The organism is Microbacterium sp., from assembly GCF_031180975.1.
Taxonomy (GTDB): domain Bacteria; phylum Actinomycetota; class Actinomycetes; order Actinomycetales; family Microbacteriaceae; genus Microbacterium.
Genome location: NZ_JAPSLI010000002.1, coordinates 1 through 55,383, shown reverse-complemented (window position 1 = coordinate 55,383; position 55,383 = coordinate 1). Strand labels below are relative to the sequence as shown.

Sequence of the window (55,383 nt, the reverse complement as noted above, 5' to 3'; positions counted from 1 at the left end):
GGCGACGGCCCGACGCACTACGCGCTGGAGGGTTCGATCGCCGTCACGGGGTCGCTGATTCAGTGGCTGCGGGACCAGCTGGGCATCATCTCCTCCGCCCCCGAGGTCGAGGAGCTGGCGCGCCAGGTGGACGACAACGGCGGCGTGTACATCGTGCCGGCCTTCTCGGGCCTGTTCGCACCGTACTGGCGACCTGACGCCCGGGGTGCGATCGTCGGCCTCACCCGCTACGCGAACAAGAACCACATCGCCCGTGCCGCTCTCGAGGCGGTCGCGTTCCAGACGCGCGACGTCCTCGACGCGGTGAACGCGGATGCCGGAGTCGACCTCACCGAGTTGAAGGTCGACGGCGGCATGGTGGCCAACGACGCGCTCATGCAGTTCCAGGCCGATGTGCTGGGAGTGCCGGTGGTGCGCCCGGTCGTCGCCGAGACCACCGCGCTGGGCGCGGCCTACGCCGCCGGTCTGGCGGTCGGCTTCTGGAACGGCCTGGACGACCTGCGCGAGAACTGGCAGGAGGACAAGCGTTGGGAGCCGAGCATGGACGAGGCCGAGCGCGACCGTCAGCTGCGTCTGTGGCGCAAGGCTGTCACGAAGTCGATGGACTGGGTCGACGACGACGTGAAGTGATCTCGCTTCACTGAGGGGCGGGTCCGGGGTCGTGCCCCGGGCCCGCCTCTCTCACGTTCCGGTGCGGGTGTCTCTCACGTTCCGGTGCGGGTGAGGCCGGGTCAGCCCTTGCCGAACAGCTTCTGGATCTCGGCTAGGTCGGCCTCGCTGGGAGCCTGCTGGCCGCCGAGGCCGAAGCCGGACCCTGTGGGGGCGGTGGTGGCGAGACCGGCGTTCTCGGCCGCCCGCTTCGCGGGGTTGCCCGAGCGCGATCCGCCCTTCGCCTTGCCCTTCTTGCCGCGCTTGCCCGACGCGCCGGGCCGTCCCATGCCGGGCACGGGGCCCATGCCGGGGATGTTCGGCATGCCACCGCGGGCCACTGTCTTCATCATCTTCGCGGCCTGCTCGAACCGCTGCACGAGCTGGTTCACGTCGGTGACGGTCATTCCCGAGCCTCGGGCGATGCGCAGTCGGCGCGAGCCGTTCAGGATCTTCGGGTTGCGCCGCTCGGCGGGTGTCATCGAGCGGATGATCGCCTCTGTGCGGTCGATCTCGCGCTCGTCGAAGTCCTCGAGCTGCTGCTTCATCTGGCCCATGCCGGGCAGCATCCCGAGCATCTTCTTCATCGAGCCCATCTTCTTCATCTGCTGAAGCTGGTCGAGGAAGTCCTCGAGGGTGAAGGCCTCGGTCGCGAGCTTCTCGGCGACCTTGCGCGCCTCCTCCTCGTCGAACGCCTGCTGGGCCTGCTCGATGAGGGTGAGGATGTCGCCGAGGTCGAGGATGCGGCTCGCCATGCGGTCGGGGTGGAACGGCTCGAGGTCCTCGAGGTTCTCGCCCGTCGACGCGAAGATGATGGGGCGACCGGTGACCGACGCCACCGACAGCGCAGCACCGCCGCGGGCGTCGCCGTCGAGCTTCGACAGCACGACACCGGTGAAGTCGACGCCCTCCTGGAACGCTTTGGCGGTGTTGACCGCGTCCTGTCCGATCATCGCGTCGATGACGAAGAGCACCTCGTCCGGGTCGGTGGCCTTGCGGATGTCAGAGGCCTGCTTCATCAGTTCGGCGTCTACGCCGAGACGTCCCGCGGTGTCGATGATGACCACGTCGTGCTGCTGGCGCCGGGCGTATGCGACGCCGTCCTGCGCGACGCGCACCGGGTCGCCGACGCCGTTGCCCGGCTCCGGCGCGAACACCGCGGCACCCGCGCGCTCACCGACCACCTGCAACTGGGTGACCGCGTTCGGGCGCTGCAGGTCTGCCGCCACGAGCAGCGGGGTGTGCCCCTCCGACTCCAGCTGCTTCGCCAGCTTCCCGGCGAAGGTGGTCTTACCCGATCCCTGGAGACCGGCGAGCATGATCACCGTCGGCGGGGTCTTCGCGAAGACGAGGCGGCGCTGCTCGCCGCCGAGGATCCCCACCAGCTCCTCGTTGACGATCTGCACGACCTGCTGCGCCGGGTTGAGCGCCTTGCTGACCTCGTCACCGAGTGCACGCTCGCGCACCTTGGCGGTGAAGTCCTTCACCACGGCGAGAGCCACGTCGGCGTCCAGCAGGGCCCGGCGGATCTCGCGGACGGTGCCGTCGACGTCGGCCGGCGTGAGCTTCCCCTTCGTGCGGAGGTTGCGGAAGGTCTCGGTGAGCCGGTCGGAGAGCGTGCCAAAGGTAGCCATGGTGCCTCCGATTCTACGCGAGCGGCGCCTCCGCTCTCAGCGCGGCGCGGAGCTGCTCCTTCGCGCGCTGGTAGCGTCCTCTGGCGGTGGATGCCGGGATGCCGTGCAGCGCGGCGGCATCCGCGAGCGAGAACCCGTCCCAGTGCACGAGGCGCACCAATTCTGCGAGCTCCGCGTCGAGCCGTTCGATCGCGTCACGCACGTCGGCACCCTCGTCGGCGCCGGGGGATGCCGCCGACTCCCGGGACTGGACACGGATCCGGTCGGCGAGGGCCCATCGCCGTCGCTGCCCGCGCGCGTGGTTCAGCAGTGTGCCGCGTGCGATGCCGAACAGCCACATCCGAGCGGGTTCGGGATCACCGGGCAGGTGCTTCACCCGCCGCCAGGCGACGACCATGGTCTCGCCGAGCAGGTCGGCGGCGTCATCCGGTCCAACGCGCCGTTCCAGGTACGCGAGCAGATCGGCGGCGTTGGTCTCGAAGGCGGCGATGAGCCGCCGATCGGCGTCGGAGCGGGTCACTGCTCGCCGCCTTCGCCGCCCCAGTCCTCGTGCTCGCAGTGCACCTGACTCGTGCCGCCGGCGATGCCTGCGCCGCTGTCCGGGAGATACCCGTGCGCAGCCAGCGCGTCGTGCATGAGCTCGAAAACGGCCTGCTCGCTCGCGTGCCAGACGTTCAGGTCGGGAGTGCGCGGGTCCGCCTTCTCATCCGGCCGGGTGGCCTGCTCGGCCTCGATGCGAGCGAGATGCTTGTCGACCAGCGGCTCCGCTTTCACCTGCAGGTCAGGGTCGGCGAAGACGCCGTCGACGATCCGATCGACGTCGGAGCGCTCCCAGGGCGTCACTGTGTCATAGGCGAACCGGAGCTCGCACTGCCCCCAGGTCGGCGACGTGTACGTGTAGCTGTGATGCGGGTTCTCGAGACCGGCGATCCACGACCAGTCCGAGTTCGCCGCCGCCACCCCCGCACCGCCCACCAGTACCGCGGCGAGCACGCCGCCCAGCACGGCGCTTCGACGTCGGACGGGCAGGCGGGGCCGCACGGTGTCCCGGGCGTCCACCCCCATCAGGCGCAGCGCCGCATCTCGCCCGGCGCCGCGGTCGGCCAGCGGCGGAGCGGAACGGTCGAGCAGGTCATCCAGCGGGTCGGACATGAGCGCCTCCTTCAGAGCGGGTTCACTCCGTACCTGTCCGCCACGGGGTGAAATGTCCGCGCAGGTGCGCGATCAGCCCCAGGGAAGATCGTGGATGCTGCGCAGCGCGCCGCGGAACTGCTCCTCGAGCGACGCCTGTCCGGCCCCCTGCTCCGCCCAGACCCGCAGCGACGACATGACCGCGGCGGCGTAGGCCGCGCCCAGGATGTCCGCACGGATCACACCGATGCCGGCGGATCGGGCGGCGGCCGCGACACCCGCGGCGATCCGAGCGTGCCGCAGCCCGGCGTCGCGCAGCAGTTCCTCCTCCAGTCCCATTGCCTGGGCGTTGCGGAACGCCAGGGCGAGCGGGTCCGGCGCGAAATCCTGCACGAGGAGGTCGAGCGCCGCGCAGACACCGTCGCCGGTGGCATCCGTCCCCAGCGCGGCCAGCGCGAGCAGCACCGCGTCGAGCCGCTCGTCGAAGCCCGACCACAGCACGTCGCTCTTCGACGAGAAGTAGTTGAAGAAGCTGGACCGGCTCACGCCGGCGCGGCGGGTGATCTCGAGGATGGAGGTGGCGTCGTACCCCTGCTCGAGGAACAGCTCGCACGCAGCCTCGGCGAGCGTCTCGCGCGACGAGACGCGCGGCCGTCCTGCTCTCGGAGCGGTTCCCATGGGATCAGCGTATCGGGGCCGGGATGCGCGCGCTCTCCCATCCGGAGGCGTAATGTTGTCCCGAGTCGTTTTCTTGGACACGATCCAACAACCGCGAAGGACTTTCATGCTGGACATCCAGATCGCGGGCCTGGCGCCCGACTTCGTGCCGTACCTCGAGGGGTGGGAGCTGCAGCGTCGCGTCCACCGAGAGGTGGTCGCCGGCACCCGCCCCGACACGCTGCTGCTGCTCGAGCACGAGGCCGTCTACACGGCGGGCAAGCGCACCGAGCCGCACGAGCGTCCGAAGGACGGCACGCCCGTGGTCGACGTCGACCGCGGCGGCAAGATCACCTGGCACGGCCCTGGTCAGCTGGTCGGGTACCCGATCGTGCGCCTGCCGGAGCCGATGGACGTCGTGGCGCATGTGCGCCGTCTGGAGCGCCTGCTCATCGACGTGTTGCGTCCGCTCGGCGTCGACGGCTACCAGGTCGAGGGCCGCAGCGGCGTGTGGGTACGCCGTCCGCTCTCCGAGGACAAGGTGGCCGCGATCGGGGTCCGGGTGCAGCAGGGCGTGACGATGCACGGTTTCGCGATCAATTGCGACAACTCGCTGGCCGCCTTCCGCGGCATCATCCCGTGCGGGATCACCGATGCCGGCGTCACGACGATCAGCGAGGTGACCGGAAGTGCGGTCTCGCCCTCCGACATCGTGCAGGCCGTGTCCGACGCCTTCACGGCCGAGTACGCGACGGAGGTGGCCGCATGAGCGCCGCGCCCGAGGGCCGCAAGCTGCTGCGCCTGGAGATCCGCAACGCCGAGACGCCCATCGAGCGCAAGCCGGAATGGATCCGGACCAAGGCGAAGATGGGCCCGGAGTACACCGCCCTGCATTCGCTGGTGAAGGACGAGGGGCTGCACACCGTCTGCCAAGAGGCCGGCTGCCCGAACATCTTCGAGTGCTGGGAGGACAAGGAGGCCACCTTCCTCATCGGCGGCTCGCAGTGCACCCGCCGATGCGACTTCTGTCAGATCGACACCGGAAAGCCCGCCGAGTACGACACCGACGAGCCCCGCCGCGTCGCCGAGAGCGTGCAGCGGATGGGCCTGCGCTACGCCACGGTCACCAGCGTGGCCCGCGACGATCTGCCCGACACCGGCGCCTGGCTGAACGCCGAGACGGTGCGCAAGATCCACGAGCTGAACCCGAACACCGGCGTCGAGCTGCTCGCCAACGAGCACAACGCCGACCCGGCCTTCCTGGGTCAGATCTTCGACGCCCGACCCGAGGTGTTCGCGCACAACGTCGAGACGGTGCCGCGCATCTTCAAGCGCATCCGTCCCGCGTTCAAGTACGAGCGCTCCCTCAACGTCATCACCCAGGGGCACCAGGCGGGGCTCATCACCAAGTCGAACCTCATCCTCGGAATGGGCGAGGAGCCGGAGGAGGTCGTGCAGGCGCTGCAGGACCTGCACGACGCCGGCTGCGACATCATCACGATCACGCAGTACCTGCGTCCGTCGCCGCGGCACCTGCCGGTCGCGCGCTGGGTGAAGCCGGCCGAGTTCGTGGAGTTCAAGGAGGAGGCGGAGCGGATCGGGTTCCTCGGCGTGCTCGCCGGTCCCCTGGTGCGCTCCTCGTACCGCGCCGGTCGTCTCTGGGCACAGTCCATGCTCTCCAAGGGGCGCGAGATCCCGCCGCACCTGGCGCACATCGCCGAGAGCGCCGATCTGGGCTTCGCTCAGGCCGTCTGACGGCGCTTCGTCCCGCTCGCCTCCGGCGGTGCCGGCCGGACTACCGGGCAAGCCCGGAGCGCGGGATCAGTCGGCGCTCATCACCGACAGCACGGCGCCGTCGGAGCCGAGGTTGACCAGGAGCACGTCGTCGGTGGCATCAGCATCGAGGGCGTACTCCAGAACCGCGAACGGCTCCGACCCGCCGTGCTCGTCGGCGAGGATCGTCATGCTCGCGAACCGCAGCGAGCGGATGATGTCGACCGCAGCGTCGCCGCTGATGTCGACCAGCACCTGCTCCAGCTCGTCGCCGTAGGCCTCCTGCTGCTGCAGGATGTACTCCGTCACCTCGCTGGTGCGGTCGTCGACCTCCGCCAGCATGGCGCGCCGCACGTTGGCATCCAGATTCTCGATACCCGAGATCAGCGCGGCGGCGACGTCGAGGGCGTCGATCGACACGTCGTCCTGATCGGGCGCGGTGAGGTCGACGGTGACGGACTGGTCACCGAAATCGACCCTCTCGCTCCAGAAGATCGCTCCGTCGGGACCTGCGGAGAGGACCCCGAAGTAGTCGTGTTCGATCGCCATATCGCTATGAAACCAGCCGAGGGGGCAGGACGGTAGTCCTACGCGCCGACGAGCGACTGGACGAACACGTGGGGCGTGAAACCGGTCAGGTCGTCGATGCCCTCGCCCTGCCCGAGCAGCTTCACCGGGATGCCGGTGCGCTCCTGCACGGCGAGCACGAAACCGCCCTTCGCGGAGCCGTCGAGCTTGGTGATCACGAGCCCCGTCACACCCGCGTGCTGCAGGAACGCCTCCGCCTGGAGCACGCCGTTCTGACCGGTCGTGGCGTCGAGCACGAGCAGCACCTCACTGATCGGGGCCTGTTTCTCGATGACGCGGCGCACCTTCGACAGCTCGTCCATGAGCCCGCCTTTGGTGTGCAGGCGGCCGGCGGTGTCGATGATGGCGATCTCGATGCCCTGCTGCTTGGCGTATTCCACCGTCTGGTACGCGACGGATGCCGGATCCTGGCCCTCATGCTGCGGCCGAACCATCGCGGCGCCGGCGCGCTGCGCCCAGGTGGCGAGCTGGTCGACGGCCGCAGCCCGGAACGTGTCCGCCCCGCCGACGACCACGCTGCGCTGGTAGCCGCGCAGGAACTTGGTGAACTTGCCGATCGTGGTGGTCTTGCCCACGCCGTTCACGCCGACCACCAGCACCACGGCCGGACGCTCCGACAGCTTCAGCGTGGTGTCGAACTTCGCGAAGCGTTCCTCGAGCGATTCACGCAGCATGCGCTGCAGGTCGCGGGGGTCGGTGGTGCGGTAGCGGTCGACCTTCTCGTGCAGCTCGTCGAGCAGCTGCTCGGTGATCGACGGACCGAAGTCCGCGGTGATGAGCGCCGTCTCCAGGTCCTCCCACGTCGTCTCGTCGATCGTGGGCTTGACGAACATGCCGCGCAGTGCGCGACCGAGTGACCAGGACTTCTCCGCCATGACTCCAGCCTACGGCCAGGGCCCGCCATCCCCTGACCGCTGGAGAATCCGGATCATGGGCGCGAAGCAAGGCGTGTCGCGACACGACACGCCTTACACAGTCCGGACGGTCCGGGGTTCTCCGGAGCCGGCACGCGGTGGGGCCCGCGCAGATGGCCTCAGCTCGCGGCCGCAGCGCGCTCCCCCACCCGCTGACCGACCACCGCGGACACGCCGTCCTGGCGCATCGACACCCCGTACAGGGCGTCCGCGATCTCCATGGTGCGCTTCTGGTGCGTGATGATCAGCAGCTGCGAGCTCTCCCGCAGCTGTTCGAACACGGTGAGCAATCGGCCCAGGTTGGCGTCGTCGAGCGCCGCCTCGACCTCGTCGAGGATGTAGAACGGGCTGGGGCGGGCTTTGAAGATCGCGACCAGCAGTGCCACCGCCGCCAGCGACCGCTCGCCGCCGGAGAGCAGCGACAGCCGCTCGATCTTCTTGCCGACCGGCCGGACCGCGACCTCGATGCCCGTCGTCAGCATGTCGTCGGGGTTGGTGAGCGAGATGCTGCCGGATCCGCCGGGGAACAGCAGCGGGAACACCTCGCCGAACGCCTGCTTGGTGTCTTCGAACGCGGCGGCGAAGATCGTCTGCATCCGCTCGTCGAGCTCGGCGATGATCGTGAGCAGGTCCTGGCGGGTCTTGGTGAGGTCGGCGAGCTGCTCGGTGAGGAACTTGTGCCGCTGCTCCAGCGCGGCGAACTCCTCGAGCGCCAGCGGATTGACCCGGCCCAGCTGGGCGAGCTTGCGCTCGGCATCCTTGAGACGCCGCTCTTGAATGCGCCGATCGAAGGGGATCGCGGTGTCCTCGGATTCGTCCTCCGCGCCGGGGTCCCGCGGAACCGGCTGGTCGGGGCCGTATTCGGCGACCAGTACGTCCTCGTCGAGCGCGAGTTCGGATGCCACCCGCTCGAGCAGGCTCGTCAGGTGCAGCTTCTTCTCGTGGATCTGCAGCTCCAGCCCGTGCACGCTCTCGGTGAGCCCCGCCAGCCGTTCGCGCAGTGAGGTCTCCTGAGCGCGGAGGGCGACGAGTTCCTCGTTGTGGGCGGAGCGCTCCGCCTCGGCCTCGGCCAGCGCGACCCTCGCCTCGGTGACGGATCGGTCGATCGAGTCGAGCACACGGGGCAGCTCCTCAGCGACGGCGGATGCCGCGGCGCGCTGCGCACGGCGGATGACGGCGCGGCGCGCCGCCTCGGCGGCCGCCTCCCGCTCCTGCTCGCGCTGCCGCTCCAGGGTGACCACGCGCGCCTGCGCGGCGCGCACCCGTTCGCGCAGCGTCTCCACCTCGAGCCGGGCACGCACCTCGCCTTCGCGGGCCGCCTCCAGCGCCTCCAGCAGGCCGTCGCGGGCGGACGCGTCGAGAACCGGTCGCGGCGCGGATTCGGCATCCTCGAGCTCGGCCTTCGCCTGCGCGGCCGCCTGCTCGGCGTCGGCGACCGCCGCCTGCGCCTGCGCGAGTCCCGCCTCCAGCCGCTCGCACTCGGCGGATGCCGCCTCGAACTGCACGGTGACCCGGTTGACCTGCTCGGTGTGCGTGGCGAGCGCGGCATCATGCTCGCGCAGTGCCCGCAGCGCGTCCTTCGAGGCGCGTCGCGCGTGCTCGACGCGGTCGGTCGCGTCCACACGCGCCTCACGCAGGCTGTCCACGATGACCCGGACCTCCGCGAGACGCTCGGTCGCGGCATCCCGTTCGGCGGCGAGCTCGAGCCGTGACGCCTCACCGGAGCCGGCGCGCACGGTGTGTGCGGTGATTACCTCGCCGGTGCGGGTCACCACGGTCGTGGTGGTGTCCTTCCTGGCATCCAGCTCTGCCCGCGCCGCCCTCGCCGACGGCAGGTCGTCGGCGATGAGGACGTGGGCCAGGATGCCGCGGACGCCGGTCGGCGCGTCGACGACGCCGACCGCGGGCACGGTGCCGGCGACGGCCGCCACCGGCTCGGGCACAGATGCCGGCGGTTCGGCGATCACGAAGTCGACGGTCCCGCGCGCGCCTCCGGTCGAGACCAGCCTGAACGCCTCGTCCTGGCCGTCGACGAGCACGCCCTCCGCGAGGGGTCCCAGCACGGCGGCGACGGCGGCCTCGTAGCCGGGCTGCACCTGCACCGAGTCGCCGACCAGGCCGCGCACGCCGGCGGCGCCGGAGGCGACGATCTCGGCGGCCCCGCCGGAGAGAGCGAGAGCACTGCTCAGCGCGGCGGCCTTGGCGGTCAACGCGTCGGCTTCGCGTTCGGCGTCGTGCAGCCGTTCGCGCAGCGCGTCGCGGTCGGCCTCCGCCGCGACGACCTGCTTCTGCGCCTCTTCGTAGGCGGCGGCGTACTCGGCGGCGGAGCCGTCTGGAGCCTCGGCGTCCTCGATGGCCTCCAGCGCCTCGGCCGCCTCCCGGCGGCGCGTGTGCGCGGCCTCGAGCGCGTTCTCCTGGCGCAGCACTGCGCCGCGCACCGCCGCCAGAGCGGATGCCGCGGCGTCGGCGTTCCCGCGCAGCGCCGTGAGACGCATGTCGTACTCCGACACCAGGGCGCTCTGTTCGGCGATGTCGACATCGAGGGTGTCGAGCTCCGCGCGGGCGTTCACCACCTCCCGGCTCGCAGCGGCGGCGGCATCCTGCGCGTCGCCGAGGCCCTCGGAGATGCGCGTGATCTCGTCCTTCGCCTCGTCGATGGTGTCCTGCGTGACGGTGATCGCGGTGACCGCGTCGTCGTCCTCGTTGCCGAGCAGGGCGAGACGCTGGTTGGCGAGTGTGAACAGGCTCCTGGTGCGCTCCTGCACCTGCTCCAGTCCGAACGCGACGCGACGGGCCTCGTCGACCGCAGCCGAGTTCTGCTGCTGCTCGAGGCGCTGGATGCCCGCGCGCACCGCATCGAGCTGCTCGGACAGCACCAGCCGTTCGGTGTGCCGCTCGTGCTCGGTGCGGGTGTGGTCGGCCAGGGCGGTCCGGAGTGCGACGACGTCATCCGCGAACAGCCGCGCCTTGGCGTCGCGCACGACCGCGGCGATGGTCTGTGCCTCGCGGGCGATCTCGGCCTGCCGCCCCAGTGGCTTCAGCTGACGCCGGATCTCGCCGGCCAGGTCGCTGAGCCGGGTGAGGTTGGTCTCCATCGCGTCCAGCTTGCGGAGGGTCTTCTCCTTGCGCCGGCGGTGCTTGAGGATGCCTGCCGCCTCCTCGATGAACCCGCGCCGGTCCTCGGGCGACGCCTGAAGCACGGTGTCCAGCCGGCCCTGACCGACGATGACGTGCATCTCTCGGCCCAGGCCTGAGTCACTCAGCAGCTCCTGCACATCGAGCAGACGGCAGCTGGAACCGTTGATCGCGTACTCGCTGGATCCGTTGCGGAACAGGGTACGGCTTATCGTCACCTCGGAGTATTCGATCGGCAGCGCCCCGTCGCTGTTGTCGATGGTGAGCTGCACCTCGGCGCGGCCGAGCGGCCCGCGGGTGGAGGTGCCCGCGAAGATGACGTCCTCCATCTTGCCGCCGCGGAGAGTCTTCGCCCCCTGCTCCCCCATCACCCAGGCGAGCGCGTCGACCACGTTCGACTTGCCGGAGCCGTTCGGGCCGACGATGCAGGTCACCCCCGGCTCGAACACGAAGGTGGTCGGCTGCGCGAACGACTTGAAGCCCTTCAGCGTCAGGCTCTTCAGATGCATGACGGCGCCTTCGGGGTCGGGTGGATCACGCGCCTACGCTACCCGAAGGCGCTGTGCCGGCTCGGCTCCCGCGCCGCGAAAATCCGCTTCACAACCGCGCGACACGCCGAGCCGGAAAGAAAAAGCTTGACGCGAGCTGAGAACTCTCGCTAACGTGACTCACCGATCGCCCTGAAAGGAGGTAACCGATGATGATCACGAAGCTCGACCCCCGCCACACCGGCTGGAACGGGTCGCCCGTGTACACGGCACTCCGCCACCTCTCGGTGACCTCCGTCGGCGTCCGCAGCGCCTGCTAGCAACAGCACTCGCCGCTGCCCGACCGCACACCGGACTCCTGTTCCGGTGACGGTCCGCGTCCGCTCTCCGAGCGTCGCCCTCCGCCCTCTTCGGGCCTCCTCGCCGCGTCGCGCCTTCCGTGCCGCACGCGCCCTCCCCTCGGATGCGCATCGCCTACGCGATGTCCCGGCATCCGTCCGCGCCTTTCCGCGCCGAATCAACCGACAGAAAGAGCACGATCGTGAACACGACTCTGCCGACCACCATGGAACGCACCCCCGAGACGGGCCGCAGCACGGCGCACCCGCCGGATACCGGGGATCGACAGATCCTCACCATCCCCGCCCAGGACGAGCAGCGCCGGCTGACGCCGGCTGAGCGTCTCAGCTTCCGCATCGGCCTGTGGCTCCTGCACCGCGGGATCCGCGCGGTCGAACGCGAGGAGCGCCTCGCGCCCCCGCCCGAACGGCCCCGGATCGACGGGCGCGAAGCCATGGCCCTGCTCACGTTCGACCTGCAGCGTCGGCTGCTCTGACCGAGGAGACGCCATGTCGATCCCCCTTCCCGCAGGAGCGACCCTGCATCCGCTCGAGCTTCCGGCCCGGGCGGATGCGGGGACCTCCCCGCTGATCCGCGAGTACGCCGCCGTGCGCAACGCGACGATCCTGGAGTCCACCGGCCGCGACGACGACGCGCTCACCGCCGAGGAGCTGCTGCCGACGCTGTACACCACGCCGGACCAGGAGCGGCGCCAGTGGTACGTCGAACTCGACGGCCGGATCGTCGGATGCTGTGCTCTGGACATCCTCAAGGACGACGGTGGACGCATGGCGCTCGCCATCGTCGCACTGCTCGACGAGGTCGCCGGGCGCGGCATCGGCTCCGCCGCGTACGCGCATGTGGAACGCATCGCGCGTGACGCCGGAGTGCGCAGCCTGCTGCACTGGAGCGAGCACCACGACGACGGCCCGGGGCGGACGCCGCTGGCTTCGCCGACCGGGTTCGGCACCGTGCCCGCCGACCGTTCCGCCCGATTCCTGGCCGCCAACGGCTACCGCTTGGAGCAGGTGGAGCGCGCCAGCGCGCTGGTGTGGACCGACGGCACCGCCGCACACCTGTCCGCACTGCGGGATGAGGCCGCGCGCCATGCGACGGAGTACCGCGTCGTGCAGTGGACGCTGCCCACGCCTTCGGAGTGGGTGGAGGGCTACGCGTGGATGAAGTCGCGGATGTCGACGGACGTCCCGGACGCCGACCTCGGCCTTCCGGAGGAGGTCTGGGATGCCGACCGCGTCGCCCGCCACGAGGAACGCTACGCGCAGAAGGGGTGGACGGTGCTCGTCACCGCCGCCCAGCACGTCGGCACCGGCGAACTGTGCGCGTTCAACGAGCTGGCGATGACGGCGGCGAATCCGGCATCCGCCACCCACCAGCACGACACGCTCGTGCTCGCCGACCACCGCGGCCACCGGCTCGGGATGCTCGTCAAGACCGCCGGGCTGCTCGGCTGGCGGCAGCGGCATCCGCTTTCGCCGAAGGTGATCACCTACAACGCCGAGGAGAACCGGCCCATGCTCTCCATCAACGAGGCCATCGGCTTCACCCCCGTCGCCTACGAAGGCGCCTGGAAGAAGGATCTGACATGACGACGCTCACCGACGAGCTCACCATCACCCCGCTCACCGTACCCGCGTCGCTGGACGCGGCGGACGCGGCGGACTTCCTCGCGTACGCGGAGCTGAACCGCCGCGTGTGCGAGCACGATGCCGGCATCGCCGAGCTCGCGCCGCCGGCGCAGGAGTTGCTGCCGGACTGGCTGGATTCCACCGACCGTCTGCAGAGCGGCTTCATCGCCCACCTGCAGGGCAGGATCGTCGGGACCGTGACGCTGTCGCTTCCGCAGGAGGAGGGCGCCACGACCGCCGAGTTCGATCTGCTGGTGGAGCCGGATGCCTGGGGCCAGGGCGTCGAGGAGGCGCTGCTGGCACTTGCGGAGGACGAAGCTCGGCAGCTCGGACGCACAAGCCTGCAGACCTGGACGCTGCACCGGCCCGGTGGGACCGGGCGCGCTCTGGTCCCGGCGACGGGGTGGGGGCGGGTGCACGAAACCGAGCTCAGCACGGCGCTGGAGACGGCGGGCATGCAGCTGGAGCAGGTCGAGCGCACCAGCGAGTTCGACCTGCGCGGAGACCTGACCCCGGTCGAGGCGCGGCTCGCCGACGCGTTGGCCGTGGCGGGGCCGGACTACCGGATCGTGTCGTGGACGCTGCCGACGCCGCCCGAGCTGCAGGACGGCTATGCGCGTGTGCTGTCACGGCTGGCGACCGACGTTCCCAGCGGTGACCTCGCCGTGGACGAGGAGCAGTGGGATGCCGAACGCGTGCAGCGCCGCGACAAGCGGTTCGCCGACAGCGGGCAGACCGTGTCGGTCGCCGCGGTGGAGCACGTCCCGTCCGGGGCACTGGTGGCGTACAACCAGCTGGTGATCGGCTCCGACCTGACCGGTGTCACCCACCAGTTCGGGACGCTCGTGCTTAAGGAGCACCGCGGACACCGGATCGGGACGATCGTGAAGTGCGCGAACCTGCTGCGCTGGCGCGGGATCGCGCCGGAGTCGCCGCGGGTGCTGACGTTCAACGCCGAGGAGAACCGTCCGATGCTGGACATCAACGAGGCGATCGGCTTCGTGCCCGTCTCCTACGCCGCGGCCTGGCAGAAGCGGCTGGACTGAGCGGTCGATTCGTCGAGCGCACGGGAAGCCGCCGAGTGCACGGTCTGCCGACGCCGGCATGCCGTGCACTCGGCGCGATGCCGTGCACTCGGCGGGCGGGCCGGCGGCACGCCGGGGTCAGCGGCGGCGCTGGCAGCGCGGGCAGTAGTGCGACGACCGGTTCATGAACGCCTCGCGGCGGATCGGGCCGCCGCAGCGCGGGCACGGCCGGCCGCCGCGCCCGTACGCGTTGAGCGAGTGCGCGAAGTACCCGGCCTGCCCGTTAACGTTCACGTACTGGGCGTCGAAGCTGGTGCCACCCTCGGCGAGGGCCTTCTGCAGCACGAGTCGCACCTCACCCATCAGGCGGCGCACCGCCTGGGCGGAGAGGGCGCGGCCGTGGGTCTCGGGGTGGATCCGTGCGGCCCACAACGACTCGTCGGCGTAGATGTTGCCGATGCCGCTGACCAGCGTCTGGTCGAGCAGGATGCGCTTGATCGCGCTGGAGCGGCCGCGGACGGCATCCGTGAATCGACGCTCGTCGAAGGCGGGGTCGAGCGGGTCCCTGGCGATGTGCGCCACCTGCGACGGCGCACGCGGCACGTCGCTGCCGAAGCCGCCGGGCGCCCCGTCGGCGGTGGGCAGCAGCGGGTCGACGGCGAGGGAGCCGAACGTGCGCTGGTCGGAGAACACCACGGCGAGCCGGCCGTGCTGCGGATGCTCGATGTGCACGCGGACCCGCTCGTGGCGCTCGGCTCCGGCATCCGGCGCCCGCAGCAGCATCTGCCCGCTCATGCCGAGGTGGGCGATGATCGCCTCATCGTCGCCGTCCAGCGGCATCCAGAGGAACTTGCCCCGGCGCGCGGCGGCGGTGATCGACCGCCCCTCCAGCCGGCCGACGAAGTCGACGGCGCCGCCGGGATGTCGGGTCAGGGCCCGCTCGTCGAAGACGTCGACCGCGGCGATCCTGGCACCCACGACGGCGGGTGCGAGACCGGAGCGGACGACCTCGACCTCGGGCAGCTCAGGCACGGTCGCTGAGCTGCCGCCATGCGGTGAGAGCGGCCGACATCTCGGCGGTCTTCTTGCTGCTGCCCTGTCCGGTGCAGGCGAGCTCGCCCACGGTGACCGTGGCGGTGAACACCCGGTCGTGGTCCGGTCCGGCCGACACGACCGAATACATCGGCGGCGGGCAGCCCAGGCGGGCGGCGAGCTCCTGCAGGCTCGTCTTGGGATCCATCGCCGCACCGTACCGCTCCGGGTCGGCCAGCAGCGGTGCGGTCAGCCGCAGCACGAGTTCGGTGGCGGCGTCCGGGCCGGCCGACAGGAAGGCGGCACCGAAGACGGCCTCCATCGTGTCGGCGAGGATCGAGTCCTTGTCGCGGCCGCCGGTGAGCTCTTCACCGCGACCGAGCCGGAGATGCCGGCCCAGCCCGATGCCGCGGGCGACCTCGGCGAGGGCGACGGTCGAGACGACGCTCGCGCGCCGCTTCGCCAGTTCCCCCTCGTCGAGGTCGGGGTGCGTCGTGAACAGCATCACCGTCACCGCGAGCCCGAGCACGGAGTCGCCGAGGAACTCCAACCGTTCGTTGTGCGGGATGCCGCCGTGCTCGTACGCGTAGGAACGATGCGTCAGAGCTCGTTCGAGGAGCTGCTCGTCGATGTCGACGCCGAGCTCCTCGGTGAGAGGCCTCTCCCCCGCAGGGACCTCCGTCACGATCGCCGGATCAGACGTCGGCGACCTTGCGGCCCTTGTACTCGAGGAACAGCTCGGTGCCCTGCGAGTCGGTGACGACCTTCGCCTGGTGGGGGCGGCTGTAGACGACCTTGCCGTTCTCGACGGTCTTCACCAGAGTGGGTGCCTCGGCCTTCCACTGGGCGCGACGGCTGCGCGTGTTCGAACGGGAGACCTTGCGCTTCGGGGGGTTACCAGCCATTACTAGCTCTCTTCTTTCTCGGCGGCGCGGCCATCTGCCTCGCCGTCCTGGTCTGTGATCTGTCGGAGCGCGCTCCACCGAGGATCGATGGGAGCGGTGCTCTCTGCTCCGGCGCTTCCGGTCAGCTTCTCGCCCGTGTTCGGGTCGAGACCCGGGCAGTCCGGCTGACACACCGGCTGAAATGGAAGCGACAACACGATCGCATCCCTGACGAGAGTTTCAAGATCCACGTGGTCGTCTTGAACCTCGAAGTCAGTTTCTTCCTCACCAGGATACGCGAAAAGCTCCTGGAACTCGACTTCGACAGGCGCGGTGATGTCGGTGAGGCAGCGTCCGCACACTCCGGTGTAGTCGGAATCCGCCGTCCCGGACACCAGGATGCCCTCGTGCACGGACTCCAGACGCACGTCGAGGTCGACGGTCTCGCCCTCCTCGACCACGACGATCCCCTCCCCCCATTTCTCGGGAAGGGTGACCTGGAAGCGGTGCTCGCGCATCTCCCCCGGCTTGCGGACGATGTCGCGCACGGGCAGGACGAAGGGGCCGTTCACTCGGGATTTCACCCCGCCATGCTACCCGCCGGCACAGCGTCCGAGGGCCGGAAGAGCCGTCGGAGGGGTGTTCAGAGCCCTCGCGCGCCGGTGTCGAGGAACGCGGCCACCGCCGGCGGCACGAACGGCGACACGTCGCCGCCGAGCGACGCCACCTGCCGCACCAGCGAGCTGGACACCAGCGCGTGCGCGGGGTCGGGCAGCAGGAACACCGTCTCGATGTCGGCGAGGTGCCGGTTGACGATCGCCATCGGCGATTCGTACGCGACGTCCACCTGCGAGCGGATGCCCTTCACCAGCACGCCCGCGTTCACGTCGCGCGCGTAGTCGACGAGCAGACCCATGCTCCACGACCCGACGATGATGTGACCGCCGATGCCGGCGTCGGCGATGGACTGCTCGAGCAGGCTGAGGCGCTGCGCGATCGGCAGCATCGCCTCCTTGCCCGGATTGTGCACGACGAGCACGTGCAGTTCGTCATAGAGGCGCGCCGCTCGGCGGATCACGTCGAGGTGGCCGAGGGTGGGCGGGTCGAAGGAGCCAGGGACGACGGCGATCCGGCTGTTCACATCGACTCCTTCTGTCGCTGAGGACGTGACATGCTGCCAGCCTATGACACCCGTGCGTGTCACCCCTGAACGGGTCAGTTCTTTGCGAGGGCCGCGCGGTCGGCGTCGGTGACGCGCCGCTCGATGGCCGCACGCAGCCCGGCATGCCGCTCCAGCGTCGGATCCTCGGACAGGATGCCGGCGGCGAGCTCCCGCGCCCGGGAGATGAGTCCCGCGTCCTTGACGACCCGCAACAGCCGCAGCGACGACTTCACGCCGGACTGCGCGGCGCCCAGCACGTCACCCTCGCCGCGCAGGCTGAGGTCGACCTCCGCGAGTTCGAAGCCGTCCAGCGTCGCCGCAACCGCCTCGACGCGCTCACGCGCGAGCGTGCCCGCTTCGGCCTCGGTGACGAGCAGGCAGAGACCGGCGTGCTCGCCGCGGCCGACCCGCCCGCGCAGCTGATGCAGCTGGGAGACACCGAACCGGTCGGCGTCCAGGATCACCATGGTGGACGCGTTGGGCACGTCGACACCCACCTCGATCACGGTGGTCGCGATGAGCAGGTCGATCTCGCCCCGCGCGAACGCCTGCATCACGGCATCCTTCTGCTCGGCGGGCATCTTGCCGTGCAGCACCGCGCGGCGCACCGCGGACAGATCCGGATGTGTGGCGAGCAGCTCGTCGAGCTGCACGACCCCCCAGCGGGGGCCGGTGCCGGCCGTGTCGGGCGGGGGCTCGTCGCCGGCCTCGACGGAGTCCTTGGTGGTGTCGATGGCAGCGCACACCGCGAACACCTGCCGCCCCTCGGCGATCTCCTCGGCGGCCCGCTGCCACGCCCGCACGAACAGCTGAGGGCGGTCGGCGAGCGGCACGACGTGCGACTGGATGCCGGCCCGCCCCGCCGGCATCGACCGGATCACCGAGGTGTCGAGGTCACCGAACACCGTCATCGCGACGGTGCGCGGGATGGGCGTCGCAGTGAGCACCAGCGCGTGCGGACTGGTGCCCTTGGCCCGGAGCGCCTCGCGCTGCTCGACGCCGAACCGGTGCTGCTCGTCGACGACCACCAGGGCGAGGTCGGCGAACGTGGTCTTCTCCGCCAGCAGAGCATGGGTGCCGATCACGATCAGCGCCTGCCCCGATGCCACGCGCAGGGCCGCCTTGCGCCGGTCGGCGGCGGGCATCTGCCCTGTGAGCAGCGTCGGCATGAGCCGCGCGGACAGGTCGGGTCCGAGCATCTTCGCGATCGAGCGCAGATGCTGACCCGCGAGCACCTCGGTCGGGGCGATCAGCGCCGCCTGCCCCCCGCTCTCGGCCACCTGCAGCATCGCGCGCAGCGCGACGAGCGTCTTGCCTGAGCCGACCTCGCCCTGCACCAGCCGGTTCATCGGCCGGTCGCCGGCGAGATCCGCGGCGATGTCGTGGCCCACCTCGCGCTGATCGGGCGTGAGCGTGAACGGCAGCGTGGCGTCGAAGCGCTCCAGCAGCCCACCCGCGGATGCCGGGCGCGGTGTGGCGGTGAGGGCGCGCACCTGCTCGCGCTGCTGCAGCAGCGCCGCCTGCAGGGTGAGCGCCTCGTGCGCCCGGAGGGTGCGCACCGCGGGGTCGATGTCGTTGCGGTGGCGGGGACGATGGATGCCGTTGAGCGCGTCCCTGGCCGTGAGCAGCCCTTCGGAGACCCGCAGCGACTCGGGCAGCGGGTCGGGCACCGTGCCGAGGTCGTCGAGCACGTGCGAGGTCAGCTTGGCGATCTGCCAGCTCTGCATCGCCGACGTGGCCGGGTAGATCGGGATCGGGATGTTCGCCCTGGCGTCGGCGCTGCGGCGTGCCGCGTCCTCGTCGTCGAACAGCTCGTACTGCGGGTGCGCGAACTGCGTGACCTCGTTGAACTTCCCCACTTTGCCGGAGAACACACCGCGGCGTCCGACCGCCAGCTCGTTCTGCCGCCACTCGGCCTGGCGGGTCCCTTTGGCGAAGAAGGTCAGCGACATGCGCCCCACGCCGTCGCCGATGATGACCTCGAGCATCGCGCCCGGCCTGTTCCGCATGGTGCGCACGGTCGACGACAGCACCTCCGCGACGATCGTGACCGTCTCGCCGACCGGGAGATCGCGGATGGGCGTGAGCTCACCCGGGTCGGCGTACCGGCGCGGGTAGTGCGCGAGCAGGTCGCCGACGGTCTTCATCCCGAACGCGCGCTCGAGGGTGCGCGCGCTCCCCGTGCCGAGCGCCTCGCTCAGGCGCGTGTCGAGCTCGAAGGGCATGCTCCGAGTCTATGGATGCCGTCGGACGTCGCGCGTCGGTGTCGTATCGTGAACGGGTGACGAGGATCATCGCCGGCGCCGCCCGAGGTGCCCGCTTGGACGTCCCTGGTTCCGGCACCCGTCCGACCAGCGATCGCGTGCGCGAGTCTCTGTTCGGCGCACTGGAGTCGATGGACGCGATCGACGGCGCGCGCGTGCTCGATCTCTACGCCGGCAGCGGTGCGCTCGGCCTCGAGGCGTGGAGCCGCGGCGCGGCCGCCGTGGATCTGGTCGAGCGCGCGCGGCCCGCGGTGCAGATCGTGGAGCGCAACGCCGCTCTGGTGGCGAAGGCACTGGGAGGTGCGCAGCCGGGTCGGTCGCCGGCGAAGGTCCATCAGAGCACGGTGCAGGCGTTTCTGGCGCGTGCCGCCGGACCGTACGATCTGGTGTTCACCGATCCGCCCTACGACCTGACCGACGCGGCGATGACGGCGGACCTGACCGCGCTCGCTCCACTGCTCTCTCCCGACGCCGTGGTCGTCGTCGAGCGTGCGCGGCGCTCCACGGCCCCCGACCTGACCGCGGCCGGGCTCGAACTGCTCCGCGAGAAGGTCTACGGCGACACCGCGGTGTGGTGGGCGGAACCCGCTCGCTGACCCGATCCTCGGTGCCGACCCGCTCCCGCCGCGCCGGCGGATTCCGGGCTCAGGACGCGACGCCGTCCCAGTCCCGGTACGGGTCCCATCCGGCGTGGGCGACCGGGGCGCCGTCGACCAGCAGGCTCTCGGCACCGCGCTCCCGCACCGCGCCGATCCGCCGGAACCCCGGCGGGAGCGCGTCTGAGGGGAACGCAGCGAGCAGTCCGTGATCCTCTCCCCCGGCGAGAGCGCGCGCTCGGTCCCCGCCGAACGCGAGCGCGTCGAGCACAGCGCCGTCCAGGTCGATCGTCACGCCGGATGCCTCCGCGAGGCGCGAGGCGTCCAGTGCCAGGCCGTCCGAGACGTCCATCAGCGCGCTGGCGCCCGCCGCGGCGGCGACCGGCCCGAGTCCGATCGGCGGAGCGGGACGCAGCTGCGTGTCCAGGGCGCGGCGCTGGTCGGCATCCAGCACGGTCCTGTCGACCGGCACCGGCGTGTCACCGTCGCGGAAGCGACGGAACAGCACCTGCAAGCCGGCGGCCGCCGCGCCGAGCTCCCCCGCCAGCGCCACCACGTCACCCGGTCGTGCGCCGGCCCGCGTGACCGCCGGCCGCCCGCCGAGGTCGCCGAGCGCGGTGACCGCGATCATGAGCAGGTCGGAGACGGTCAGGTCACCGCCGACGACGGCACAGCCCGGCGCGAGAGCCGCGCACGCCTCGCGGAAGCCGTCCGCCATGGCCGCGACGAACGACAGCCGCGTGTCGCGAGGGACCGCGAGGGAGACGAGCAGAGCTGTCGGCGTCGCGCCCATGGCGGCGACGTCGGCCAGGTTGACGGCGGCGGCCTTCCAGCCCAGGTCGTATCCGCTGGACCAGGCCAGGCGGAAGTCGGGCCCGTGCACCAGCGTGTCGGCGGTGGCCACCACCGTTCCGGACGGCGCCGCGACGAGGGCGGCGTCGTCACCGGGTCCGATCAATGCATGCGAGGCGGGTGCCGTGCGGGCCAGGATCTCGCGCAGCACCGTTCCCTCCGAAATGTCGCCGATGCGCGGGTCGTCGTGTGGGTCGGATGCCATGCCGACAACGGTAGCCTGGAAGCATGCCCCGCCGTTTCGCCGCCCTCGTCGGTGCGCTGACACTGCTGGTGCTGACCGGTTGCGCGGGCACCGTGCACCTCGAGCCGGCGCAGGACGCGAACAACCCGGCCTGCGCCGAGGTGACCGTGCGGCTTCCGGATTCCATCGCGGGGCAGGATCGCCGGTGGACGGATGCCCAGGCGACCGGCGCGTACGGCGACCCCACGGCCGTGATCATCTCGTGCGGCGTCGCCGTGCCGGGCCCGACCAGCGACCTGCAGTGCGTGACGCTCGAGGGCGTGGACTGGCTGGTGGACGAGTCGGAATCACCGATGCTGCGGATGACCACGTACGGCCGCGATCCGGCGGTGCAGGTGTTCGTCGACACCGCAGAAGTGAGTTCGAACGAGGTGCTCACCAGCAGCGCGCTGGTATCCGCGATCCGGATGATCCCCGCCGACGGCGAATGCACCGCCCCGGACGAGCTGGTCCAGTAGCACACACGGGTTACGCCGGCGTCATGGGATCCTAAATCTGCTCCGAGGCGCCTCCCACCGGAGTTCGCCTCCCATGACAGCCGTCGTCCCCGGCCGTCGACCGGCTCGGGGACCTCGGCGCAGGCGCGCTAGCGGCGCAGGCCAGCCTCGACCAGCTCGGTGATCAGCTCGCTGTACGACAGGCCGGAGGCGATCCAGCACTTCGGGAACATCGAGATCGGGGTGAACCCGGGCATGGTGTTCAGCTCGTTGACGACGAGCTCGCCCGCCGGCGTGAGGAACATGTCCACGCGCGCCAGCCCGCGGCCGTCCACCGCCTCGAAGGCGCGCGCACCGACATCCTGCACCGCGGCGATCTCGTCGTCGGTGAGCTGTGCGGGGCAGACCACGTCGACGCCGTCGCCCCCGAGGTACTTGCCCTCGAAGTCGTAGAAGCCGCGAGACGTGAGCACGATCTCTCCCGGCAGCGAGGCGCGGACGCCCTCCGCCCCCTCGAGGATCGCCACCTCGATCTCCCTGCCGACTATGCCGGTCTCGACGAGCACCTTCTCGTCCTCCGCGAACGCGATCGCGAGGGCGTCGTCGAGTTCGCCCGGTTCGGTCACCTTGGACACGCCCACGCTGGATCCCGCCCTGGCGGGCTTGACGAACACGGGCAGCCCGAGCTCGGCGATGGCGGCGCGCAGCGGCGATGCGTCGGACTCCCAGGCGCGGCGGCGCACCGTCACCCATGGCGCGACCGCGATGCCCGCCGCCTGCAGGGCGACCTTCATGAAGTGCTTGTCCATGCACAGCGCGGAGTCGAGCACCCCACCCCCTGCGTAGGGCACCTCGAGGGTGTCGAAGAACCCCTGGATGGTGCCGTCCTCACCGTGCGTGCCGTGCAGGATGGGCAGCACCACGTCGACCTCGCCGAACTCCTCGACGGAGCCGTCGCCGTGCACGACGCGCAGCACGCGGTCGCCTCCCGGCTCGGGCCAGCGGACACGGGTGCCGTTGTCGGCCACCTCGGGCAGACGCTCGGCGTCGAGGGCGAACTTCCCCGGGTCGTCCTCCTCGAGCACGAACGCGCCCTCGCGGGTGAGCCCGACCGGGATCACCCGATAGCGGTCACGATCGATCGCCGCCAGCACCCCGCCCGCCGTGGCGGAACTGATCGAATGCTCGCTGGAACGCCCGCCGAAGAGCACCACCACCGTCTGCCTGTCCAAAATTGGTCCTCTCCTCCTGGGGCGTGTCGTCGTCCGTGGTCAGGTGGGGCGCGATGTCGCGGGGGTCCATCTTCCCGTCGAGCACCATCTTCACCTGCTCCACGATCGGCATGTCCACCTCGGCTTCGCGCGCCAGCTGCAGCACGGGTGCGACGGATGCCAGGCCCTCCGCGGTCTGCTCCATCTGCTTGACGACGTCCTGGAAGCTGTACCCCTGGCCGAGCAGCCGACCGGCCGTGTTATTGCGGCTGAGCGGGGACTGGCACGTGGCGATGAGGTCGCCCAGCCCCGCCAGACCCTGCAGCGTCTCGGGGCGCGCGCCGTTGGCCACCGCGAAGTCGGTCATCTCGACCAGCCCGCGCGTGATGATGGAGGCCTTGGTGTTCTCGCCGTACCCGACGCCGTCGACGATCCCGATCGCCACCGCGATGAGGTTCTTCAGCACACCGCCGAACTCGGTGCCGATGACGTCGGTGTTGACGAACGAGCGGAAGTAGCGGTTGCGCGCGGTGCGTGCGACCGCGTCGGCGGTGTCCTGGCTGCGCGACGAGATCACCGCGGCGGTGGGCTGCTCGCGCGCGATCTCCAGGGCGAGGTTCGGACCGGATGCCACCGCGATGCGCGCCGGGTCACAGCGCAGTTCCTGCTCGATGACCTGGCTCATGCGCAGGCCGGTGGAGCGTTCGACGCCCTTCATCAGGCTGACGACCGGGCCGTCCGTGCCCTCCAGCAGCGGCCGCAGCGCCTTCAGGTTCTCCCGCAGTGACTGGCTGGGAACGGACAGGTACACCTGCTCCACACCGTCCAGCGCACGCGCGAGCTCGTGGGTGGCGCGCATGGTGCGGGGAAGGTTGATGCCCGGCAGGTACTTCGAGTTGCGCTTGGCTTCGTCGATCTCGTGCGCGAGCTCGGCGCGCCGCGCCCACATCGTGACCTGTGCACCGCCGTCGGCGAGGATCTTGCCGAACGTGGTGCCCCAGCTGCCCGCGCCGATGACGGCCACACGTGGTCCGGGCGGGGTCGACATCCGCTTATGAATCAAGTCGCCCCGTCTCCTTCTGACCGTGATCGGACGGATTCCAGCGCTGCGGCGGCGCCTTCTCGTCGCGGATCTGCTCGAGAAGCGCCGTGATGGCGTCCATCAGCCGTCGGGTGGCCTCGGTGAGCGCGGCCTGATCACCGGCACGGCCGCGGAGGTCGGACAGGTCGATCGGGTCGCCGACGACGATCTGCACGGGCTTGCGCGGCGGCCAGAAGCTGATCCCCTTCTGGTAGCGGCCCATGATCCACTGCGTACCCCACTGGGCCATCGGGATGAGCGGGATGTCGGCGGTCAGCGCGAGGCGCACCGCACCGGTCTTGCCGCGCATCGGCCACAGGTCAGGGTCGCGGGTGAGGGTGCCCTCGGGGTACACGATCACCCCACGGCCGTGCTCGACGAGGTCCCGCGACTGCGTCATGGTCTGCTTCGCGGCGGACGCCGACGACGCTCTGGCGACCGGCACCATGCCGGTGCGGCGCAGGATCCAGCCCACCACGGGGATCCGGAACAGACTCTCCTTCGCCATGAAGCGCGGCAAGCGCTTCATGCGCCACACCGCCACCGCGACGATGATCGGGTCGAGCTCAGAGTAGTGGTTCGGCGCAAGCACGTAGGCGCCCTCCCGGGGAAGCTTCTCCCGCCCGACGATGGTCATCCGGCACAGGTACGAGACCACGGGCAGGACGAGGGCGGCGAGCGGCCAGAACAGGCTCGGCCGGCTCCGTTCGGACTGTGCCATCAGATCACCGGATGACGTCGAAGTCCGCGCCCAGAGCCTGCAGCTTGTCGAGGAAGTTCTCGTAGCCGCGGCTGAGGATGTCGACACCCGACACCTTCGACTCGCCCTCGGCGGTCAGCGCGGCGATGACGTGGCTGTAGCCGCCGCGGAGGTCGGGCACCACGATGTCCGCGGCGTGCAGCGGCGTGGGCCCGGTGATCACCGCGGCCTGCTCCAGCTCACGGCGCGGCACGCGACGCGGGCCGTCCTGCAGGCCGTGCGGGTGCACGACGATGTCGGCGCCCATCTGCACCAGCGCCTGCGTGAAGCCGAACCGGTTCTCGTAGACGGTCTCGTGCACGATCGAGCGGCCAGCCGCCTGGGTCAGCGCCACGATGAGCGGCTGCTGCCAGTCGGTCATGAAGCCGGGGTGCACGTCGGTCTCGACGATGACCGGCTTGAGCTCGGTGTCGCGACGGAAGAGGATGCCGTCCTCCTGCACGTCGAACCAGCCGCCGGCCTTGCGGAACACGTTCAGGAACGTCAGCATCTCCTGCTGACGGGCGCCCGCGACGAAGATCTCGCCGTCGGTCGCCAAGGCGGCGCACGCCCAGGAGGCGGCCTCGTTGCGGTCGAAGATGCAGCGGTGGTCGTACCCGCGCAGCTGCTCGACGCCCTCGATGAGGATCACCCGGTTGGGCTCGTAGGAGATGATCGCGCCCATCTTCTGCAGCACCGCGATGAGATCCATGATCTCCGGTTCGATGGCCGCGTTGCGCAGTTCGGTGGTGCCCTGTGCGCGCACCGCGGTGAGCAGCACCTGCTCGGTGGCGCCCACGCTCGGGTACGGCAGGTGGATGTTCGCGCCTTTGAGTCCGTTCGGCGCCGAGAGGCGGATGCCGCTGGGCTGCTTCTCGACGACCGCGCCGAACTTGCGCAGCGCGTCGAGGTGGAAGTCGATGGGGCGGTCGCCGATGCGGCATCCGCCGAGGTCCGGGATAAACGCCTGCCCCAGCCGGTGCAGCAGAGGTCCGCAGAACAGGATCGGAATGCGGGAGGCACCGGCGTGCGCGTCGATCTCCTCGTAGTGCGCGGATTCGACTGCGCTCGGGTCCAGGATCAGCGAGCCGGGCTCATCGCCCTCGGAGACGGTCACGCCGTGCACCTCGAGCAGGGAGCGGACGACTGCCACGTCGCTGATGGCCGGAACATCGCGGAGGATGCTGGTCGTCTCCCCGAGCAGCGAAGCCACCATCGCCTTCGTGGCGAGGTTCTTCGCACCCTTCACGTCGACGGTGCCGCGCAGCGGCCTTCCCCCGCGGATCGCGAGGACGGAGCCGGCCGGAGCCGACGTCTCGTCGGTGGTTGCGTCGCGCAGGGGTGTCGTCATGCGGGCCTCTTCTTCATCGGGACGTGCGCGGCGGTCGCCGCGAGGTCTTCGTGTTCTGGCGTCGGGTGCCGCCCGGGCTTGTGGCCCTCGGCCCACCCCGCCCTCGTCCTAGCGGACGGGGAGCGTACGTGGCCGCCACGACTCGCGGCGGGCCTCGAACTGAGCGATCTTGTCTTCGTTGCGCAGCGTGAGCCCGATGTCGTCGAGCCCTTCGAGGAGCCGCCACCTAGTGTAATCGTCGATCCCGATGGGCACCTGAAACAGGGTCCCTGAGCCTGTCGAAGGGCCGATGGACGCGGTCCGCTCGACCAGGTCGACAGTGATCTCGCGGCCCGGCTGCTCGTCGATCAGCGTCCAGATCCGCTCGATGTCGGCCTCATCGACGGTCGCCGCGAGCAGTCCCTGCTTGCCCGCGTTGCCGCGGAAGATGTCGGCGAAGCGCGGGCTGAGCACGACCTTGAAGCCGAAGTCGCGCAGCGCCCAGACGGCGTGCTCGCGGCTGGAGCCGGTGCCGAAGTCCGGGCCCGCAACGAGCACCGATGCCCCCTGGAACGGCGCCTGGTTGAGCACGAAGTCGGGGTCTTGACGCCAACCGTGGAACAGTGCGTCGTCGAAACCGGTCTTGGTGACCCGCTTCAGGAAGACCGCGGGGATGATCTGGTCGGTGTCGACGTTCGAGCGCTTGAGCGGAGCGGCGATGCCGGTGTGCGTGGTGAACTTCTCCATGATCAGGCTCCCACCTTCTCGGTCGTCGCTTCGCCTCGCTCGGATGTCGCCGGAGCGGCATCCAGGTCGACGAGGTCGCTCGGGCTGGACAGCGTGCCGCGGATCGCGGTCGCAGCCGCGACCAGCGGCGAGACCAGGTGGGTGCGGCCGCCCTTGCCCTGCCTGCCCTCGAAGTTGCGGTTCGAGGTCGACGCGCAACGCTCCCCCGGTGCGAGCTGGTCGGGGTTCATGCCCAGGCACATCGAGCAGCCGGCGAAGCGCCATTCGGCCCCGAAGTCCTCGACGATCCTGTCGATGCCCTCCGCCTCGGCCTCCAGCCGCACGCGGGCGGAGCCGGGGACGACCATGACACGGACGCCCTCGGCCTTCTTCTTGCCGTTGATGATCGACGCGAAGGCGCGCAGGTCCTCGATGCGGCTGTTGGTGCAGGAGCCCATGAACACCGCGTCGACCCGGACCTCCTTCAGCGGCGTGCCGGGGGTGAGGTCCATGTACTGCAGCGCGCGCTCGGCGGCGGCGCGCTCGCTCGGGTCGGTGAAGTCGGCCGGGTCGGGGACGGATGCCGACAGCGACACGCCCTGACCGGGGTTGGTGCCCCAGGTGACGAACGGCTCGAGCTCGTTCGCGTCGATGAACACCTCCGCGTCGAAGGTCGCGCCCTCGTCGGTGGGGAGGGTGCGCCAGTACGCGACAGCGTCGTCCCAGTCCTGCCCCTGCGGGGCGTGCGGACGCCCCTTGAGGTACGCGAAGGTGGTCTCGTCGGGGGCGACCATGCCGGCGCGCGCACCCGCCTCGATCGACATGTTGCAGATGGTCATGCGGCCCTCCATGGAGAGCGCGCGGATCGCGCTGCCGCGGTACTCGAGCACGTAGCCCTGTCCGCCGCCGGTGCCGATCTTCGCGATCACGGCGAGGATGATGTCCTTCGCGGTGACCCCGGGCTTCAGCTCGCCCTCGACGTTGATGGCCATGGTCTTGAACGGCTTCAGCGGCAGCGTCTGGGTGGCCATGACATGCTCGACCTCGCTGGTGCCGATGCCGAACGCCATCGCGCCGAACGCGCCGTGCGTCGAGGTGTGGGAGTCGCCGCACACCACGGTGATGCCGGGCATGGTGAGCCCCAGCTGGGGGCCGACGACGTGCACGATACCCTGCTCCGCATCACCCAGGGAGTGGATGCGCACACCGAACTCGGCGGCGTTGCGGCGCAGCGTCTCGATCTGAGTGCGGCTGGTCAGGTCCGCGATCGGCTTGTCGATCGCGAGCGTCGGCGTGTTGTGATCCTCGGTCGCGATCGTGAGGTCGACGCGGCGCAGGGGACGGCCCTCTGCGCGGAGGCCGTCGAAGGCCTGCGGGCTCGTCACCTCGTGCACCAGGTGCAGGTCGATGTAGATCAGGTCGGGTTCGCCGTTCTCGCCCTTGACGACGAGGTGGTCGTCCCAGACCTTCTCGGCAAGGGTGCGGGGACGGGTGGGCGTGTCGGTCTGTGCGGTGGTCATGGTCGCTGTCTCCTGGGTTTCGATCCGGCCCATGCGTGACGCCGCGACGAGGAAGGCCTTAGATCGAGGTCTCGCCGCGGCCGCTAAGGAGAAGGACCGTTCGCATTCCGTCAGATTACCACTGCCGCGGGACGGGGACGGTCGGAGCCCGGGCTGCACCTCCGCGTAACAGGAAGTCGCATTCGCGCGGAGACGGCCGTGCGCGTGGCAACCTCAGGTCGTTCCGTTCCGCCAGATCCCCGGAGAGACCGATGCCCGCGAACACCGCACGCTTCGCCACGAAAGCGGTCCATGCCGGACGCGAGCGCACTGCGGCACGCAGCCGCGCCACACCCATCTACCTCACCGCCGGGTTCGAGTTCGACGACTTCGATCAGGCCGCCGACCACTTCGGCACGGGCAGCGGATACGGGTACACCCGCTCGGGAAACCCCACGGTGCGGGCGGTGGAGCATCAGCTCGCCGCGCTGGAGTCCGGTGCGGATGCCGTGCTGCTGGGCAGCGGGCAGGCCGCCGTCGCCACCGCGCTGCTGACCGTCGCCGGTGGCGGGGATCACATCGTGTGTTCCACTCATATCTACGAGGGCACCCGCGGTCTGCTGCTGGACAGCCTCGCGCGCCTCGGCGTCGAGACGACGTTCGTCGACGACATCGCCGACCCCGACGCGTGGCGCGCCGCGATCACGCCGCGCACCACCGCGTTCTTCGCGGAGTCGATCGCGAACGCCCGAAACGACATCCTCGACGTGCGCGCCGTCAGCGACGTCGCCGCCGAGATCGGTGCGCCGCTGGTGGTGGACAGCACCCTCGCTACGCCGTTCCTGCTGCGGCCGCTCGAGCACGGCGCCGCGATCGTCGTGCACTCGGCGTCGAAGTTCCTGGCCGGCCAGGGCTCCGTGCTCGGCGGCGTGATCGTCGACGACGGTCGCTTCGACGCCGCACGATCCGGGCACCTCGCACCGCATCTCGTGCTGCCGGGCCGCAACGGCGCCCCGAGCTTCGCCGAACGCCACGGCGGCCTGGCCAGGATCGCGTACGCACGGGAGACGATCGCGCCCCGGTTCGGCGCCACGCCGTCGCCGCTGAACGCGTTCCTGATCGGTCAAGGCGCCGAGACGCTCGGGCTGCGCGTCGAGCGCCAGTCGCAGAACGCCCTGGCCGTGGCGCGCTGGCTGAACGCGCACGACGCGGTGGAGTCGGTCGACTACGCGGGCCTCGAGTCGCACCCGCACCACGCGCTCGCCGAGCAGTACCTGCAGGGCGGGTACGGGTCGATCTTCACGTTCACGCTCCGCGGGGGCCTCGCGGCGGCGCGCCGCTTCGTGGAGGCGGTGCAGGTGTTCACGCACATGACGCATATCGGCGATGTGCGCTCGCTCGTCCTTCACCCGGGGACCACCAGCCACAGCCAGCGGACCGACGACGAGCGCGCCGCGCTCGGGGTGGCGGAGGGGACGCTGCGGCTGTCGATCGGCATCGAGGACGTCGCCGACCTGCTCGAGGATCTCGAGCGCACCCTGGCTGTGGCCGACGTGCGCGCGGAGGCCTGAGACACCCCGCGCGCACGTCGTGCGTCACTCCACCCGGGTGGCGGCCGCCGCCTGCTTCTTCTCGCGGCCGGACGCGATCAGGCTGGCGGCGGTGGCGACCAGCATGGACGTCAGGATGACACCGAGCGAGACCATGTTGTTGATGTCAGGCACCCATTCGACGTGGTGACCGCCATTGATGAACGGCAGCTCGTTTACGTGCAGGGCGTGCAGGATCAGCTTCACGCCGATGAACCCGAGGATGACCGCGATGCCGTAGTGCAGGTAGCGCAGGCGGTCGAGCAGGTCGCCCAGCAGGAAGTACAGCTGGCGAAGGCCCATCAGCGCGAAGATGTTCGCGGTGAAGACCAGGAAGCCGTTCGTGGTGATCTCGAAGATCGCCGGGATGGAGTCGATCGCGAACATGAGGTCGGTGATGCCGATCGTGATGAACACGATGATCATCGGCGTCCACATCCGCTTGCCGTCGACGGTGGTGCGCAGTCGTGCCCCGTCGTAGCCGTCACTGATGTCGATGCGGCGGCGCAGCACGCGGACGATGAACGTCTCGCGCTTGACCTCGTCCTCGTGGTGCTCCTCGTCGGGCATCGCCTGACGGATGGCCGTCCAGATCAGGAACGCACCGAAGATGTAGAAGATCGGCGAGAAGTTCTCGATCACGGCGACGCCGACCAGGATGAACAGCCCGCGCAGGATCAGGGCGATGATGATGCCGACCATCAGCACCTGCTGCTGCAGGCGGCGTGGCACCGAGAACTGGGCCATGATCAGCACGAAGACGAACAGGTTGTCGATGGACAGGCTGTACTCCAGCGCCCAGCCGGTGATGAAGTCCCCGGCGTTGGTCCAGCCGCCCACACTGCCCAGCAGCACCGCGAACAGCATCGCCAGGGCGACGTAGAACACCACCCACAGGGTGGACTCCTTGGTGGACGGGATGTGCGGGCGCAGCTTGATGAGCAGCAGATCCGCGATGAGGATGACCGTGAGGACGATCATCGAGGTGATCTCGAACCAGATGGGGATGGTCAAGGGCGTACCAGCACCTTTCGAAAGGGTTGATGAGAACCGAAAGTCTCTCCCCCGCACGGTGTGTGCGTCGCGCGTCCGGAGCAGCGATGGCGGTGCTCGTGATGACGAAACGCGCGGAAGCGGGATACTCCCTCTCGCGACTGCCATCCTATCGGAGCCGTCATGCCGTGGTGAAACCGCCGGAGTCTGAGACGATGGGGCATCCTTCGACACTCTCCAGCGAGAGACAGGACAGAGGCGGATGCCGATGCGCAGCGAAGACCAGGAGCGGGCCGAACGCGCCGCGAGCGGGGACCAGGAGGCCTTCCGCACGATCTATCGCGACTACGTGCGACCGGTGTACTGGATCGCGCACGGCATCCTCGGCTCGACCGCGGACGCCGAGGACGTCACGCAGGAGACGTTCGTCGTCGCCTGGCGGAAACTCCCCGGGCTGGAACTGGTCGGCGCTTCCCTGCTGCCGTGGCTCGCGACGATCTGCCGGTTCCAGGCCGCGAACCGCCTGCGCGTGATCCGCCGTGACCGAGCCAACACCGCCGACGCCGTCCAGGACGAGGTGGCCGACACCGTGAGCGTGGAGGACCAGGTGATCTCCGCCGCCCTCGCCGAACGGATCGCCCTCGAGGTCGGTTCGCTCGGGGAGTTGGACGCCGAGGTGTTCCGGCTGTGCGTCGTGGAGGGCTACGCGTATCAGGCCGCCGCCGAACGCCTCGGGGTCAGCCACGCGGTGGTCCGCAACCGTCTCTCCAGGGTGCGCACGCGGTTGCGCGGCGCCGTGAGGGAAGTGAGAGACGCATGAACGACACCACGGGAATCGCGCTGCCCCCGCTCGGGGACGAGGCGGTGACGCGCATCGAGCGCGCGGTGTTCGACGAGATCGCCGACGACGCGCCGCGCGCCACGACATCCGTCCCCCATAGGCGGAAGTGGCCGATCGTGCTCGCCGTCGCGGCGGCGTTCGTCATCGGAGTCGTCGTCTCCCCGCCGCTGCTGTCGTCGATCGTGCAGGTCGGGACGTCCGCATCCGAGTCCGCGCCGGATTCCGTCGGCGGGAGCGACGCCGGGGCGTACACGGCCGACAAGCCGGTCACGGAGGCGGACCGCAGCGCGGGAGGGCAGGTCGACACGGCCGTCCCCCCTGTGCCGGGTGCCGACGAAACGGCACAGCGCGACATCATCACCACGGCGGTCGTCGTCCTGCAGGTCTCCGACGTGCAGGACGCGGCCGATGCCGTCGGCCGGCTGGCCGAGGAGCACGACGGGTACGTGGAATCCGCGTCGGTGGGATCTTCCGACTCTGTGGAGACGACGGTGCCGGCCCCAGAGGCCCCGGAGAGCGGGACGGGGCGGGTGGCCATCCGCATCCCGGCCGAATCGCTCGAGGAGGTGCTCGGCGCGCTCGGAGACCACGGCGAGGTGCTGCGGTCGTCGGTGTCCCGCGAGGATGTCACGTCGGTCGCCGTGGACCTGCGCGCGAGGGTCGACGCGGCGCGGGCGTCCGTGGCGCGGCTGACCGAGTTGATGTCGAAATCGGGCTCGCTGTCCGATCTGATCGCGGCGGAGACCGCACTGAACGAGCGTCAGGCCCAGTTGGAGGCGTACGAGCAGGAGCTCAAGCGGCTGGACGAGCAGGTGGCGATGTCGACGGTGACCGTCGAACTCGCCGAACGCGCCGCCACGGCGAAGGCCGACCCGGCCGGGTTCACCGACGGACTGCTCGCCGGCTGGAACGGACTCATCGCCGCCCTGAACGCCGTCGTGGTCGCGCTCGGCTTCGTGCTCCCCTGGCTCGTGCCGGTGGCGCTCGTGCTGCTGGTGTGGTGGCTGGTGCGCCGCCGAGCCGACCGACGACGCACCTCCGCGGCCGCAGATCGTTGATCTTCCGGGGTATACAAGAACTCTTGTGAAGATGCGGCGACGCATCTAGCGTGCTGCGGGTGGAAGACATCTCCGTCATCACGGCCGTGCACCACCCGGTGCGCCGCCGCATCTTCGACTACCTGCTGCTCTACGGCACCAGCCAGGTCACCGCCCTGTCCCGCGCCCTCGACATCCAGGTGGGCAGCGTCAGTCATCATCTGCGGATGCTGGAGCGTGCCGGCGTGGTGGAGCGTGCGCCCGACGAGACCGGTGACCGGCGGACCAGCTGGTGGCGCCTGGCGCGCCGGGGGTTCAGCTGGTCGGCGGACGACTTCGCCGATTCGCCGGGCGATGCGCTGCTGGCCAGGGAGGCGGAACGCCAGGGCATCCGCGCGCAGATCGACCGGTTGCAGCGCTGGCACCGCACGCGCACGCAGCCGCGCTACGCCGACTTCGACGCGTTCAACACCGAGACGCTCGGCTGGGCGACGCCCGAGGAGCTGAACGAGCTGTCGCGGATGCTGCGCGAGACGCTGGACACCTGGCGCGACGGCATCGACACCGATGACGGGCAGCAGCGGGTGCCGGTGTTCTTCTTCTCGCACGCCTTCCCGACGCAGCCGTGATGTCGACGTCCGCCGAACCGCTCGTGCTGCGCACCCCTCCCCCGTTCCGCCGCGACGCCATGGTGCAGTCGTGGCTGGTCGTGAAGGCGCTGTCCGACGCGGGGGACGCGGTGTGGACCATCGCGGTGGCCTGGACCGCGGTGCAGGTGGCCTCCCCTGCGGTCGCCGGCCTGGTGGTCGCGGCGGGGACGGTGCCGAGGGCTATGGTGCTGCTGATCGGCGGCGCGATCGCCGACCGGGTCGACGCACGGCGGATGATGCTGCTGTTCAACGGCATCCGCGTCGCCGTACTGGTCGCGACCGCGCTGTGGATCCTGAGCACGGGGCCCGGCGTGGCGGTGCTGCTGGCAGCGACGATCGCGTTCGGACTGTGCGACGCGTTCTACGAGCCGGCCGCCGGCACCATCGCCCGTCAGCTGGTGCGACCCGCCGATCTGCCGGCGTACTCGGCGCTGAGCCAGACGCTCAGCAGGCTGGGCACCATGGCGGGCGCGGCGGTCGGCGGGTTCCTCGTCGCCTGGCTGGGGATGCCGGGCAGCGCGGCGACGGACGCGGTGACCTTCGCGGTGGTGATCGCCTTCATCGCGATCTGGTTGCGACCCCGGTTCGCCCTGCCCCGCGCGGCGCGCGACGAGTCAGTGCTGCGCGGGGTGGCATCCGGTTTCCGCCATCTGCGGGACGACTCCGCCACACGCACGCTGGTCGTGTCGCTGTCGGGCCTGAACCTGGCGGTGGCCCCTGCGCTCGCGATCGGCCTCGCCCTGCAGGCCAGCGAACGCGGGTGGGGCGCCGGCGCCGTGGGGCTGTTCGAAGCGCTCGTCGGTGGCGGGGCGATGGCCGGTGCGCTCGTCGTCGTGCGCTGGCGACCGTCTCGCGAGGCGGTCGGCGCGTTCTGGGCGCTGATCGTGCAGGGCTTCGGAATCGTCGCGCTCGGGGTCGGCGTTCCCGTGGTGGTCGCCGCCGGATGCCTGGTGATCGGCCTGACCGCCGGGTTCGCCTCCGTGCTGCTCGGCGCGACCTTCGCGGCCACCGTCGCACCGGAGTATCTCGGCCGCATGTCGTCGATCACCCGTCTCGGCGACGATTGCCTGATGCCTCTGGCGATGGCCGCTTTCGGGGCGCTGGCGGCGGTGCTGCCGCTGTGGACGCCGTTCGCGCTCTACGGCGGCGCGCTGGCGCTGCTGATGATCGTCCCGCTGCGCAATCCAAGGTTGCGGGCGATCCGGCTGCGTTCCGGCCAGGGCGCGTCCGAGTGACCGCGGCGGGGACGATGAAGGCCCTCCGAATGGATCGGAGGGCCTTCGCGGTGTTGTGACCCCAGCGGGATTCGAACCCGCGTTACCGCCGTGAGAGGGCGGCGTACTAGGCCGCTATACGATGGGGCCGTCCGGCCTTTTCAGGCCGTCCTTGCAACCGTTCAAGTATGGCATGGTGATTCCGGCGACGCCAAATCGGCCGGGGCCCGACGTGGATCACGGGCGTGTCGCGTCCGCACGGGGGTTGCCACCGTGGCGATCCGGCGAGTTGACTCGGAGCATGCGCGTCACGAAATACGAACACGCCGCCCTGCGTGCGGAGCGGGCCGGCGAATCGCTGCTGATCGATCCGGGGTCGTTCACCACTCCCCCGGACGATCTCGCGGACGTCGTCGCGGTGATGATCACGCACGAGCATCCCGATCACTGGACGCCCGCACACCTCGACCGGATCCTGCGCGAGTCGCCGGACGTGGCGGTCTTCGCACCGCGGAGCGTCGTCGACCTGGCGAGCGGGTACCCGATCACGCCGGTGGCGCCTGGCGAGGCGGTCGCCGCCGGATCCTTCTCGTTGCGGTTCTTCGGCGGCGAGCACCAGATCATCCATTCCAGCCTGCCGCGCATCGCGAACGTGGGCGTGCTCGTCGACGACGAGTTGTACTACCCCGGCGACTCCTACGCGGTGCCGGAGGATGTCGAGGTGGGCACGCTGGCGGCACCGCTCGGCGCGCCGTGGCTGCGGATCGGTGACGCGATGGACTTCGTGCTCGCGGTCAAGCCGCGGCGGGCGTTCGGCACGCACGACATGACCCTGTCGACGATCGGCCGCGACATGCACCGGCAGCGGCTGCGGTGGGCGACCGAGCAGAACGGGGGCGAGTTCTTCGACCTCGACCCCGGCGACTCGCTCGACCTCTGACGGTGGCGCACTCCCCGGCATCCGAGGTGGTGCTCGACGAGGCGACCGTCCGTGCTCTGCTGCACCGCAGTGCGCCGGATCTCGCCGACCTGCCGCTGCGACGCGCCGCCGCGGGGTGGGACAACGAGCTGTGGCGTCTGGGCGCCGACCTGGCGGTGCGGATGCCGCGCCGGGAGGCCGCCGCGCGGCTCATCGCACATGAGCAGCAGGCGCTGCCCGCCATCGCCCGGGCGCTGGCCGCCGCGGGCGTCCGCGTTCCCGAGCCGGTGCTCGTCGGTGCACCGGACGGCAGCTATCCGTGGAACTGGTCGATCGTGCCGTGGCTGCCCGGGATACCGGCGATCGAGACGCCGCGCGCGGAGCGGACCGCCTGGGCGGCGCAGCTCGCGCGGGCGCTCCGGCATCTGCATCGGCCGGCGCCGGCGGACGCCCCACCGAACCCCGTGCGGGGGGTGCCGCTCGCGCAGCGCGACAGGGCCATCCGAGCGCGACTGGACGGGATCGGTCCGGTCCGCGTGGTGGAGTGCCTCCGCGCTGCGTGGGATGCCGGACTCGCGGCACCGGCGGCCACCGAACGGGTGTGGACCCACGGCGACCTGCACCCCGGCAACCTGCTCGTCGCGGACGGCCGGCTGCGGGCGATGATCGACTTCGGCGACGTCACCGCGGGCGATCCCGCCTACGACATCGCCGGCATGTGGCTGGCGTTCGACGCCGACGGCCGGCACGCCTTCCGGACGGAGACCGGCGACCGGTACGACGCCGCCACCTGGACGCGGGCGCGCGGTTGGGCGGCGGCGCTCGCGGCGATCCTGCTGCACGCGAGCGACGACCTGCCCACCTTCCGCGCGCTGGGTGCGAGCACCGCGGCGGAGCTCATGGCCGACCGCTGACCCAGGCGGCCGACGACCGCGCGGGTCGCCGGCCGGACCCCGGTCAGGCGGGCTGGGCGGCGCGCACCCGGATGTCGCGGGCGAGGTCGTCGCGCTGCTCGATCACGAGCCGGCGCAGCGCGGACGGCGCGTCCTGGTTCGCCGCCAACCACTCGTCGACGAGCGCGGTGGTCTCGGTGGCAGGGAACAGCCCCACCACGAGCCGCTTCGCGATCTCGATGCTGCGCTGCGCCCACGCGTCGCGGATGCGGACGAAGTACTCCGCATCAAAGAATTCCGTGAGGTCGCGCCGCCCGCCGGCGCGGAACCCGGCGATGGTGGCGTCGAGGTGGTCGTTGCTGAGTGTGCGGTCGTTCCAGGCGCTGGCCCACGCGTCCGCGCGCACCTGCCCATCCGGACGGGACGCCAGGGCCCGCACCGCGGCGGTGCGCCCGGCCGCGGTGTCGTCGGTCCGGTTCTCCTCGGCGATCCTGGCCGCGTCGGCGTGACCTGTGGTGGCGAGCGAGGTGAGCATCAACCAGCGCAGGTCGGCGTCCATCGGCAGCCCCTGCGGGGCGTCGCCGTCCAGGATCGCGGCCAGCCGCTCGGCGCGGGAGTCGTCGTAGGCGGATGCCGTCGCGAACGCCCGCGCCCACGCCAGCTGCGCGTCGCTGCCGGCATCAGCGGCCTGGAGGCCGTCCCAGGTCGCGTCGACCCAGGCGGTGCGCTCGCCCGGGCGTTCGGCGTGCGGCGTGTAGTGCTGCACTGCGTATGCGGCGTTGGCCAGCACGGCGGTGAGAAGGCCAACGTTCGGCTCGCGCCGCGCGTGGCTGCGCACGATGCGCAGGTAGCGGGCGACCGGGAGCTCGCCGTCGCGGGTCATGTTCCACAGCGCCGACCACACCAGCCCGCGCGGGAGGTCGTCGGCGAGCGCGGTCAGCGCGTCCTCCACTGTGTCGAGGGAGCGCTCGTCGAGACGCGCCTTCGCGTACGTCAGGTCGTCGTCATTGAGCAGCGTGAGATCGGCATCCGGGATCTCGACCTCGGTGCGCTCGTCGCGGATGCCGAACTCGAGCCGCTCCCGCAGCGCCAGGCCGCTCTCGGCGCGGTCGTACAGGCCGACCCGCAACCGCTGCGGGCGCGGGCCCGCGTCGCCGCCGTCCTGCACGAGCACGCGCCTGCCCTCGGCATCCGTCTCGAGGTGCAGTGCCGCGACCCCACTCGTCTGCAGCCACGCGCGGGACCACTCGCGCATGTCGTGACCGGAGACCTCCTCGAGCGTGTCGAGGAGGTCGGACAGGGTGGTGTTGCCGAAGGCGTGGGCGACGAAGTACCGCCGGGCACCTTCGAAGAAGGCGTCCTCGCCGACGAACGCGACGAGCTGCTTGAGCACCGCCGCACCCTTGGCGTAGGTGATGCCGTCGAAGTTCAGCTTCGCCGCCTCCAGGTCGGGGATGTCGGCGACGATCGGATGGGTGGTCGCCAGCTGGTCCTGGCGGTACGCCCAGGTCTTGCGACTGTTCGCGAACCGGGCCCACGCGTCGGTGAAGCGGGTGGCCGCGGCCGACGCGTGCGTGCCCATGTAGTCGGCGAACGACTCCTTCAGCCACAGGTCGTCCCACCACTTCATCGTGACCAGGTCGCCGAACCACATGTGCGCCATCTCGTGCAGGATCGTGTTGGCGCGGCTTCCCCGCTGCGCGTCGGTGGCGGCGCCGCGCGTGATGTACGACTCGGTGAAGGTCACCAGGCCCGGGTTCTCCATCGCGCCCAGGTTGTACTCGGGCACGAAGATCTGGTCGTATTTGCCCCACGGGTACGGATAGGCGAACGCCTCCGAGAAGAAGTCCAGCCCCTGGCGGGTGACCTCGATGACCTCGTCGGCCTCGAGGTGCTCAGCCAGCGACGCCCGGCACAGCACGGCGAGGTCCACGCGCTGGTCCCCCCTGGTCCATTCCGCGTCGATGCGGGCGTACGGCCCGGCGGCCACCGCGGTGATGTAGCTGGAGATCGGCAGGGTCGGCTCGAACTCGACGCGCACGATGCCGATCCCCTTGTGCACCGCCGAGGGTCGCTGATTCGACAGGACGTGCCAGCCCGCGGGTGCCGTCACGTCGAAGGCGTAGGCCGCTTTCATGTCGGGCTGCTCGAAGCACGCCATCACGCGCCGGGCGTCGGCGGGCTCGTACTGCGTGTACAGGTACGTCTCGCCGTCGGCCGGGTCGTGGAAGCGGTGCAGACCCTCGCCGGAACGGCTGTACGCGCCGACCGCCTCCACACGGACCGTGTTGTGCGCCGTCAGCCCCTCGAGCGCGATCCGGGCACCGTCCCAGCGCACCTCGCGCTCCTCGCCGTTCACGACGAGCCGGTCGACCGACTCTCCGATGAAGTCGAGCCACGTCTCGTCGACCTCGCTGTCGAACTCGACGGTAGAGATCGTCGGGAAGCCGGACCGGTCATGCTCCGGGGCCCCGGTCAGGTCGAGTTCCACGCGGATGCTGCGCGCGGTGACGGCCGCGGATCGCGCCGCCGTCTCCTCACGCGTCAGGTTGGCTGAGTTCATGCGTCCCATCGTGTCATGCGCGCGCCGTCGGCTCCTTCCGGGCCGAGGTGTCGGATGCCGTCTCGCTCGAGGGCTCAGGCGCCGGAGCGCATCGCCGGCGCCTGCGCCTGCGCCCTCGTCAGTGCGTGATCGAGATCGGCGTACAGGTCCTCGACGTTCTCCAGCCCGATCGACAGGCGCACGATGTCGGCCCCCGGCCGCGCGTCGGGTGCGACCGGGCGGTGCGTCAGAGCGGCGGGATGCTGGATGAGCGAGTCGACACCGCCCAGCGAGACCGCGTGGGTGAACAGGCGTACAGATCCGGTCATCAACTCCGCGGCGGCGTAGCCGCCCGCCAGGCGCAGCGCGATCATGGCCCCTCCCCCGGACATCTGCCTGCCCACCAGGCCCCGCGGGTCGGAGAACTCGGGATGGAGCACCTCCGCCACCGCCGCATGCTCGCGCAGTCGTTCGGCGAGCAACCGAGCGGCGGCCTGCTGGGCGCGCACGCGCAGCGGCAGCGTGGCCAGGCCGCGGTGCAGCAGATACGCGCCGAGGGGGTGCAGCACGGCGCCGGTGATGGCTCTGACACGCCGCAGCGCCTGAGCCGTGGCCTCCGAGCACGCGATGACCCCGGCGACGACGTCGCCGTGCCCGCCGATGTACTTCGTCGCGCTGTGCAGCGACATCGCGGCGCCGAGGTCGATCGGGTTCTGCAGCACGGGAGTGGCGAACGTGTTGTCCACCAGGACGGGCACGTCGCCCGCCTGCGCCACGACGGCCGCGATGTCGACCAGATCGAGGGTCGGGTTCGCGGGGGTCTCGAGGACGACCAGTCCGGTGTCGGGCCGGATGCTGCGGGCGACGGCATTCTCGTCGCAGAAGGTGACCTCGGCGCCGAGCAGGCCGGAATCGAGCAGGTGGTCGGTGCCGCCGTAGAGCGGACGGACGGCGACGATGTGGCGGGCGCCGCTGCCGGTGGTGTGCGCGAGGATCGCGGCGGTCATCGCCGCCATGCCCGAACCGAACGCGACTGACGCCTCGGCGTGCTCCAGCTCGGCCAGTGCGTCCTCGAAGCGGGCCACGGTCGGATTCCACAGCCGGGCGTAGACGTTGCCGCCCTCGGGCAGCGGGTGTCCGCCGGTCGCCATCGACTCGTACGAGTCGCCGCCGTGCAGGATGTCCGGCAGCGGGTTCGTCGACGACAGGTCGATGGGCGCGGCATGCACGCCGAGCGCTCCGAAGTCGGAACGGCCGGCGTGGACGGCGACGGTGTCGGGATGCAGCGGCAGATCAGGCATGTCGCCAGCTTGCGCCCCGCGACCATTGAATTCCAGATGCGTTGTCGCAGGTGCTTATCTGAAGCCAGTAGGTTGTTCAGCAAGCAGTCACAGGCCGTCCCGAGGAGTTCACATTGGTGTCAGCGCAGGGCACCGCCGGCGCGGTCGACGAACTCGACCTGCGCATCCTCGCCGCGCTCGTCGACAGCCCCGACCTGCCGGTCAAGCAGGTCGCCGCGCGACTCGGCATCCCCGCCTCCACCTGTGCCTTCCGGTTGCGCTCGCTTCGGGCGCGCGGCGTGATCGTCGGCGTCCGGCTGGTGATCGATCCGGCCGCGGTCGGCGCACCCGTGCAGGCGATGATCAGGGTGCGGCTCGCCAACCACAGCAAGGGCGGGGTCGAGGCGCTCTTCGATGCGCTCGTCGCCACGCCCGGCGTGCTGCAGGTGTTCCACATCGCCGGCGCGGACGACTTCCTCGTGCATGTGGCGGTGGCGGATGCCGCGGCGCTGCGCGACATCGTCCTCGAGCACATCACCGTGCACGACGTCGTGCGGGCCACCGAGACGCAGCTCGTGTTCGAACTCCGCGATGGTGTCGGCGCCGTGCCGCGGCCGTGATCGCGACACGGTTCACTCGGCGTCGATCAGCTCGAGCAGTTCCTTGAACGCCTTCTCGATCTCGTCGTGGTCGTACTGGCCCGCACGGCTCTCCGCTGAGATCACCGCGCACCGGTGCACGCGACGGAAATCGCCGTACGGGAACTTGCAGCGACCCTTGGTCCCCTCCGTGGCCTCGGTGTCCTCGCCGAGGTGCCATTTCGCGAACTCGGCCATGCCGTGCGCGTCGATGAAGTCGTTCTCGGCGTCGGTGCTCGGCGCGTGCTCGCTCCAGTCGTCGCGCTCGTCGCGCGCCACCTTGCCGTCGCGGATCAGGCGGCGCGCGTGCGCGAGGGCGTCCTTGTTGAGTCTGACGGTCATGCGGTTCTCCTTCCGATGCGGGTGGTGACGATCCTGCTCACCAGGTACAGCAGCGCGCCGGCGGCGAGCAGCAGGCCGCCGAACAGCCACACGATCGGGCGCTGCTGGGTGAGCAGCAGGATGCAGGAGAGGATGCCGAGCACCGGCACGAACGTCCAGACGCGGAAGTGGTCGTGCTCGACCCTGTCTCGGCGCAGCACGAGCACGGAGACGTTCGCGCTGATGAAGACGAACAGCAGCAGGAGCACCACTGTCTCGGCGAGCGTGGCGAGGTCGCCGATGAGCGTGAGGATCATCGCGACAGCCGTGGTGACGAGAATGGCCACCCACGGGGTGCGGCGACGCGGCAGCACCCGGGCGAGCACAGGCGGGAGCAGCCCCTGCTCGGCCATTCCGAACGCCAGGCGGCTGGCCATGATCATCGTCAGCAGGGCGCCGTTGGCCACGGCGATGAGCGCGATAAGGCTGAACAGCCAGGACGGCACATGCACACCGGTGGCTTCGACGACCGCCAGCAGCGGGCCACTGGAGTCCTGCAGCTTCCCCGGAGGAAGCGCCGCCGAGCTGGCGAGTCCGACCAGCACGTACATCGCTCCCGCCGTGACGAGCGCGGCGAACAGCGCACGCGGATAGGTCCTCCGGGGGTTCTTCACCTCCTCGATCACGTTCGCGGAGGTCTCGAATCCGACGAACGAGTAGTAGGCGATGATGGCACCGCCGAGCACCGCACCCGCCGCACTGACCCCGTGCGGCAGCTGCGTGACGCGGGAGACGTCCCCGCCGCCTCCGCCCACGAACACCGCGACCACAGCGACGACGATCACCAGGCCGCTCAGTTCGATGGCGGTCATCACGAGGTTGCTGCCCATCGATTCGCGGATGCCCCGGGCGTTCAGCGCCGCGATCAGCGCGAGGAAGACCATGGCTGCGGGAATGACGGGCACGTCGATGAAGGTGGCGAGGTAGTCCCCCGAGAACGCGATGGCAAGGCCCGCCGCACTGACCACTCCGGCAGCGAGCATGCTGAAACCGACCAGGAACGACAGCAGCGGGTTGCGGAACGCCCGTTCCGCGAACACGGCCGCGCCCCCGGCACGCGGGTACTTCGTGACGAGCTCGGCGTACGAACCCGCGGTGAGCAGCGCCAGCAGCAGCGCGACGAGCAACGGCGCCCAGAGCGCACCACCGACCTCGCCGGACAGCACCCCCATCAGTGCGTAGATGCCCGCGCCGAGCACGTCGCCGAGGATGAACGCGTAGAGCAGCGGCCCTGTGATCGCCCGGCGGAGCCGGGACGGGGAATCTGTGGCTGATGTCGTCGTGCTCTGTTCGTCGATGCTCACTCGAGGAGACTAGGCAGCGATCGGATGCCGTCGCAGGAGCCTTGACACCGAGTGCCGCCGCCCGTATCAAAGGGCCCGCGCACGGGCCGATTCCGCGCTTATAGCGCGTCCTCGGCCCGGTATCCAGCCCTTTGTCGTGCGGATTCCTCCGGATCGAAGATGGGGGCGATGCAGGAGGCGTCACCATGTCGAACAATGCACCCGAGCACCCGGTGGCCGGCTCTCACACCGATCCGACGCGCGTTCTGAACCAGCCCGCGCTGCGCACCTCGAACGGTCGGATCTGGATCGTCTCCGCCGGCGTTTTCACAGCGGTCTGCCTGGCACCGCTGATCGGGATCATCTGGACCGGCGGCGCCGCGGCGGCGGTCGCCGCGATCACGGCCGTCCTGCTCGTCGGCCTCTTCGGCGCGATGATCACGGTGCATCACACGGTGTTCCCCGGTTCTCGGCGGCTTCGTCTGCTGGCGGTGTGCATGCTGGCGATGGCGCTGGTCGCGTTCGTGGGGATGCTCACCTGCGTGCTCATCGTCTGGGCACCGATCTGGGCGTGAAACCTCTCCTCCCCGCGCGGCCGGGATCAGGGCAGGATGGCGGTGAGACGAAGCGGGGAGCACATGAGTGACAGTGCCGAGGACGGTGCCGTGCGGGCCGGGCTGCACGAGGTGGGACGCCGGGTCGCGCAGGAGCTGCGGCTGGCACCGGAGGAACCGGATGCCGTCGTGCGGCCGGCCCGCCTGCCGAACTGGCGGTCGGCTCTGCCCGTCGGCGCTCTGGCCATGGACAGCGTCGCCCTCGCGTCCCTCGCCATCGCGCTCTCCTCTCATGATGGCGAACGTGCGCGGGCGGCGACTCGGGTCGAGGTCGACCCGGTCCGCGTGCAGGCCTCGTTCGGCAGCGATCGCGTGCTGCGCGTCGACGGCGAGGCCCCGACGGTGTGGGCCCCGCTCTCGGGCTTCTGGCGCGTCGCCGACGGGTGGGTGCGCACGCACGGAAACTACCCGCATCACGCCCGGCGGCTGGTCGCCCTGCTCGGTCTGCCGCCGGATGCCGACAGGGACAGGTTCCAGACCGCGCTGCGGGAGCGCTCGCGTTTCGAGCTGGAGGACGGCGCGGCCGCCGGCGGCGCCCTCGTGCTCGCCGTGCGCACACCGCACGAGTGGCGGGAGCACCCCCAGCATCCGCACATCGACGGCGCCCCGCTGGTCCTGCTGCGTGACCGCGACGGCGCCCCTCCCCGTCCGATGCGGCCGCGCGGCGCCCGCCCGCTGAGCGGGCTGCGGGTGCTGGATCTGACCCGGGTGATCGCGGGGCCCGTCGCGACACGCGATCTCGCCCTCGCTGGAGCGGACGTGCTCCGGGTCGACTCGCCCCGGCTGCCGGAACCCAGTTGGCAACACTTCGACACCGGTCAGGGCAAGCGCAGCACCCTCCTCGATCTCGACGTCGCCGCCGAGCGCCAGCGCCTCGACGACCTGCTGGCGGATGCCGACGTCGTCGTCCACGGCTACCGTCCCGGCGCCCTGGCGAAGTACGGACTCGACGCGGGCACGCTGCACGAACGGCATCCGGGGATCATCGTCGCGCAGCTGTCGGCATGGGGAACCGACGGGCCGTGGGGGCGCCGGCGGGGCTTCGACAGCCTGGTGCAGGCGGCATCCGGTATCGCGATGCGCGAGAGCCGCGACGGCGGGGAGACGCCCGGTGCGCTGCCCGTTCAGGCGCTCGACCACTCCGCCGGGCATTTCCTTGCGGCGGCGATTGCTACGGCCGTGCGGCGGCAGCGGCACGACGGCGGATCGTACGAAGTGCAGATCAGCCTGGCCGGTGTCGCGCACGCCCTGCTCGCGGCGCGCGACGCACCGGACTCCGCGAGCGACGACGGTGCCGCTCTGCCCACGGTGTCCGTGCCGGTGGCCGCGGACGGCGCCCCGGCCTCCGGAGTGGTGGAGTGCGCACCGCCCGTTCTCGCCTACCCCGACGCTCCTGCGGACTATCCGCAGGCGATCCACCCATGGGGCACGGATCGGCCGGTCTGGGCGAGCTGAACCCGGCGCGGGTCAGGACGCGCGCGGGGGCGGACCGATCACCGCCGCGGCGTCCGGCGGCACGACAAGCGCCCCCTCGACCAGGGCGATGCCGGGGTCGGTTGCGAGCAGCAGCTCCTCGTCGTCCGCGACGGGGCTCCGGAACTGCTCGGTTCCGAGGTTCACGATCACGCTGACGCGCCCACGGCCGAGGACGAACACCCGCCCGGCAGGATCGGCGGCGGCATCCGTCCACGCCGACAGCGAGCCGAACGAGGGGTCCGTGAGCTCGGGGTGCGTGCGGCGCAGCGCGGCGAGCGCACGGTACAGCGCGAGCAGTCGGGCGTGCTCACCCGCCTGCGCCTCCTCCCACCGCAGCTTCGAACGGTGAAAGGTCTGCGGGTCCTGCGGGTCGGGCACGACGTCCGGGTCCCAGCCCATCCGCTCGAACTCCGCGACACGCCCCTTCGCCGTCGCCTCGCCGAGCCAGTCCTCCGGATGCGAGGTGAAGAACTGCCAGGGCGTGGACGCGCCCCACTCCTCGCCCTGGAACAGCATCGGCGTGCCAGGGGCGGTAAGGGTGAGCACGGCGGCCACGGCGAGGCGGCCGAAGGGCAGCGAAGCGGACAGCCGGTCCCCCGCCGCCCTGTTGCCGATCTGGTCGTGGTCCTGTGCGAACGTGACCAGCCGCCACGCGGGCACCTCGCCCGGGATCGGGAAGCCGTGGTCCCGGCCACGGAACGACGAGTAGGTGCCGTCGTGGAAGAAGCCCCTGGTCCAGGTCTTCGTGAGTGCGTCAGGAGCGGCGAAGTCGGCGTAGTAGCCGGCGACCTCCCCGGTCAGCGCGACGTGCACGGCGTGGTGGTGGTCGTCGCTCCATTGGGCGCTCAACCCGTGACCGCCCGCCTCGCGCGGAAGGATCAGCGTGGGGTCGTTCAGGTCGGATTCGGCGATGAGTGTGAGCGGCCGGCGCAGGTGAGCCGACAGCGCATCCACCGCCTCCGCCAGTTCGCGAAGGATATGCACCGGCTGCTCGTCGTGCAGGGCGTGCACGGCGTCGAGCCGCAGCCCGTCGACGTGGTGGTCGCGCAGCCACATCAGCGCGTTGTCGACGATGAACGAACGCACCGGCGGCTGATCGAGATCGACGCTGTCGCCCCACGTGTTGCGTGACCCGTCACGCAGGTAAGGACCGAACTCCGGCAGATAGTTGCCTGACGGCCCGAGATGGTTGTAGACGACGTCCTGGATGACGGCGAGCCCGGCGGCGTGGGCGGCGTCGACGAACCGCTGATAGGCGGCGGGTCCGCCGTACGCCTCGTGCACCACGTACCAGAGCACGCCGTCGTAGCCCCAGTTCCATTCCCCGTTGAAGGCGTTCACGGGCAGCAGCTCGACGTGCGTCACGCCGAGCTCGACGAGGTGCGGCAGCCGTCCGATCGCGGCGTCCAGCGTGCCCTCTGGCGTGAACGTGCCGATGTGCAGTTCGTAGATCAGGCCGCCGGCGAGTTGACGTCCCGTCCAGGCGTCGTCGGTCCACGCGAACGCGTGCGGGTCGAACCAGGCCGAGAGCCCGTGCACGCCGTGCGGCTGGCGGCGCGAACGGGGGTCCGGCCGCACGGCGTCGGCGTCGCCCAGCAGGAAGCCGTACGCGTCGCCCTCCGCCAGGGTCACATCCGCCCGCCACCATCCGTCGACGGATGCCGTCATGTCGGTGTCGCCCGCGGGCCCGGCATCCGCTCGGCGCAGCCGCACCCGCTCCGCGCGAGGTGCCCAGACTTCGATCATCGCTCTCCTCCTCCGGGTGTGGTCTCGGGGCTCACTGCGGGCGGGCCAACAGTGCGACGGGGAGGTCGCCGAGCAGCTCGGTGAGGCGCACCCGCCCGCCGTGGATCCGGCGACCCGTGAACTCTTCGCGCCACTCCCCGGTGGGCAGGAGCAGTTCGGTGTCCTCCCACCCGCCGCGGGCGGCGAGGGCGATCGGCAACCGGGTGGCGACGGCCACCGCGCCGCCGCGGTCGAAGGCGACCGCGTGGCCGGCCGCCGATCCGGCGACGGTCAGGGGGCGGTACCGGGTGTACAGGTCCGGCCGGTCGCGGCGCAGGCGCAGCGCCCGTGAGGTGACGAGCAGCTTGGCCGCGGCAGACGCGTCGATGGTCGGCGTGGCCGCGCCGGGCGCGTCCAGTTCTGCCAACATCCGGCGGCGAAGGTCGAAGTCGACGGGGCGCCGGTTGTCGGGGTCGACCAGCGACGTCTCCCACAGTTCAGAACCCTGATACACGTCGGGGACGCCAGGTGCGGCGAGCTGCAGCAGCTTGGCGGAAAGTCCGTTCGACCAGCCGGCGGGCGCGATCTCTGTGACGAAGTCGTCGATCACCGGGCGGGCGGTGTCGAAGGCCGCGTCGACGAGGGCGTGCATGCGCTCCTCGAAGGCGGGGTCGGGATCCCACCAGTCGGTGCGGTCGCCGGCCTCCCGAGCAGCCTTCTCGGCGTAAGCGTGCAGCCGCTCCGGGGTCGCCGGCCAGGCCCCGATGATCGCCTGCCACAGCAGGGCGTCGAAGGGGCCGTGACCCGTGGAGGCGATGCCGCGCAGCCGGTCGAGCACGTCGGCCCAGCGGTCAGGGATCTCCGCGAGCACGGCCAGCCGGGCGCGCACGTCCTCGCCGCGCTTGGTGTCGTGCGTGCTGAGCGTCGTCATCGCGTCGGGCCAGGCGGAAGCGTGTCGTGCCTGCGCGTCATGGAAGCCACCGACGGGCAGCGCGAAGACCGACGGGTCACCACCGACCTCGGTGAGGGAGCCGAGCCTGGTGAACCGGTAGAACGCGGTGTCCTCGACCCCCTTCGCCATCACCGGCCCTGCGGTCTGGGCGAAGCGGCGGGCGACTTCACGGTCGGGGTCGGTGAGCGCGGGGGTCAGCGCGGCGATGGCACCGGCCAGCTCGGGGCGGCGGGCGGAAGCCTCGGTCGCCGCCTGCTGGAACCAGCCGATCCCGGCGGGCAGGTACGAGCGGTAGACGGGATAGCAGGACAGCAGTTCGACCAGTGCCTCCTCGGCATGCTCGATCGGCGCGGGCAGGCACCGCACGAGCCGGCGGACCTCGGCGGTGAGCATCTGCTCAGCGGCCCGGCGCTTGGTGGCGTGGATCAGGTCGGGCCAGGACAGGTGGTCGAGCCCGCTTTCGGCGTGCAGGCGGACGTCGAGGGCGTCGAGGGTCTCGGCACCCGCCGGGTCGGTGAGCACCCGGTCGATCTCGGCGAGCGCGTCGTACCCTGTGGTGCCCGCTGTGCGCCACCAGGACGGCAGCGGCTCGGGGTGTGCGGTGGCGCTGTGCTCGAGGATCTTCTCCACCAGCACGTACGCATCGCCGGTGGCGTCGCCGAGGCGGTCGAGATACCCGCCCGGGTCGGCGAGCCCGTCCGGGTGGTCGACGCGCAGACCGTCGACGAGTCCTTCGCGGATCCACCGCAGCACCTCGACGTGTGTGGCGTCGAACACCGCGGGGTCCTCCACGCGGACACCGGCGAGGGTGGTCACCGCGAAGAAGCGGCGGTAGTTCAGGATCGCGTTCTCGTTGCGCCAGAACTCCAGCCGCCAGTGCTGGCGGTCGAGGACCGCGCGGATGCCGTCGGCCGACGCCAGATCGTCGTCGGGTCCCACGGAGCCGGGCGTGAGGGGCAGGGCGTTGTCGAAGTACCGGGCGAGGCCCGCTGGCGCGTGCTCGGACGCCGTCGTGTCGATGCGGATCTCACCGCGCGCGAGCACGGCGTCGGGTTCGTCGCCGAGGATCGGCACGCACACCTTGCCGCCGCCGAAGTCCCAGTCGATGTCGAACGCGGCGGCGTGGGCGGACGCGCGGCCGTGGGTGAGCACGTCCCACCACCAGGCGTTCTGTTCGGGGCGGGAGATGCCCATGTGGTTGGGGACGATGTCGACCAGGATGCCGAGTCCGGCGCCCCGTGCCGCCGCCGCGAAGTGCTCGAGTCCGGCCGCTCCCCCTCTGGCGGGATCGACCCGCGTCGGGTCGACGACGTCGTAACCGTGGTCGGAGCCCTCCGTCGCCTGCAGGAGCGGCGACAGGTACGCCCAGTCGACCCCCAGGTCACGTAGATAGCCGGTCACGGCCGCCGCGTCGTCGAGGTCGAAGGACTGCCGGATCTGCAGGCGGTAGGTGGAGCGCGGAGTCATCGTGACCTCTTCCTGGAGCGGGTTCGGGCGCCGTGCTACTTCCCGTAGCGGGGCTTCCCTGACTCGGGCCCGACAGGATCGGCCGTACCGAAGTCGGACGTGCCGGAGTCGGCGGGCTGTTCCGGGGCCGGCGCGGCAACGCGTGCGGCGCCGGTACCGGTATCCGATTCGGCGGCATCCGATTCGGCGGCATCCGATTCAGGGCCCGTTCCGGCACCCGATTCAGCGCCCGTTCCGGCATCCGGTTCGGCACCCGTGTCGGCATCCGGCGCGGTGTCCAAGGCGACGGCGTCCGAGGCAGGGGCGACCGGTGTCTCGGCTCGGGCGGCGCGCTCGGTCTCGTCGGCGACGTGAGCGGCGAGCGACGCGGCCACCGAGTGGTCGATCTCCGGCTGCACACCGTGGTGCTCCGTGAGCACGACGAGCGAGCGTGCCGCGAGGGTCAGCCCCTCCGCGGGGGCGACGAGGCCGCTGCCGGCGCGCTTGCCCTCGGTGTCGACCAGGATCTCCCACTCCTGGGCGATCGCCACGTCGGGGAACGAGAAGTCCACCGGTTCCGCGCCGGCGTTGAACAGGATCACGAAGTGCTGATCCCGCACCTCCTGCCCGCGGGTGTCCCGCTCGCGGATGCCGTCGCCGTTCAGGAACACGCCGATCGCGCGACCGAAGCCGGACTCCCAGTCCTCGGGCTGCATCAGGCTGCCGTCCGGGCGCAGCCACGCGATGTCGGGCAGCGGCGCCCCCTCCTCGCGCCGCACCGGGCGGCCGTCGAAGAACCGGCTGCGGCGGAAGGCAGGGTGCTCTCGGCGCAGCCGCGAAAGGGCGGCCGTGAACTCCACGAGCGGCTGGTCGACGGCATCCCAATGGATCCAGGTCAGCTCGTTGTCCTGGGCGTAGCCGTTGTTGTTGCCCTGCTGCGTGCGGCCGAGTTCGTCGCCGTGCGAGAGCATCGGCACCCCCTGCGAGAGCAGGAGGGTGGCGAGGAAGTTGCGCTGCTGGCGGGCGCGCAGCGTGCGCACCTCCGGATCGTCGGTCGGACCTTCGACCCCGCAGTTCCAGGAGCGGTTGTGCGACTCGCCGTCGCGGCCGTCCTCGCCGTTCGCGTCGTTGTGCTTCTCGTTGTACGACACCAGATCGCGCAGGGTGAAACCGTCGTGCGCGGTGACGAAGTTGATCGAGGCGACCGGTCGGCGGCCGGAGTGCTCGTACAGGTCGGCCGAACCGGTGAGCCGGGAGGCGAACTCACCGAGGGCCTGCGGCTCGCCGCGCCAGAAGTCCCGCACGGTGTCGCGGTACTTGCCGTTCCACTCCGTCCACTGCGGCGGGAAGTTGCCCACCTGGTAGCCACCCGGGCCGATGTCCCACGGCTCGGCGATCAGCTTCACTTGCGAGACCACCGGATCCTGCTGGACCAGCTCGAAGAAGGTGGACAGGCGGTCGACGTCGTAGAACTCGCGGGCGAGGGTGGCGGCGAGGTCGAACCGGAACCCGTCGACGTGCATCTCCAGCACCCAGTAGCGCAGCGAGTCCATGATGAGCTGCAGCGTGTGCGGGTCTCCGACGTTCAGGCTGTTGCCCGTACCGGTGTAGTCGGTGTAGTACCGCTTGTCGTTCGCCTCGAGCCGGTAGTAGGCCGCGTTGTCGATCCCGCGCATCGACAGTGTCGGGCCGAGATGGTTCCCCTCGGCGGTGTGGTTGTAGACGACGTCGAGGATGACCTCGATGCCCTCGGCGTGCAGCGCCTTCACCATGCTCTTGAACTCCTGCACCTGCTGCCCGCGCTGGCCGGTGGCGGCGTAGGTGTTCTGCGGGGCGAAGAAGGCGATGGTGTTGTAGCCCCAGTAGTTCGACAGCCCCTTGTCCTGCAGGGTGGAGTCGTTGACGAACTGGTGCACCGGCATGAGTTCCACGGCGGTGACGCCGAGCTTCTTGAGATGCTCGACGACGGCGGGATGTGCCATCGCGCCGTACGTGCCCCGGATCTCCTCCGGGATGTCGGGGTGCAGCCGCGTCATCCCCTTGACGTGCGTCTCGTAGATGAACGACTCCGCGTACGGCGTCTTCGGCCGTCGGTCGCCGTCCCAGTCGAAGAACGGGTTGACGACGACGCCCTTCATCATCGCGGCAGCCGAGTCCTCGTCGTTGCGGGAGTCGGGGTCGCCGAAGTCGTAGCCGAACACGGACTGACCCCACTCGATCTGCCCGTCCACCGCCTTCGCGTAGGGGTCGAGAAGCAGCTTGTTCGGGTTGAAGCGCTGCCCCTCGGTGGGGTCGTTCGACCCGTGCACGCGGTAGCCGTAGCGCTGGCCGGGCCCGACGCCGGGAAGGTACGCATGCCACACGAACGCGTCGACGTCTATGAGCGGCACTCGGGACTCGGCACCGTCCTCGTCGAAGAGGCAGAGCTCCACCTTGTCGGCTCCTTCGCTGAACAGTGCGAAGTTGGTGCCGCTGCCGTCGAACGTCGCGCCCAGGGGGTACGCGGATCCTGGCCATGCCTGCATGGGCATCCCCTCTGTCGGAAGAACTTCACCTTAGCGGGGGTGCCGGAATCGAAGGCAAACGCGTGCGGAGCTCGGGCGTCATCTGCTATAGGACCCCCGGAGCGCGTCAGCCGAGCAGGTCGTGATCGAAGAATCCGCCGAACGGCGCGGACTCCTCACCCGTGTCTCTGGGGTCGAACTGCACCGTCTCGTCCGTGATGTGCACCGAGGAGTGCGGCGTGAAGAGCACGCTCACCGGCCGGTTGCCGACCACCACGAAGTTCACGAAGCGTCCGGACGTCTCGACCGCCTCTTCGATCCGCCGTTTCAGATCGTCGACGTCCACTCCCTGTGCGAGCGGAAAGGTGGTGCCGTCGACCCCCAGTAATGTGCGATTCATCGTCTGCAGCGTCACCATCCCGGCAGGGTAGAAAAACGACCTGAGAGCGCTGCAGGGGCTTGCAATCACGGCGGGCGTGTGGCACTCGGCGCGTCACCGCGCATGTCAGCGTCGCATTTCAGCGCGCCCGCGTGGCACTTCCCCGGCGCGGAGGTCAACCCCCTCCTGATCCCGTGCCGGAGAGCACAGCCTGGAACTGATCACGTGGGCGTCCGCCCACCAGACGTCAGGAGTCGAGATGAGCACACACAGTTCTGATCCTCATGACCGCGAGCCCGCCGCCGTGTCCGCCGAGCGCGGCCCGACGCAGCGCGAGGAGGTGCTGGATCGCGAACAGGAGCGGTTCGGCGGATTCAAGTGGGGTTCCGCGTTCTTCGGCTGGCTGACCGCGACCGGCACGGCGGTCCTGCTCACGGCCCTGCTCAGCGCCGTCGGGGCCGGGCTCGGACTGGGCGTGACGGAGGGCGATGTGGATGAAGCGGCGGACGACATCGCCGCCAACGCGGACACGGTCACCATCATCGGGGCGATCGCCCTGGCGCTCGTGCTGTTCATCGCCTACTACTGCGGCGGTTATGTCGCCGGGCGGATGGCTCGATTCTCGGGCGCCAAACAGGGTGTCGCGGTCTGGCTCTGGGCGGTGGTCATTGCGATCGTCGTCGCCATCATCGCGGCGGTCGCCGGCTCGCAGTTCAACGTGCTCGGACAGCTCAACAGCTTCCCGCGGATCCCCGTCGACGAAGGCACGCTCACGGTGACCGGCATCGTCACGGCGATCGTGGTCGCGCTCGTCAGCCTGGGCGGCGCGGTGCTCGGCGGGATGGGTGGCATGCGGTACCACCGGCGCGTCGACCGGGTCGGGCTCGGACGATGAGCGCCCGCGCGACAGGAAGGGCACCCCGATGATCGATTCGCACAACGTCAACAGCCTGTTCGGCGCACCCGTCGTCGCGCCGGACGGGTCGAAGATCGGCACCGTGAAGCACGTGTACGTCGACCCCGACGGCGGCCACCCGCTGTTCGTCGGCGTCCCTACTGGGCTCTTCGGCACGGCCGAGTCGTTCGTCCCGCTGGGAGACGCGGACTTCGACGGCGAGGTCCTGCACGTGCAGTACGACAAGGACACGATCAAGCACGCGCCGCGCATCGACGCCGACGGCACTCTCACCGACGAGGAGATCGACGGCATCCACGACTACTACGAGCACGGCACCGGAGAGGATGCCGTGGCAGAGCGCGACGACGCGCGCGATGACGAACCGCGCCGTCGCGCGCGGCTGGAGCGGTACGTCGTGGCCGAGCGCGACGACGGCATCAGACCGCTGACGCGCGAAGAGGTGATCACGGAGCGCCCGGCCGGCGAGGGGTCGCACATCGACACGACGAGCGAGCTGCACGGCCACGACGGCGGTCCGTTGCGGCGCGACCGGCGCTGAGCGGGGTGCCGCTGAGCAGGCAGCGGCCGGTCACACGTCGACGATCTCGCCGTTGCGCGGCATCCGCCCGTTGAAGCGGATCGGCACGGCGCGGGCCGTGCCGATGTCGCGGCTGTCGACCGCCTGGACGTGGACATGCGGTTCGGTGCTGTTGCCGGAGTTGCCGCACCGCCCGACTCGATCGCGTACGCCGTGCCGAAAGGGTCGTGCCATGGCTGGGCACCCGGTCGGCCGGGCTGTTCTGCACGAGCCAACGTCCGGTGAACGGGAAGGCGAGATCAAGCGGCACCCCCTCATGCTCGCCAGTGAGCCCCTGTCGCTGCAATGCTGTCCGCTATGGGCAGCGAGGAGATGGTCACCGAAGCCGAGCGGTCGACGCTCGCAGAGTTCGGGAGCGTACACGGCCTGTGGCGCGCGGATGATGCCATCGAGGTGCTCGCCAGGCGGGACGAGAACACCACCTTCCGGATCGGCGACATCGTCGTCCGCCGCGGGGTGGATGCCGAGGCGGTCGGCCGCGAGGTGGCCCTGCTGCGCGCGCTGGCGGACGCCACCGCGGTGCCGGTGCCCGTCCCGCTCTTCCACGCCGAGGATCTCGGGATGTTCGCCTACCGACGGCTTCCCGGTGCGCCGCTGCTCCAGCATCCGCTCAGCCACGACGCCGATGTCACGGCGGCGATCGTCGAGGTGCTGCGGGCGCTCCGGGCGGTACCCGAGGCGGCGCGCCTGCCCGTCGACGACTACCCCGAGCGGGAATGGCATCGCGACGCGATCCGCGACTTCAATGCGGTGCGGTCGCGCCTCTCCCCCGCGGATGCCGACGCCGTCGCGACGTTCCTCGCCGAGGATCCGCCGCCCGCCCGCGCCGAGCGGATGCCGCAGCACAACGACCTCGGCGCGGAGCACATCCTCGTCGATGGCCGCGGCAGGGTCGCCGGGATCATCGACTGGACGGATGCCGCCCGCACCGACCCCGCCCGCGACGCCGGTTCGCTGTATCGCGACCTGGGAGCCGCCGTGGCGTACCGGGTGAGCGAGTCGCTCGGACATGCCGTCGGCGATGACGAGCGGCACCGGATCCGGTTCTATGCGCGCTGCCGCTGGCTGGAGGATCTGGCCTTCGGCGTCGAGGATCCCGTCGGGCGCGGAGCGTATCTGCGGAACGCCCGGCGGACGTTCGCGCACGTGTTCGGCGACGCGTCGGGTTGAGCCACGCGCTCGCTCCACGTTTATACAGCGAAGCGTGTACGTTGTTCGCATGTCTCTCGCCACGACGATCGCGACCGCCACGCATATCGCGGCGCTGGCACGCTTCGGACATGCTCTTTCCGATGCCACACGCGCCGGCATCCTGCTCGCACTGCGGCAGGCTCCGGCGACACCCTCCGATCTTGCGGATGCGCTCGGTGTCTCGCGGCAGGTGATGTCGAATCAGCTCGCGTGCCTGCGCGGCTGCGGGCTTGTCGAGTCCGTCCGGGACGGTCGGCGCAGTTGGTACCGGCTGGCCGATCCCCACATCGCGCCCGCTCTCGGGGAGATGCTCCGCACCGTGCTCGAGGTCGATCCCGGCTGCTGCGCCGGAGAGGAGTGCACCTGCGCATGACCACGACGACTGCACTGACGGATGCCAGAAGGCACGCTCTGCACCGCCGGATCCGCTGGATCGTGTCGGCGACGATCGCTTACAACCTCGTCGAGGCGGTGGTCGCGATCGCGGCGGGAACGGCCGCATCGTCGGCCGCGCTGATCGGATTCGGGCTTGATTCGACCATCGAGGTGCTCTCGGCGGCAGCGGTCGCGTGGCAGTTCACGCGCCGCGACCCCGAGCGGTGGGAGAAGGGCACGCTGCGGGTCATCGCGGTCGCGTTCTTCGCGCTCGCGGCGTACGTCTCGGCGACGTCGCTGCTGGCGCTCGTGGGCCGGGTCGAGGTCGAGCACTCCCCGCCGGGGATCGCCATCACCGCGTTGAGCGTGGTGGTCATGCCGTTCCTGTCGCTCGCCGAGCGGCGCGCCGGCACGGAACTCGGATCGGCGACCGCCGTGGCCGACTCGAAGCAGACGCTGATCTGCACGTATCTGTCCGCGGCAGTGCTCGTCGGGCTGGTCGTCAACAGCCTGTTCGGCTGGTGGTGGGCGGATGCCGTCGCCGGCCTCGTCATCGCCGGATTCGCGGTGCGCGAAGGCATCGAAGCGTGGCGCGGCGATGCGTGCGCGACCTCGGTGGGGATGATCCTCGAAGGGGACGACGAGCACGGACACTGAGGCGTGGGGCTGGTGCGGTAGTCGTCTCGCGCGGATACTGGGCGAGGTATTCGATCAGGGCAGCAAGTCGAACCACTGAGGTCGAGTCCTCATTACGGATGATCTCTGACGTCGATTTGCCCTCGCGGACGCAGAGGGGGCGGTGGGGGGGTTATCGGCAAGAAAGTGTGGACGGGTTCTCGTATTAGCCGCGTGATTTCGCGGTAGAACGGGGATCGGTATGGTTCACGATCCATAGTCGTGAAGCCTCCGACGAACTCGGCACGTTGTTTG

At 70.5% G+C, this 55,383-nt stretch carries 53 protein-coding genes and 1 tRNA gene (1 of these 54 only partly in view); 23 read left to right on the top strand and 31 right to left on the bottom strand.

The window, feature by feature from the left end:
- A protein-coding gene (gene glpK, locus RIF65_RS03360; RefSeq protein ID WP_309064440.1) for a glycerol kinase GlpK crosses the window boundary here: on the top strand, positions 1 to 630 show its final stretch. It extends 885 nt beyond the left edge of the window; the window shows 630 of its 1,515 coding nt (coding positions 886-1,515); its start codon lies off the left edge, out of view; the stop codon is at positions 628 to 630.
- Between the two features lie 101 nt (positions 631 to 731).
- Here glpK and ffh read toward each other — a convergent pair whose 3' ends face one another.
- From ffh to RIF65_RS03340, 4 genes are all read right to left on the bottom strand, one after another.
- Positions 732 to 2,282: a signal recognition particle protein gene (ffh, locus tag RIF65_RS03355; protein ID WP_309064441.1), complete on the bottom strand. Its 1,551-nt coding sequence runs from the start codon at positions 2,280 to 2,282 to the stop codon at positions 732 to 734.
- Between the two features lie 13 nt (positions 2,283 to 2,295).
- A complete protein-coding gene (locus tag RIF65_RS03350; protein ID WP_309064442.1) occupies positions 2,296 to 2,802 on the bottom strand; it encodes an RNA polymerase sigma factor in 507 nt (168 codons plus the stop codon).
- Positions 2,799 to 3,434, bottom strand: coding sequence for a hypothetical protein (locus tag RIF65_RS03345; protein WP_309064443.1), 636 nt, complete (start codon positions 3,432 to 3,434; stop codon positions 2,799 to 2,801). The genes RIF65_RS03350 and RIF65_RS03345 overlap by 4 nt, the downstream gene beginning before the upstream one ends.
- A 72-nt stretch (positions 3,435 to 3,506) precedes the next feature.
- On the bottom strand, positions 3,507 to 4,091 hold the full coding sequence (locus tag RIF65_RS03340) for a TetR/AcrR family transcriptional regulator (protein WP_309064444.1): 585 nt from the start codon (positions 4,089 to 4,091) through the stop codon (positions 3,507 to 3,509).
- Between the two features lie 106 nt (positions 4,092 to 4,197).
- Between RIF65_RS03340 and lipB the strand changes: the two genes are divergently transcribed.
- Both lipB and lipA read left to right on the top strand, forming a co-directional pair.
- On the top strand, positions 4,198 to 4,839 hold the full coding sequence (gene lipB, locus RIF65_RS03335) for a lipoyl(octanoyl) transferase LipB (protein ID WP_309064445.1): 642 nt from the start codon (positions 4,198 to 4,200) through the stop codon (positions 4,837 to 4,839).
- A complete protein-coding gene (gene lipA, locus RIF65_RS03330) occupies positions 4,836 to 5,825 on the top strand; it encodes a lipoyl synthase (RefSeq protein WP_309064446.1) in 990 nt (329 codons plus the stop codon). The genes lipB and lipA overlap by 4 nt, the downstream gene beginning before the upstream one ends.
- Before the next feature lie 66 nt (positions 5,826 to 5,891).
- Here the strand turns inward: lipA and RIF65_RS03325 are convergent, their stop codons facing one another.
- The 3 genes from RIF65_RS03325 to smc all read right to left on the bottom strand — a co-directional run bounded on the left by RIF65_RS03325 (position 5,892) and on the right by smc (position 10,989).
- Complete coding sequence (locus tag RIF65_RS03325; protein ID WP_309064447.1) at positions 5,892 to 6,392, bottom strand: DUF2004 domain-containing protein; 501 nt, start codon at positions 6,390 to 6,392, stop codon at positions 5,892 to 5,894.
- Between the two features lie 38 nt (positions 6,393 to 6,430).
- Positions 6,431 to 7,306, bottom strand: a complete 876-nt coding sequence (gene ftsY, locus RIF65_RS03320; protein WP_309064448.1) for a signal recognition particle-docking protein FtsY — start codon at positions 7,304 to 7,306, stop codon at positions 6,431 to 6,433.
- A 158-nt stretch (positions 7,307 to 7,464) separates the two neighbouring features.
- On the bottom strand, positions 7,465 to 10,989 hold the full coding sequence (smc, locus tag RIF65_RS03315; protein WP_309064449.1) for a chromosome segregation protein SMC: 3,525 nt from the start codon (positions 10,987 to 10,989) through the stop codon (positions 7,465 to 7,467).
- Between the two features lie 520 nt (positions 10,990 to 11,509).
- On the opposite strand from smc, the gene RIF65_RS03310 reads away from it, so the two are divergent.
- The 3 genes from RIF65_RS03310 to RIF65_RS03300 are packed head-to-tail and all read left to right on the top strand — an operon-like array spanning position 11,510 to position 13,999.
- Positions 11,510 to 11,803 carry a hypothetical protein gene (locus RIF65_RS03310; RefSeq protein ID WP_309064450.1) on the top strand — a complete coding sequence of 98 codons (294 nt, stop codon included), beginning with the start codon at positions 11,510 to 11,512 and terminating at the stop codon, positions 11,801 to 11,803.
- Positions 11,804 to 11,816: 13 nt separating this feature from the next.
- Entirely contained in the window at positions 11,817 to 12,914 is a 1,098-nt protein-coding gene (locus RIF65_RS03305; RefSeq protein WP_309064451.1) for a GNAT family N-acetyltransferase, read from the top strand.
- Entirely contained in the window at positions 12,911 to 13,999 is a 1,089-nt protein-coding gene (locus tag RIF65_RS03300) for a GNAT family N-acetyltransferase (RefSeq protein WP_309064452.1), read from the top strand. The genes RIF65_RS03305 and RIF65_RS03300 overlap by 4 nt, the downstream gene beginning before the upstream one ends.
- A gap of 117 nt (positions 14,000 to 14,116) precedes the next feature.
- Here the strand turns inward: RIF65_RS03300 and mutM are convergent, their stop codons facing one another.
- The 6 genes from mutM to RIF65_RS03270 all read right to left on the bottom strand — a co-directional run bounded on the left by mutM (position 14,117) and on the right by RIF65_RS03270 (position 19,281).
- Positions 14,117 to 15,010, bottom strand: a complete 894-nt coding sequence (mutM, locus tag RIF65_RS03295; protein WP_309064453.1) for a bifunctional DNA-formamidopyrimidine glycosylase/DNA-(apurinic or apyrimidinic site) lyase — start codon at positions 15,008 to 15,010, stop codon at positions 14,117 to 14,119.
- Positions 15,003 to 15,695 (bottom strand): ribonuclease III, encoded by a 693-nt coding sequence (gene rnc, locus RIF65_RS03290; protein WP_309064454.1) that lies wholly within the window; start codon positions 15,693 to 15,695, stop codon positions 15,003 to 15,005. The genes mutM and rnc overlap by 8 nt, the downstream gene beginning before the upstream one ends.
- Positions 15,696 to 15,705: 10 nt before the next feature.
- On the bottom strand, positions 15,706 to 15,915 hold the full coding sequence (gene rpmF, locus RIF65_RS03285; RefSeq protein ID WP_127818873.1) for a 50S ribosomal protein L32: 210 nt from the start codon (positions 15,913 to 15,915) through the stop codon (positions 15,706 to 15,708).
- Between the two features lie 2 nt (positions 15,916 to 15,917).
- A complete protein-coding gene (locus RIF65_RS03280) occupies positions 15,918 to 16,412 on the bottom strand; it encodes a YceD family protein (protein ID WP_309064455.1) in 495 nt (164 codons plus the stop codon).
- Positions 16,413 to 16,537: 125 nt separating this feature from the next.
- Positions 16,538 to 17,035: a pantetheine-phosphate adenylyltransferase gene (gene coaD / locus RIF65_RS03275; protein WP_309064456.1), complete on the bottom strand. Its 498-nt coding sequence runs from the start codon at positions 17,033 to 17,035 to the stop codon at positions 16,538 to 16,540.
- A gap of 74 nt (positions 17,036 to 17,109) precedes the next feature.
- Complete coding sequence (locus RIF65_RS03270) at positions 17,110 to 19,281, bottom strand: ATP-dependent DNA helicase RecG (protein ID WP_309064457.1); 2,172 nt, start codon at positions 19,279 to 19,281, stop codon at positions 17,110 to 17,112.
- Positions 19,282 to 19,337: 56 nt separating this feature from the next.
- On the opposite strand from RIF65_RS03270, the gene rsmD reads away from it, so the two are divergent.
- Positions 19,338 to 19,916 (top strand): 16S rRNA (guanine(966)-N(2))-methyltransferase RsmD, encoded by a 579-nt coding sequence (rsmD, locus tag RIF65_RS03265; RefSeq protein WP_309064458.1) that lies wholly within the window; start codon positions 19,338 to 19,340, stop codon positions 19,914 to 19,916.
- A gap of 49 nt (positions 19,917 to 19,965) precedes the next feature.
- On the opposite strand, the gene thiL is transcribed toward rsmD, so the two are convergent.
- Positions 19,966 to 20,973 (bottom strand): thiamine-phosphate kinase, encoded by a 1,008-nt coding sequence (thiL, locus tag RIF65_RS03260; protein WP_309064459.1) that lies wholly within the window; start codon positions 20,971 to 20,973, stop codon positions 19,966 to 19,968.
- A 23-nt stretch (positions 20,974 to 20,996) separates the two neighbouring features.
- On the opposite strand from thiL, the gene RIF65_RS03255 reads away from it, so the two are divergent.
- Positions 20,997 to 21,470 carry a DUF3515 family protein gene (locus RIF65_RS03255; RefSeq protein ID WP_309064460.1) on the top strand — a complete coding sequence of 158 codons (474 nt, stop codon included), beginning with the start codon at positions 20,997 to 20,999 and terminating at the stop codon, positions 21,468 to 21,470.
- A 128-nt stretch (positions 21,471 to 21,598) separates the two neighbouring features.
- On the opposite strand, the gene RIF65_RS03250 is transcribed toward RIF65_RS03255, so the two are convergent.
- The 6 genes from RIF65_RS03250 to leuC all read right to left on the bottom strand — a co-directional run bounded on the left by RIF65_RS03250 (position 21,599) and on the right by leuC (position 28,056).
- Positions 21,599 to 22,681 carry a D-alanine--D-alanine ligase family protein gene (locus RIF65_RS03250; RefSeq protein WP_309064461.1) on the bottom strand — a complete coding sequence of 361 codons (1,083 nt, stop codon included), beginning with the start codon at positions 22,679 to 22,681 and terminating at the stop codon, positions 21,599 to 21,601.
- Positions 22,581 to 23,708: an NAD(P)H-dependent glycerol-3-phosphate dehydrogenase gene (locus tag RIF65_RS03245; protein WP_309064462.1), complete on the bottom strand. Its 1,128-nt coding sequence runs from the start codon at positions 23,706 to 23,708 to the stop codon at positions 22,581 to 22,583. Before RIF65_RS03245 ends, RIF65_RS03250 begins: the two co-directional genes overlap by 101 nt.
- A 4-nt stretch (positions 23,709 to 23,712) precedes the next feature.
- A complete protein-coding gene (locus RIF65_RS03240) occupies positions 23,713 to 24,462 on the bottom strand; it encodes a lysophospholipid acyltransferase family protein (protein WP_309064463.1) in 750 nt (249 codons plus the stop codon).
- A gap of 4 nt (positions 24,463 to 24,466) precedes the next feature.
- Positions 24,467 to 25,831: a UDP-N-acetylglucosamine 1-carboxyvinyltransferase gene (gene murA, locus RIF65_RS03235; protein WP_309064464.1), complete on the bottom strand. Its 1,365-nt coding sequence runs from the start codon at positions 25,829 to 25,831 to the stop codon at positions 24,467 to 24,469.
- 108 nt (positions 25,832 to 25,939) lie between these two features.
- The gene (leuD, locus tag RIF65_RS03230; RefSeq protein WP_309064465.1) at positions 25,940 to 26,557 is read right to left on the bottom strand and encodes a 3-isopropylmalate dehydratase small subunit; all 618 of its coding nucleotides are present in this window, start codon (positions 26,555 to 26,557) and stop codon (positions 25,940 to 25,942) included.
- Positions 26,558 to 26,559: 2 nt separating this feature from the next.
- Positions 26,560 to 28,056: a 3-isopropylmalate dehydratase large subunit gene (leuC, locus tag RIF65_RS03225; protein WP_309064466.1), complete on the bottom strand. Its 1,497-nt coding sequence runs from the start codon at positions 28,054 to 28,056 to the stop codon at positions 26,560 to 26,562.
- 251 nt (positions 28,057 to 28,307) lie between these two features.
- Between leuC and RIF65_RS03220 the strand changes: the two genes are divergently transcribed.
- On the top strand, positions 28,308 to 29,606 hold the full coding sequence (locus tag RIF65_RS03220) for an O-acetylhomoserine aminocarboxypropyltransferase/cysteine synthase family protein (protein WP_309064467.1): 1,299 nt from the start codon (positions 28,308 to 28,310) through the stop codon (positions 29,604 to 29,606).
- Between the two features lie 24 nt (positions 29,607 to 29,630).
- Here the strand turns inward: RIF65_RS03220 and RIF65_RS03215 are convergent, their stop codons facing one another.
- Positions 29,631 to 30,638 (bottom strand): TerC/Alx family metal homeostasis membrane protein, encoded by a 1,008-nt coding sequence (locus RIF65_RS03215; protein WP_309064468.1) that lies wholly within the window; start codon positions 30,636 to 30,638, stop codon positions 29,631 to 29,633.
- 241 nt (positions 30,639 to 30,879) lie between these two features.
- Here RIF65_RS03215 and RIF65_RS03210 point away from each other — a divergent pair, with 241 nt between their 5' ends.
- From RIF65_RS03210 to RIF65_RS03195, 4 genes are read left to right on the top strand one after another with little or no spacing between them, the layout of a single operon-like run.
- Positions 30,880 to 31,437 (top strand): RNA polymerase sigma factor, encoded by a 558-nt coding sequence (locus RIF65_RS03210; RefSeq protein ID WP_309064469.1) that lies wholly within the window; start codon positions 30,880 to 30,882, stop codon positions 31,435 to 31,437.
- Complete coding sequence (locus tag RIF65_RS03205) at positions 31,434 to 32,516, top strand: DUF4349 domain-containing protein (RefSeq protein ID WP_309064470.1); 1,083 nt, start codon at positions 31,434 to 31,436, stop codon at positions 32,514 to 32,516. The genes RIF65_RS03210 and RIF65_RS03205 overlap by 4 nt, the downstream gene beginning before the upstream one ends.
- A 59-nt stretch (positions 32,517 to 32,575) precedes the next feature.
- Positions 32,576 to 33,124, top strand: a complete 549-nt coding sequence (locus RIF65_RS03200; protein ID WP_309064471.1) for an ArsR/SmtB family transcription factor — start codon at positions 32,576 to 32,578, stop codon at positions 33,122 to 33,124.
- Positions 33,124 to 34,380 (top strand): MFS transporter, encoded by a 1,257-nt coding sequence (locus RIF65_RS03195; RefSeq protein ID WP_309064472.1) that lies wholly within the window; start codon positions 33,124 to 33,126, stop codon positions 34,378 to 34,380. Before RIF65_RS03200 ends, RIF65_RS03195 begins: the two co-directional genes overlap by 1 nt.
- A 56-nt stretch (positions 34,381 to 34,436) precedes the next feature.
- Here the strand turns inward: RIF65_RS03195 and RIF65_RS03190 are convergent.
- A tRNA-Glu gene (locus RIF65_RS03190) sits at positions 34,437 to 34,509 on the bottom strand.
- Positions 34,510 to 34,660: 151 nt separating this feature from the next.
- Between RIF65_RS03190 and RIF65_RS03185 the strand changes: the two genes are divergently transcribed.
- The gene (locus tag RIF65_RS03185; RefSeq protein WP_309064473.1) at positions 34,661 to 35,299 is read left to right on the top strand and encodes an MBL fold metallo-hydrolase; all 639 of its coding nucleotides are present in this window, start codon (positions 34,661 to 34,663) and stop codon (positions 35,297 to 35,299) included.
- A 2-nt stretch (positions 35,300 to 35,301) separates the two neighbouring features.
- Positions 35,302 to 36,192, top strand: coding sequence for a phosphotransferase (locus RIF65_RS03180; protein WP_309064474.1), 891 nt, complete (start codon positions 35,302 to 35,304; stop codon positions 36,190 to 36,192).
- 43 nt (positions 36,193 to 36,235) lie between these two features.
- Here the strand turns inward: RIF65_RS03180 and pepN are convergent, their stop codons facing one another.
- Together pepN and RIF65_RS03170 are read right to left on the bottom strand one after the other, a co-directional pair.
- Positions 36,236 to 38,734 (bottom strand): aminopeptidase N, encoded by a 2,499-nt coding sequence (pepN, locus tag RIF65_RS03175; protein ID WP_309064475.1) that lies wholly within the window; start codon positions 38,732 to 38,734, stop codon positions 36,236 to 36,238.
- A gap of 74 nt (positions 38,735 to 38,808) precedes the next feature.
- Positions 38,809 to 40,014 (bottom strand): trans-sulfuration enzyme family protein, encoded by a 1,206-nt coding sequence (locus RIF65_RS03170; RefSeq protein ID WP_309064476.1) that lies wholly within the window; start codon positions 40,012 to 40,014, stop codon positions 38,809 to 38,811.
- Positions 40,015 to 40,130: 116 nt separating this feature from the next.
- Between RIF65_RS03170 and RIF65_RS03165 the strand changes: the two genes are divergently transcribed.
- Positions 40,131 to 40,613 (top strand): Lrp/AsnC family transcriptional regulator, encoded by a 483-nt coding sequence (locus tag RIF65_RS03165; RefSeq protein WP_309064503.1) that lies wholly within the window; start codon positions 40,131 to 40,133, stop codon positions 40,611 to 40,613.
- Between the two features lie 12 nt (positions 40,614 to 40,625).
- Here the strand turns inward: RIF65_RS03165 and RIF65_RS03160 are convergent, their stop codons facing one another.
- Both RIF65_RS03160 and RIF65_RS03155 read right to left on the bottom strand, forming a co-directional pair.
- A complete protein-coding gene (locus tag RIF65_RS03160; protein WP_309064477.1) occupies positions 40,626 to 40,973 on the bottom strand; it encodes a hypothetical protein in 348 nt (115 codons plus the stop codon).
- A complete protein-coding gene (locus tag RIF65_RS03155) occupies positions 40,970 to 42,310 on the bottom strand; it encodes an APC family permease (RefSeq protein ID WP_309064504.1) in 1,341 nt (446 codons plus the stop codon). The genes RIF65_RS03160 and RIF65_RS03155 overlap by 4 nt, the downstream gene beginning before the upstream one ends.
- Before the next feature lie 191 nt (positions 42,311 to 42,501).
- Between RIF65_RS03155 and RIF65_RS03150 the strand changes: the two genes are divergently transcribed.
- Positions 42,502 to 42,870, top strand: coding sequence for a hypothetical protein (locus tag RIF65_RS03150; protein ID WP_309064478.1), 369 nt, complete (start codon positions 42,502 to 42,504; stop codon positions 42,868 to 42,870).
- 63 nt (positions 42,871 to 42,933) lie between these two features.
- Positions 42,934 to 44,364 carry a CoA transferase gene (locus RIF65_RS03145; protein WP_309064479.1) on the top strand — a complete coding sequence of 477 codons (1,431 nt, stop codon included), beginning with the start codon at positions 42,934 to 42,936 and terminating at the stop codon, positions 44,362 to 44,364.
- 12 nt (positions 44,365 to 44,376) lie between these two features.
- On the opposite strand, the gene treZ is transcribed toward RIF65_RS03145, so the two are convergent.
- The 4 genes from treZ to RIF65_RS03125 all read right to left on the bottom strand — a co-directional run bounded on the left by treZ (position 44,377) and on the right by RIF65_RS03125 (position 51,430).
- Entirely contained in the window at positions 44,377 to 46,131 is a 1,755-nt protein-coding gene (gene treZ, locus RIF65_RS03140) for a malto-oligosyltrehalose trehalohydrolase (protein ID WP_309064480.1), read from the bottom strand.
- Positions 46,132 to 46,162: 31 nt separating this feature from the next.
- Positions 46,163 to 48,529, bottom strand: a complete 2,367-nt coding sequence (treY, locus tag RIF65_RS03135) for a malto-oligosyltrehalose synthase (protein ID WP_309064481.1) — start codon at positions 48,527 to 48,529, stop codon at positions 46,163 to 46,165.
- Positions 48,530 to 48,564: 35 nt separating this feature from the next.
- Positions 48,565 to 51,033, bottom strand: a complete 2,469-nt coding sequence (gene glgX / locus RIF65_RS03130) for a glycogen debranching protein GlgX (protein ID WP_309064482.1) — start codon at positions 51,031 to 51,033, stop codon at positions 48,565 to 48,567.
- Between the two features lie 106 nt (positions 51,034 to 51,139).
- A complete protein-coding gene (locus RIF65_RS03125; RefSeq protein ID WP_309064483.1) occupies positions 51,140 to 51,430 on the bottom strand; it encodes a hypothetical protein in 291 nt (96 codons plus the stop codon).
- Positions 51,431 to 51,650: 220 nt separating this feature from the next.
- Here RIF65_RS03125 and RIF65_RS03120 point away from each other — a divergent pair, with 220 nt between their 5' ends.
- The gene (locus tag RIF65_RS03120; protein WP_309064484.1) at positions 51,651 to 52,286 is read left to right on the top strand and encodes a hypothetical protein; all 636 of its coding nucleotides are present in this window, start codon (positions 51,651 to 51,653) and stop codon (positions 52,284 to 52,286) included.
- 28 nt (positions 52,287 to 52,314) lie between these two features.
- Positions 52,315 to 52,848 (top strand): PRC-barrel domain-containing protein, encoded by a 534-nt coding sequence (locus RIF65_RS03115; RefSeq protein ID WP_309064485.1) that lies wholly within the window; start codon positions 52,315 to 52,317, stop codon positions 52,846 to 52,848.
- Positions 52,849 to 52,878: 30 nt separating this feature from the next.
- Here RIF65_RS03115 and RIF65_RS03110 read toward each other — a convergent pair whose 3' ends face one another.
- The gene (locus RIF65_RS03110; protein WP_309064486.1) at positions 52,879 to 53,061 is read right to left on the bottom strand and encodes a hypothetical protein; all 183 of its coding nucleotides are present in this window, start codon (positions 53,059 to 53,061) and stop codon (positions 52,879 to 52,881) included.
- 123 nt (positions 53,062 to 53,184) lie between these two features.
- On the opposite strand from RIF65_RS03110, the gene RIF65_RS03105 reads away from it, so the two are divergent.
- Genes RIF65_RS03105 through RIF65_RS03095 form a run of 3 tightly spaced genes read left to right on the top strand, consistent with a single transcriptional unit; the run spans position 53,185 to position 55,110 of the window.
- Entirely contained in the window at positions 53,185 to 54,057 is an 873-nt protein-coding gene (locus RIF65_RS03105; RefSeq protein ID WP_309064487.1) for a phosphotransferase family protein, read from the top strand.
- Between the two features lie 49 nt (positions 54,058 to 54,106).
- Complete coding sequence (locus RIF65_RS03100; protein WP_309064488.1) at positions 54,107 to 54,451, top strand: ArsR/SmtB family transcription factor; 345 nt, start codon at positions 54,107 to 54,109, stop codon at positions 54,449 to 54,451.
- Positions 54,448 to 55,110 carry a cation transporter gene (locus tag RIF65_RS03095; protein ID WP_309064489.1) on the top strand — a complete coding sequence of 221 codons (663 nt, stop codon included), beginning with the start codon at positions 54,448 to 54,450 and terminating at the stop codon, positions 55,108 to 55,110. Before RIF65_RS03100 ends, RIF65_RS03095 begins: the two co-directional genes overlap by 4 nt.
- The last annotated feature ends 273 nt before the right edge of the window (positions 55,111 to 55,383 follow it).

Excerpts from the sequence above, each read along its gene's own strand:
- RIF65_RS03160 (WP_309064477.1), bottom strand. The coding sequence starts at position 40,973 with ATGACCGTCAGACTCAACAAGGACGCCCTCGCGCACGCGCGCCGCCTG.
- RIF65_RS03240 (WP_309064463.1), bottom strand. The coding sequence starts at position 24,462 with ATGGCACAGTCCGAACGGAGCCGGCCGAGCCTGTTCTGGCCGCTCGCC.
- RIF65_RS03110 (WP_309064486.1), bottom strand. The coding sequence starts at position 53,061 with ATGGCACGACCCTTTCGGCACGGCGTACGCGATCGAGTCGGGCGGTGC.
- RIF65_RS03270 (WP_309064457.1), bottom strand. The coding sequence starts at position 19,281 with ATGCCCTTCGAGCTCGACACGCGCCTGAGCGAGGCGCTCGGCACGGGG.
- RIF65_RS03115 (WP_309064485.1), top strand. The coding sequence starts at position 52,315 with ATGATCGATTCGCACAACGTCAACAGCCTGTTCGGCGCACCCGTCGTC.
- treZ (WP_309064480.1), bottom strand. The coding sequence starts at position 46,131 with ATGATCGAAGTCTGGGCACCTCGCGCGGAGCGGGTGCGGCTGCGCCGA.
- murA (WP_309064464.1), bottom strand. The coding sequence starts at position 25,831 with ATGACGACACCCCTGCGCGACGCAACCACCGACGAGACGTCGGCTCCG.
- RIF65_RS03255 (WP_309064460.1), top strand. The coding sequence starts at position 20,997 with ATGCCCCGCCGTTTCGCCGCCCTCGTCGGTGCGCTGACACTGCTGGTG.
- smc (WP_309064449.1), bottom strand. The coding sequence starts at position 10,989 with ATGCATCTGAAGAGCCTGACGCTGAAGGGCTTCAAGTCGTTCGCGCAG.
- RIF65_RS03095 (WP_309064489.1), top strand. The coding sequence starts at position 54,448 with ATGACCACGACGACTGCACTGACGGATGCCAGAAGGCACGCTCTGCAC.
- leuC (WP_309064466.1), bottom strand. The coding sequence starts at position 28,056 with ATGACCACCGCACAGACCGACACGCCCACCCGTCCCCGCACCCTTGCC.
- rpmF (WP_127818873.1), bottom strand. The coding sequence starts at position 15,915 with ATGGCTGGTAACCCCCCGAAGCGCAAGGTCTCCCGTTCGAACACGCGC.
- RIF65_RS03345 (WP_309064443.1), bottom strand. The coding sequence starts at position 3,434 with ATGTCCGACCCGCTGGATGACCTGCTCGACCGTTCCGCTCCGCCGCTG.
- RIF65_RS03280 (WP_309064455.1), bottom strand. The coding sequence starts at position 16,412 with ATGCGCGAGCACCGCTTCCAGGTCACCCTTCCCGAGAAATGGGGGGAG.
- ftsY (WP_309064448.1), bottom strand. The coding sequence starts at position 7,306 with ATGGCGGAGAAGTCCTGGTCACTCGGTCGCGCACTGCGCGGCATGTTC.
- lipB (WP_309064445.1), top strand. The coding sequence starts at position 4,198 with ATGCTGGACATCCAGATCGCGGGCCTGGCGCCCGACTTCGTGCCGTAC.
- RIF65_RS03205 (WP_309064470.1), top strand. The coding sequence starts at position 31,434 with ATGAACGACACCACGGGAATCGCGCTGCCCCCGCTCGGGGACGAGGCG.
- RIF65_RS03220 (WP_309064467.1), top strand. The coding sequence starts at position 28,308 with ATGCCCGCGAACACCGCACGCTTCGCCACGAAAGCGGTCCATGCCGGA.
- glgX (WP_309064482.1), bottom strand. The coding sequence starts at position 51,033 with ATGCAGGCATGGCCAGGATCCGCGTACCCCCTGGGCGCGACGTTCGAC.
- RIF65_RS03340 (WP_309064444.1), bottom strand. The coding sequence starts at position 4,091 with ATGGGAACCGCTCCGAGAGCAGGACGGCCGCGCGTCTCGTCGCGCGAG.
- RIF65_RS03125 (WP_309064483.1), bottom strand. The coding sequence starts at position 51,430 with ATGGTGACGCTGCAGACGATGAATCGCACATTACTGGGGGTCGACGGC.
- RIF65_RS03145 (WP_309064479.1), top strand. The coding sequence starts at position 42,934 with ATGAGTGACAGTGCCGAGGACGGTGCCGTGCGGGCCGGGCTGCACGAG.
- RIF65_RS03120 (WP_309064484.1), top strand. The coding sequence starts at position 51,651 with ATGAGCACACACAGTTCTGATCCTCATGACCGCGAGCCCGCCGCCGTG.
- RIF65_RS03300 (WP_309064452.1), top strand. The coding sequence starts at position 12,911 with ATGACGACGCTCACCGACGAGCTCACCATCACCCCGCTCACCGTACCC.
- RIF65_RS03305 (WP_309064451.1), top strand. The coding sequence starts at position 11,817 with ATGTCGATCCCCCTTCCCGCAGGAGCGACCCTGCATCCGCTCGAGCTT.
- ffh (WP_309064441.1), bottom strand. The coding sequence starts at position 2,282 with ATGGCTACCTTTGGCACGCTCTCCGACCGGCTCACCGAGACCTTCCGC.
- RIF65_RS03245 (WP_309064462.1), bottom strand. The coding sequence starts at position 23,708 with ATGTCGACCCCGCCCGGACCACGTGTGGCCGTCATCGGCGCGGGCAGC.
- RIF65_RS03185 (WP_309064473.1), top strand. The coding sequence starts at position 34,661 with ATGCGCGTCACGAAATACGAACACGCCGCCCTGCGTGCGGAGCGGGCC.
- lipA (WP_309064446.1), top strand. The coding sequence starts at position 4,836 with ATGAGCGCCGCGCCCGAGGGCCGCAAGCTGCTGCGCCTGGAGATCCGC.
- leuD (WP_309064465.1), bottom strand. The coding sequence starts at position 26,557 with ATGGAGAAGTTCACCACGCACACCGGCATCGCCGCTCCGCTCAAGCGC.
- RIF65_RS03170 (WP_309064476.1), bottom strand. The coding sequence starts at position 40,014 with ATGCCTGATCTGCCGCTGCATCCCGACACCGTCGCCGTCCACGCCGGC.
- pepN (WP_309064475.1), bottom strand. The coding sequence starts at position 38,734 with ATGAACTCAGCCAACCTGACGCGTGAGGAGACGGCGGCGCGATCCGCG.
- RIF65_RS03195 (WP_309064472.1), top strand. The coding sequence starts at position 33,124 with ATGTCGACGTCCGCCGAACCGCTCGTGCTGCGCACCCCTCCCCCGTTC.
- RIF65_RS03325 (WP_309064447.1), bottom strand. The coding sequence starts at position 6,392 with ATGGCGATCGAACACGACTACTTCGGGGTCCTCTCCGCAGGTCCCGAC.
- treY (WP_309064481.1), bottom strand. The coding sequence starts at position 48,529 with ATGACTCCGCGCTCCACCTACCGCCTGCAGATCCGGCAGTCCTTCGAC.
- RIF65_RS03105 (WP_309064487.1), top strand. The coding sequence starts at position 53,185 with ATGGGCAGCGAGGAGATGGTCACCGAAGCCGAGCGGTCGACGCTCGCA.
- RIF65_RS03150 (WP_309064478.1), top strand. The coding sequence starts at position 42,502 with ATGTCGAACAATGCACCCGAGCACCCGGTGGCCGGCTCTCACACCGAT.
- RIF65_RS03210 (WP_309064469.1), top strand. The coding sequence starts at position 30,880 with ATGCCGATGCGCAGCGAAGACCAGGAGCGGGCCGAACGCGCCGCGAGC.
- RIF65_RS03100 (WP_309064488.1), top strand. The coding sequence starts at position 54,107 with ATGTCTCTCGCCACGACGATCGCGACCGCCACGCATATCGCGGCGCTG.
- thiL (WP_309064459.1), bottom strand. The coding sequence starts at position 20,973 with ATGGCATCCGACCCACACGACGACCCGCGCATCGGCGACATTTCGGAG.